The sequence below is a fragment of the Mesorhizobium sp. LSHC412B00 genome (assembly GCF_000503035.1).
Lineage (GTDB): Bacteria > Pseudomonadota > Alphaproteobacteria > Rhizobiales > Rhizobiaceae > Mesorhizobium.
In genome coordinates, this window is the sequence record NZ_AYWB01000011.1 from 1 (window position 1) to 56,504 (window position 56,504).

At 62.8% G+C, this 56,504-nt stretch carries 55 protein-coding genes and 2 pseudogenes (1 of these 57 running past the window's edge); 24 read left to right on the forward strand and 33 right to left on the reverse strand.

The window, feature by feature from the left end:
• Positions 1-577 (forward strand): hypothetical protein (locus tag X757_RS01000000165025; RefSeq protein ID WP_032903236.1); only part of this gene is annotated, 577 nt, incomplete at its 5' end.
• Positions 578-889: 312 nt separating this feature from the next.
• Here X757_RS01000000165025 and X757_RS145145 read toward each other — a convergent pair.
• The 4 genes from X757_RS145145 to X757_RS145130 are packed head-to-tail and all read right to left on the reverse strand — an operon-like array spanning position 890 to position 4,964.
• Positions 890-1,588: an ABC-type transport auxiliary lipoprotein family protein gene (locus tag X757_RS145145; RefSeq protein WP_023726891.1), complete on the reverse strand. Its 699-nt coding sequence runs from the start codon at positions 1,586-1,588 to the stop codon at positions 890-892.
• Positions 1,569-2,942 (reverse strand): MlaD family protein, encoded by a 1,374-nt coding sequence (locus X757_RS145140; RefSeq protein ID WP_023669035.1) that lies wholly within the window; start codon positions 2,940-2,942, stop codon positions 1,569-1,571. The genes X757_RS145145 and X757_RS145140 overlap by 20 nt, the downstream gene beginning before the upstream one ends.
• 14 nt (positions 2,943-2,956) lie before the next feature.
• On the reverse strand, positions 2,957-3,775 hold the full coding sequence (locus X757_RS145135) for an ABC transporter ATP-binding protein (RefSeq protein WP_023726892.1): 819 nt from the start codon (positions 3,773-3,775) through the stop codon (positions 2,957-2,959).
• A 1-nt stretch (position 3,776) separates the two neighbouring features.
• Positions 3,777-4,964, reverse strand: coding sequence for an ABC transporter permease (locus X757_RS145130; protein ID WP_023708615.1), 1,188 nt, complete (start codon positions 4,962-4,964; stop codon positions 3,777-3,779).
• 77 nt (positions 4,965-5,041) lie between these two features.
• Between X757_RS145130 and dgcA the strand changes: the two genes are divergently transcribed.
• Entirely contained in the window at positions 5,042-6,025 is a 984-nt protein-coding gene (gene dgcA, locus X757_RS145125; protein ID WP_023726893.1) for an N-acetyl-D-Glu racemase DgcA, read from the forward strand.
• Here the strand turns inward: dgcA and X757_RS145120 are convergent.
• The gene (locus tag X757_RS145120) at positions 5,996-7,210 is read right to left on the reverse strand and encodes an MFS transporter (RefSeq protein ID WP_023726894.1); all 1,215 of its coding nucleotides are present in this window, start codon (positions 7,208-7,210) and stop codon (positions 5,996-5,998) included. The genes dgcA and X757_RS145120 overlap by 30 nt on opposite strands.
• Before the next feature lie 104 nt (positions 7,211-7,314).
• Complete coding sequence (locus tag X757_RS145115) at positions 7,315-8,130, reverse strand: UDP-2,3-diacylglucosamine diphosphatase (RefSeq protein ID WP_023669040.1); 816 nt, start codon at positions 8,128-8,130, stop codon at positions 7,315-7,317.
• Positions 8,131-8,250: 120 nt separating this feature from the next.
• Here X757_RS145115 and X757_RS0134405 point away from each other — a divergent pair, with 120 nt between their 5' ends.
• Positions 8,251-9,030: an SDR family oxidoreductase gene (locus tag X757_RS0134405; protein ID WP_031214781.1), complete on the forward strand. Its 780-nt coding sequence runs from the start codon at positions 8,251-8,253 to the stop codon at positions 9,028-9,030.
• A 159-nt stretch (positions 9,031-9,189) separates the two neighbouring features.
• Positions 9,190-11,514: an NADP-dependent malic enzyme gene (locus tag X757_RS145110; RefSeq protein WP_023726895.1), complete on the forward strand. Its 2,325-nt coding sequence runs from the start codon at positions 9,190-9,192 to the stop codon at positions 11,512-11,514.
• Between the two features lie 5 nt (positions 11,515-11,519).
• Here the strand turns inward: X757_RS145110 and X757_RS145105 are convergent, their stop codons facing one another.
• On the reverse strand, positions 11,520-12,140 hold the full coding sequence (locus X757_RS145105) for a DUF1287 domain-containing protein (protein WP_050593953.1): 621 nt from the start codon (positions 12,138-12,140) through the stop codon (positions 11,520-11,522).
• 204 nt (positions 12,141-12,344) lie between these two features.
• On the opposite strand from X757_RS145105, the gene X757_RS145100 reads away from it, so the two are divergent.
• Positions 12,345-13,541, forward strand: coding sequence for a DUF2865 domain-containing protein (locus tag X757_RS145100; protein ID WP_023726897.1), 1,197 nt, complete (start codon positions 12,345-12,347; stop codon positions 13,539-13,541).
• On the opposite strand, the gene gltX is transcribed toward X757_RS145100, so the two are convergent.
• Complete coding sequence (gene gltX / locus X757_RS145095) at positions 13,459-14,832, reverse strand: glutamate--tRNA ligase (protein ID WP_023726898.1); 1,374 nt, start codon at positions 14,830-14,832, stop codon at positions 13,459-13,461. The genes X757_RS145100 and gltX overlap by 83 nt on opposite strands.
• Before the next feature lie 732 nt (positions 14,833-15,564).
• On the opposite strand from gltX, the gene X757_RS145090 reads away from it, so the two are divergent.
• From X757_RS145090 to X757_RS145080, 4 genes are all read left to right on the forward strand, one after another.
• The gene (locus X757_RS145090) at positions 15,565-19,329 is read left to right on the forward strand and encodes a vitamin B12-dependent ribonucleotide reductase (RefSeq protein ID WP_023711452.1); all 3,765 of its coding nucleotides are present in this window, start codon (positions 15,565-15,567) and stop codon (positions 19,327-19,329) included.
• A gap of 283 nt (positions 19,330-19,612) precedes the next feature.
• On the forward strand, positions 19,613-19,777 hold the full coding sequence (locus X757_RS1000000168575) for a hypothetical protein (RefSeq protein ID WP_023711453.1): 165 nt from the start codon (positions 19,613-19,615) through the stop codon (positions 19,775-19,777).
• A 228-nt stretch (positions 19,778-20,005) separates the two neighbouring features.
• Positions 20,006-20,773: a HipA family kinase gene (locus X757_RS145085; RefSeq protein WP_023726899.1), complete on the forward strand. Its 768-nt coding sequence runs from the start codon at positions 20,006-20,008 to the stop codon at positions 20,771-20,773.
• Positions 20,718-21,590 (forward strand): DUF3037 domain-containing protein, encoded by an 873-nt coding sequence (locus X757_RS145080; protein ID WP_156933453.1) that lies wholly within the window; start codon positions 20,718-20,720, stop codon positions 21,588-21,590. The genes X757_RS145085 and X757_RS145080 overlap by 56 nt, the downstream gene beginning before the upstream one ends.
• Before the next feature lie 32 nt (positions 21,591-21,622).
• Here X757_RS145080 and X757_RS145075 read toward each other — a convergent pair whose 3' ends face one another.
• Genes X757_RS145075 through X757_RS145065 form a run of 3 tightly spaced genes read right to left on the reverse strand, consistent with a single transcriptional unit; the run spans position 21,623 to position 23,771 of the window.
• Positions 21,623-22,246 carry a hypothetical protein gene (locus tag X757_RS145075; protein ID WP_245275083.1) on the reverse strand — a complete coding sequence of 208 codons (624 nt, stop codon included), beginning with the start codon at positions 22,244-22,246 and terminating at the stop codon, positions 21,623-21,625.
• 4 nt (positions 22,247-22,250) lie between these two features.
• A complete protein-coding gene (locus X757_RS145070) occupies positions 22,251-22,787 on the reverse strand; it encodes a hypothetical protein (protein ID WP_245264039.1) in 537 nt (178 codons plus the stop codon).
• Positions 22,788-22,799: 12 nt separating this feature from the next.
• Entirely contained in the window at positions 22,800-23,771 is a 972-nt protein-coding gene (locus X757_RS145065; RefSeq protein ID WP_023726901.1) for a DUF3592 domain-containing protein, read from the reverse strand.
• Positions 23,772-23,934: 163 nt separating this feature from the next.
• On the opposite strand from X757_RS145065, the gene X757_RS145060 reads away from it, so the two are divergent.
• Entirely contained in the window at positions 23,935-24,876 is a 942-nt protein-coding gene (locus X757_RS145060) for a phosphoribosylaminoimidazolesuccinocarboxamide synthase (RefSeq protein WP_023726902.1), read from the forward strand.
• Here the strand turns inward: X757_RS145060 and X757_RS145055 are convergent.
• The 3 genes from X757_RS145055 to X757_RS1000000168580 are packed head-to-tail and all read right to left on the reverse strand — an operon-like array spanning position 24,867 to position 26,588.
• Positions 24,867-25,781 (reverse strand): DMT family transporter, encoded by a 915-nt coding sequence (locus X757_RS145055; protein WP_023726903.1) that lies wholly within the window; start codon positions 25,779-25,781, stop codon positions 24,867-24,869. The genes X757_RS145060 and X757_RS145055 overlap by 10 nt on opposite strands.
• Positions 25,778-26,386, reverse strand: a complete 609-nt coding sequence (locus X757_RS145050) for a class I SAM-dependent methyltransferase (protein ID WP_023726904.1) — start codon at positions 26,384-26,386, stop codon at positions 25,778-25,780. Before X757_RS145050 ends, X757_RS145055 begins: the two co-directional genes overlap by 4 nt.
• Before the next feature lie 28 nt (positions 26,387-26,414).
• Positions 26,415-26,588, reverse strand: coding sequence for a hypothetical protein (locus X757_RS1000000168580; RefSeq protein WP_023669054.1), 174 nt, complete (start codon positions 26,586-26,588; stop codon positions 26,415-26,417).
• Positions 26,589-26,692: 104 nt separating this feature from the next.
• Here X757_RS1000000168580 and X757_RS145045 point away from each other — a divergent pair, with 104 nt between their 5' ends.
• A complete protein-coding gene (locus X757_RS145045; protein ID WP_023726905.1) occupies positions 26,693-27,652 on the forward strand; it encodes a LysR family transcriptional regulator in 960 nt (319 codons plus the stop codon).
• Here X757_RS145045 and X757_RS145040 read toward each other — a convergent pair.
• The 6 genes from X757_RS145040 to X757_RS145015 form a co-directional block, all read right to left on the reverse strand.
• Positions 27,642-28,148 (reverse strand): DUF2314 domain-containing protein, encoded by a 507-nt coding sequence (locus X757_RS145040; protein WP_023726906.1) that lies wholly within the window; start codon positions 28,146-28,148, stop codon positions 27,642-27,644. The genes X757_RS145045 and X757_RS145040 overlap by 11 nt on opposite strands.
• A 152-nt stretch (positions 28,149-28,300) precedes the next feature.
• Positions 28,301-29,365, reverse strand: coding sequence for a GH25 family lysozyme (locus tag X757_RS145035; protein ID WP_023684920.1), 1,065 nt, complete (start codon positions 29,363-29,365; stop codon positions 28,301-28,303).
• A 156-nt stretch (positions 29,366-29,521) separates the two neighbouring features.
• Positions 29,522-29,713 (reverse strand): hypothetical protein, encoded by a 192-nt coding sequence (locus tag X757_RS145030; RefSeq protein ID WP_023669058.1) that lies wholly within the window; start codon positions 29,711-29,713, stop codon positions 29,522-29,524.
• 116 nt (positions 29,714-29,829) lie between these two features.
• Positions 29,830-30,228, reverse strand: a complete 399-nt coding sequence (locus X757_RS145025) for a GFA family protein (protein WP_023684918.1) — start codon at positions 30,226-30,228, stop codon at positions 29,830-29,832.
• Positions 30,229-30,415: 187 nt separating this feature from the next.
• Positions 30,416-31,372 (reverse strand): alpha/beta fold hydrolase, encoded by a 957-nt coding sequence (locus X757_RS145020; RefSeq protein WP_023690161.1) that lies wholly within the window; start codon positions 31,370-31,372, stop codon positions 30,416-30,418.
• A 117-nt stretch (positions 31,373-31,489) separates the two neighbouring features.
• Positions 31,490-31,738: a ParB N-terminal domain-containing protein gene (locus X757_RS145015; RefSeq protein ID WP_023694150.1), complete on the reverse strand. Its 249-nt coding sequence runs from the start codon at positions 31,736-31,738 to the stop codon at positions 31,490-31,492.
• A 169-nt stretch (positions 31,739-31,907) separates the two neighbouring features.
• On the opposite strand from X757_RS145015, the gene X757_RS145010 reads away from it, so the two are divergent.
• The 5 genes from X757_RS145010 to X757_RS144990 all read left to right on the forward strand — a co-directional run bounded on the left by X757_RS145010 (position 31,908) and on the right by X757_RS144990 (position 37,592).
• A complete protein-coding gene (locus X757_RS145010; RefSeq protein WP_023726907.1) occupies positions 31,908-33,539 on the forward strand; it encodes a N,N-dimethylformamidase beta subunit family domain-containing protein in 1,632 nt (543 codons plus the stop codon).
• A gap of 1 nt (position 33,540) precedes the next feature.
• Positions 33,541-34,914 carry an aspartate aminotransferase family protein gene (locus X757_RS145005; protein WP_023697593.1) on the forward strand — a complete coding sequence of 458 codons (1,374 nt, stop codon included), beginning with the start codon at positions 33,541-33,543 and terminating at the stop codon, positions 34,912-34,914.
• 10 nt (positions 34,915-34,924) lie between these two features.
• Entirely contained in the window at positions 34,925-35,854 is a 930-nt protein-coding gene (locus X757_RS145000; protein WP_023697592.1) for a 3-keto-5-aminohexanoate cleavage protein, read from the forward strand.
• 209 nt (positions 35,855-36,063) lie between these two features.
• The gene (locus X757_RS144995) at positions 36,064-36,567 is read left to right on the forward strand and encodes a GNAT family N-acetyltransferase (RefSeq protein ID WP_031251395.1); all 504 of its coding nucleotides are present in this window, start codon (positions 36,064-36,066) and stop codon (positions 36,565-36,567) included.
• On the forward strand, positions 36,564-37,592 hold the full coding sequence (locus tag X757_RS144990; protein WP_023726909.1) for a histone deacetylase family protein: 1,029 nt from the start codon (positions 36,564-36,566) through the stop codon (positions 37,590-37,592). Before X757_RS144995 ends, X757_RS144990 begins: the two co-directional genes overlap by 4 nt.
• A gap of 4 nt (positions 37,593-37,596) precedes the next feature.
• Here X757_RS144990 and X757_RS144985 read toward each other — a convergent pair whose 3' ends face one another.
• The 3 genes from X757_RS144985 to X757_RS144975 form a co-directional block, all read right to left on the reverse strand.
• A complete protein-coding gene (locus tag X757_RS144985) occupies positions 37,597-38,859 on the reverse strand; it encodes a cysteine desulfurase-like protein (RefSeq protein WP_023726910.1) in 1,263 nt (420 codons plus the stop codon).
• A gap of 52 nt (positions 38,860-38,911) precedes the next feature.
• Positions 38,912-39,979 carry an aldo/keto reductase gene (locus X757_RS144980; RefSeq protein WP_023726911.1) on the reverse strand — a complete coding sequence of 356 codons (1,068 nt, stop codon included), beginning with the start codon at positions 39,977-39,979 and terminating at the stop codon, positions 38,912-38,914.
• A gap of 118 nt (positions 39,980-40,097) precedes the next feature.
• Positions 40,098-40,640, reverse strand: coding sequence for a hypothetical protein (locus X757_RS144975; protein WP_245275084.1), 543 nt, complete (start codon positions 40,638-40,640; stop codon positions 40,098-40,100).
• Between the two features lie 330 nt (positions 40,641-40,970).
• Here X757_RS144975 and X757_RS1000000166800 point away from each other — a divergent pair, with 330 nt between their 5' ends.
• Positions 40,971-41,135: a hypothetical protein gene (locus tag X757_RS1000000166800; protein ID WP_023669070.1), complete on the forward strand. Its 165-nt coding sequence runs from the start codon at positions 40,971-40,973 to the stop codon at positions 41,133-41,135.
• Between the two features lie 75 nt (positions 41,136-41,210).
• Here the strand turns inward: X757_RS1000000166800 and X757_RS144970 are convergent, their stop codons facing one another.
• Positions 41,211-41,717: a DUF1993 family protein gene (locus tag X757_RS144970; RefSeq protein WP_023669071.1), complete on the reverse strand. Its 507-nt coding sequence runs from the start codon at positions 41,715-41,717 to the stop codon at positions 41,211-41,213.
• A 124-nt stretch (positions 41,718-41,841) separates the two neighbouring features.
• Between X757_RS144970 and X757_RS144965 the strand changes: the two genes are divergently transcribed.
• Positions 41,842-42,900: a DUF1176 domain-containing protein gene (locus tag X757_RS144965; protein WP_023726913.1), complete on the forward strand. Its 1,059-nt coding sequence runs from the start codon at positions 41,842-41,844 to the stop codon at positions 42,898-42,900.
• Between the two features lie 36 nt (positions 42,901-42,936).
• On the opposite strand, the gene X757_RS144960 is transcribed toward X757_RS144965, so the two are convergent.
• The 8 genes and pseudogenes from X757_RS144960 to X757_RS144930 all read right to left on the reverse strand — a co-directional run bounded on the left by X757_RS144960 (position 42,937) and on the right by X757_RS144930 (position 50,829).
• On the reverse strand, positions 42,937-44,142 hold the full coding sequence (locus X757_RS144960) for an epoxide hydrolase family protein (protein ID WP_245263863.1): 1,206 nt from the start codon (positions 44,140-44,142) through the stop codon (positions 42,937-42,939).
• Between the two features lie 76 nt (positions 44,143-44,218).
• Positions 44,219-45,136, reverse strand: a complete 918-nt coding sequence (locus X757_RS144955) for an alpha/beta hydrolase (protein ID WP_245275085.1) — start codon at positions 45,134-45,136, stop codon at positions 44,219-44,221.
• 185 nt (positions 45,137-45,321) lie between these two features.
• Positions 45,322-46,932 (reverse strand): NTP transferase domain-containing protein, encoded by a 1,611-nt coding sequence (locus X757_RS144950; protein ID WP_023726915.1) that lies wholly within the window; start codon positions 46,930-46,932, stop codon positions 45,322-45,324.
• Positions 46,929-47,633: an XdhC family protein gene (locus X757_RS144945; RefSeq protein ID WP_023669076.1), complete on the reverse strand. Its 705-nt coding sequence runs from the start codon at positions 47,631-47,633 to the stop codon at positions 46,929-46,931. The genes X757_RS144950 and X757_RS144945 overlap by 4 nt, the downstream gene beginning before the upstream one ends.
• A gap of 2 nt (positions 47,634-47,635) precedes the next feature.
• The gene (locus tag X757_RS144940; RefSeq protein ID WP_023690176.1) at positions 47,636-47,974 is read right to left on the reverse strand and encodes an XdhC family protein; all 339 of its coding nucleotides are present in this window, start codon (positions 47,972-47,974) and stop codon (positions 47,636-47,638) included.
• A gap of 57 nt (positions 47,975-48,031) precedes the next feature.
• Positions 48,032-49,371: pseudogene (locus X757_RS01000000165030) on the reverse strand (VWA domain-containing protein).
• 4 nt (positions 49,372-49,375) lie between these two features.
• Positions 49,376-50,305: a MoxR family ATPase gene (locus X757_RS144935; protein WP_023690178.1), complete on the reverse strand. Its 930-nt coding sequence runs from the start codon at positions 50,303-50,305 to the stop codon at positions 49,376-49,378.
• Complete coding sequence (locus X757_RS144930) at positions 50,302-50,829, reverse strand: flavin reductase (protein WP_023690179.1); 528 nt, start codon at positions 50,827-50,829, stop codon at positions 50,302-50,304. The genes X757_RS144935 and X757_RS144930 overlap by 4 nt, the downstream gene beginning before the upstream one ends.
• Positions 50,830-51,009: 180 nt before the next feature.
• Between X757_RS144930 and X757_RS144925 the strand changes: the two genes are divergently transcribed.
• On the forward strand, positions 51,010-52,080 hold the full coding sequence (locus tag X757_RS144925; RefSeq protein ID WP_023690180.1) for a branched-chain amino acid ABC transporter substrate-binding protein: 1,071 nt from the start codon (positions 51,010-51,012) through the stop codon (positions 52,078-52,080).
• On the forward strand, positions 52,080-53,099 hold the full coding sequence (locus X757_RS144920; protein WP_023726916.1) for a P1 family peptidase: 1,020 nt from the start codon (positions 52,080-52,082) through the stop codon (positions 53,097-53,099). Before X757_RS144925 ends, X757_RS144920 begins: the two co-directional genes overlap by 1 nt.
• A 7-nt stretch (positions 53,100-53,106) precedes the next feature.
• Here X757_RS144920 and X757_RS144915 read toward each other — a convergent pair whose 3' ends face one another.
• On the reverse strand, positions 53,107-53,361 hold the full coding sequence (locus X757_RS144915) for a DUF2171 domain-containing protein (protein WP_023711484.1): 255 nt from the start codon (positions 53,359-53,361) through the stop codon (positions 53,107-53,109).
• A gap of 137 nt (positions 53,362-53,498) precedes the next feature.
• Between X757_RS144915 and X757_RS01000000165035 the strand changes: the two are divergent.
• The 4 genes and pseudogenes from X757_RS01000000165035 to X757_RS144900 all read left to right on the forward strand — a co-directional run.
• Positions 53,499-54,226, forward strand: a pseudogene (locus X757_RS01000000165035) (DUF2259 domain-containing protein).
• 56 nt (positions 54,227-54,282) lie between these two features.
• Entirely contained in the window at positions 54,283-54,747 is a 465-nt protein-coding gene (locus tag X757_RS144910; protein WP_023726917.1) for a hypothetical protein, read from the forward strand.
• 59 nt (positions 54,748-54,806) lie between these two features.
• Positions 54,807-56,108, forward strand: a complete 1,302-nt coding sequence (purB, locus tag X757_RS144905; protein WP_023726918.1) for an adenylosuccinate lyase — start codon at positions 54,807-54,809, stop codon at positions 56,106-56,108.
• Between the two features lie 8 nt (positions 56,109-56,116).
• On the forward strand, positions 56,117-56,504 hold the 5' portion of the coding sequence (locus X757_RS144900; protein ID WP_023726919.1) for a metallophosphoesterase. It continues 341 nt past the right edge of the window; only the first 388 of its 729 coding nucleotides appear in the window; its start codon is at positions 56,117-56,119; its stop codon lies off the right edge, out of view.

The window sequence follows — 56,504 nt, forward strand, 5'->3', positions numbered from 1 at the left end:
GGCGCCACAGCCGGAGCGCCCTGCTCCGCAGGCGCCGCTGGGCGGCCTGCGCGGCACGCTCGATATCGAACGTCCTGCCGAAGCACCGCGCCAGCGCGACGCCAACGCCCGCACGCCGCAAGGCGGCTGGGTGCGCGATCTCCTGACCGGGGCATCGCGCGAGGAGGAAGTCGCCAGGCCGGCAGCGCCCGCGGAAGCACCGCGCGCAACTCCCGCCCAGCGCTCGCCGCTGCATGTCATGGAGTCGCTCAACTCGCTCTCGGTCGATATTGCCCGGGCGATCGACCACGACGCCTCGATCGAGCTGTGGAACCGCTACCGGCGCGGCGAGCGTGACGTGTTCACGCGCCGCCTCTACACGCTCAAGGGCCAGCAGACCTTTGACGAAATCCGCCGCAAATATCAGGCCGAGGCGGAGTTCCGCGCCGCCGTCGACCGCTACTGCGACGATTTCGAGAAGCTGCTCAAGGACGTCTCGCGCAACGACCGCGACAACATCATGGCGCAGACCTACCTGACGTCGGACACCGGCAAGGTCTACACCATGCTGGCCCATGCGAGCGGCCGTTTGCACTGATTGAGGCGACACCACAGACACAGAAAAGGCGGGAAGTTCCCGCCTTTTTCTTTGTGCAAAATCGTCGGTCTGCGCTGCCCCTCATCCGCCTGCCGGCACCTTCTCCCGTATAGCGACGGGGTGAAGGGAGATGGCATCAGCCTCGCCGCCCATACTGCGACGGTGACAATTGGCGAAATCATTGGCGATGGCGTTCTTTCTCACTATACGGGGAGAAATGCCCGGCAGCGCAATGAGGGGCAGCGCGAACCTGCGATATTTGGTCGAGTGCTGGTTTAACGCGACGAACGATCGTTCCAAGCCTCGACCGGCTCAGATCACCAAATCCGTCCAGCCCACAATACCCTTCGCCGCCTCGCCGAAGGCGCTGTCGAGCGCGTTGACATAGGCCGGATTGCCGCTGCCGGAGACGGGAGCGGATGCGGTAAAGCTTTTGGAGGCGCGCACCTCGCCGTTGCGGTCGTTCAGGATGCGTACGAAGAGATTGACCTCGGCATGCTCGCCGCCATTGACGCGGACTTCGAAGGAGCGGATCTCGACGATCACCTGGTAGTCGATCGCCAGCCCCTCGCCCGGCTTGCCGACGCCGGCAAAGCTGCCGGAGCGCTGGAAGGTTTCGGCGAGCCTCGCCTGCACGATCAGCGGCAGCCGGTCGGCCCATTGCGCGCCCTTGAGATACTGGATCGAGCGATCTGACGGCTTGATGACGATGTTCTGGCTGTCCAGCGCCTTGAGCGCGGAGGGCTGGGCGATCAGGATCTGGCGGCGGCTGTGGCCACGGGCGTCGATCGACGGGGCGGACAGCTCGAACGTATCGAGCGGCGCCGGCTTGCCTCCCAATGCCGCGCAACCAGCCAGCGTCAAGCCAAGCAAAACGACTGCCGATCTATACCCACCCAACCCGAACGTCACGCGTGATCCCCACTGTCCCCGGATCGTATGATGAATCCGCATCCGCGGTCCATGTAATTGCTGCGGGCGGGCACGGAAGTCAACGCCGTGCCCTGCCATCGAACTGCCGGACCTCGCCGTCGCCGCCCGACAGGATGCGCTGCGGGTTGCGGCTGAGATCGGTCACCGCCTCTTCGATGCGGCTGATCGAACGCCGGCTGTCCTGGACCAGCGCCTCGACATTCGACAGGCCCTGGCCCGAGAAGCGCGCAATATTGTCGGTGATCGTGCCAAGCCGGGCGTTCAGCGTGTCGGCGACCTGCTTGAACGACTTCAGCGTGTCCCTGGCATCGGCCATGACGCCGTCGGCCTGGCCCGAACCGAGCAGCGTATCGACCCTTTTCAGGATGCCGTCGACGCGCACCGAGGCATCGTTGAGGCGCGACGCAAGCTGTTTGGCGTCCTTGATCGTCTCGTCGATGTCGTCGGCCCGGTCGGCGAACTTGTCGGTCACCTTGGCGATGTCGGCGGCGGCCTTGTTGGCGTTTTCGCTGGCCTTCTGAATGTTGGCGAGCGCCACGCGCACTTGTGCCGGATCGATGCCGTCGAGCACATTATCGACCTTTGCCAGCGTGCCTTGCGTGCGCTTGGCGAAATCGTTGACCGAGCCGACCGCGGTATCGACGTTCTTGATCACGCCATCGAGCTGTCCGCTGGTCTCCTTCAGATTGGCCGTGACGGCGTCCACATTGGCGACGATGCTCTTGATCTTGTCCTTGTCGACGGCATTGAGCAGGCCTTCGGCAGCCTTCAGTGTGCCGTCGAGCTTGCCGGAAACACCCTTCAACTCGTCCGACAGCGCGCTGACGGCGGTCAGGAACTTGTCGATGCCGTCGGCATTCCTGGCCAGCGCATCGGAAAATGTCTGGGCGTTCTTGACGGTCTGGGTCAGCGGCCCGCGCACATCCCTGGTGAAACCTTCGAGTTCGGAAAGCACCTTGTCGGCACGGGTGAAGATATTCTGCGCCGTCTGCAGCAGGTTGGTGACCGCCGATGGATTGGCGACGATCTCGGCGGTCCTGCCCTCCTTTGCCGCCTCTTCCAGCAGGTTCGGTTCCTTGGGATCGGCGCCCTTCAATTCGATGTTGACCTGGCCGGCAAGGCTGGCGATGCCGATATCGGCCTGCGTCGATTTGGTGAGCGGCGTTGTCTGGTCGATCTCGGTCGTAGCAATGGCGGCATTGGGGTCATTGCGGTCGAAATAGACGCGCTTGACCACCCCGACCTTGACGCCGTTGAACAGCACCAGACTGCCGGGGCCGAGGCCGGAGGCCGAACCCTGAATGCGCACGCGCAGCTCCGCCGTCTCGCCGCGATCACCGATCTGGGCGGTCCAATAGACGAACCCGAACGCCGCCAGGATTGCAGCCAGGGTGAAAATGCCGACAATTACGTAGTTGGCTCTGGTTTCCATTGCCCCACTTATGTCTATGCGCGCGCGGCAAGATCAAGTTGCCGAGCGCGTTTTCCGCGGAAATAGGATTTGACCCACGGTTCTTCGCTTTTCAGCATGTCGTCGATCGTGCCTTCGACCAGGATTTTCTTGTTGCCGAGCACCGCCACGCGGTCGCAAGCGGTAAACAGCGTGTCGAGATCGTGCGTCACCATATAGACCGTCAGATCCATCGTATCGCGCAGCTTGACCACCAGTTCGTCGAATTCGGACGCGCTGATCGGGTCGAGGCCGGAAGTCGGCTCGTCGAGGAAGACGATGTCGGGGTCGAGCGCCAGCGCCCGCGCCAGGGCGGCGCGCTTGATCATGCCGCCCGAAAGCTCCGAGGGAAATTTTTGCGCGGCGTCCGGCGGCAGGCCGACCAGTTCGATCTTGAGCAAGGCCAGCTCGTCCATCAGCTTCTTCGGCAGATCGAGATATTCGCGCATCGGCACCTGCACGTTTTCCTGGACGGTCAACGCCGAAAACAGGGCGCCGTGCTGGAAAAGCACGCCAAGCCGCATATCGATGCGCAACCGTTCGATGTCGCTGGCCTTTTCGAGGTCGAGGCCAAACAGCTTGATCGTGCCGGACTGCTTGTGCAGCAGGCCGAGAATCGTGCGCAGCAGCACCGATTTGCCGGCGCCCGAGGCGCCGACGAAACCGAGGATTTCGCCGCGCTTGATGTCGAGCGCCAGTTTGTCGAGGATCAGCTTGTCGTCCAGGGAAACGGTGATATCGCGCACCGACAGCACGATATCGTCTTCTTCCATTCCCTGCACAGCCTTGGTCGCCTTTGAGTTTCTGCGCATCATGTCAGAACTCGATCGACGCGTAGAAGATGGCGAAAAGGCCATCGAGGATGATGACGACGAAGATCGACTTCACCACCGAGGCGGTGACGTGCAGCCCCAGCGATTCGGCGCTGCCGCCGACCTTCATGCCTTCTACGGAAGCAATGGTGCCGATGATCATGGCCATGAACGGCGCCTTGATCAGCCCGGCGAAGATGGTGCTGATATCGATTGCCCCGCGCAGCCGGTCGATGAAGGCCGTCGGCGCAATACCGGAATAAAGCCAGGCGGCGAGGATGCCGCCGCCAAGGGCGGCAAAATTGGCGACGATGGTGAGACAGGGCAGCGCGATCACCAGCGCCACCAGGCGCGGAAACACCAGCACGCCGATCGGGTTGAGGCCGATGACCTTCAGCGCATCGACCTCCTCGCGCATCTTCATCGAGCCTATCTCGGCGGTGATGGCGCTGCCGGAACGGCCGGCGATCATGATGGCGGTCATCAGCACGCCGAGCTCGCGCAGGATCAGCACGCCGACCAGATCGACAACGAAAATGTTGGCGCCGAAATAGTTGAGCTGGTAGGCGCCCTGCTGGGCGACGATGGCGCCGACGATCGCCGACATCAGCACCACCACGGGGATGGCGCCGACCCCCATGCGATCGATCTGGTTGAAGATCGCCGCAGGGTTGATGGCATGGCCGCGCCCGAGCTTCATCTGGGCGCCGCCGATGGTGGCGCCAAGGATGTTCATCGAGGCGAGGAAATCGTCGCGCATCTCATAGATGCGGCGGCCGACCGCCTCCAGCCCGCGGAGGATGATGTTGGGGCGCCGGACGCCGCGCGATTCGGGCTCGCGCCGGACAGCTTCGCCAACGGCGCCGAGCAGGATCGAGGCGACATCGCTTTGCCCCTGCATCTTGATCTCGACACCCTTCTTTTCGAAGACACTGACCAGGCGATCGATCAGCCAGGCGCCGGCGGTGTCCATCTTCTCGATGTGGGAAAGATCCAAAGCGAGCGTCTGGAAGCCTTTGCGCTGCTCGATCTTGCGCATCTCGGCGTCGATCAGCGCCACTGTCGTCGTCGTCCAGATGCCGGAGAAAGCGCAGCCGAGGACGCCGCCCTCCTCGCCGACCGCAACGCGGGGCTGGTGGTCGGCCTCCTTGGCGGCGTTGCCGCTTGCGTCGCGTTTGCCGATGGTCAACATGGCGTCCTGTTTAGCCTGACGGGTCGTACCTGTCGATTTGCCGACGACGCGTTGTCGCATAGCCGGAGCAGAAAATTATGGCGCGTGTCATTTCGGTTGAGGCCGAGCGTTTTCCCATTGCCGGCACCTTCACCATCTCGCGCGGGTCGAAGACCGAAGCCAAAGTCATTAGCTGCACGATCAGTGATGGGGACAATCGCGGATGGGGCGAATGCGTCCCCTACAAGCGCTATGGCGAGACCATGGAGGGGGTGCGCGACGCCATCGAGGCCATGCGCCGGCAGATAGAAGGCGGCATCAGCCACAAGGACCTGCTCGATGCGATGCCGGCGGGTGCTGCCCGCAACGCCATCGATTGCGCCTTGTGGGACCTGGAGGCGAAGATCAGCGGCGTTGCGGTCGCGGACGCCATCCACGCTGTGCCCTTGTCGGCGCTGGAGACGGCCTACACGCTGTCGCTAGGCGAGCCGGAGGCAATGGCGGCGCAAGCCCGCGCCAATGCCGGGCGGCCGCTGCTCAAGGTCAAGATCGGCGGCGACAACGACATGGCCCGCATCCGCGCCGTGACCGAAGCGGCGCCCGACAGCCGCATCATCCTCGACGCCAATGAAGGCTGGACCGATGCCAACATCATCGAGAATCTCGCTTTCGCCGCCGAACATGGCATAGCCCTGATCGAACAGCCGCTTCCCGCCGGCCATGATGCCATCCTGCGCCACATCGCGCATCCGGTGCCGATCTGCGCAGACGAAAGCGTCCACGAGGCGAAGGACCTCGAAGCGCTTGTCGGCCTCTATGACGCCGTCAACATCAAGCTCGACAAATCCGGCGGCCTGACCGCCGCCCTTACCCTTCGCAACCGCGCCCGGGAGCTGGGATTCGGCGTGATGGTCGGCTGCATGGTTGGCACGTCGCTGGCGATGGCGCCGGCAGTGCTTTTGGCGCAAGGCGCCGACTTCGTCGACCTCGACGGTCCGCTGCTGCTTGCCCGCGACCGCCAGCCCGGCCTCGTGTACCAGGGGTCGCTGGTGTCACCGCCTGACAGGATGCTGTGGGGCTGAACGCGCGGCGAGCCCGATCAGCGCCAGGCCGACGATGGCGATCGGGATCATCGCCAGGAAGCCGTCGACGCCGTAGCGCTCATAAAGCGGGCCGGACGCCAGCGTCACCGCCGCCATGAAGAAGCCGTTGAAGAAATAAGCAATGCCTTGCGCGGCACCAGTGCGCTCTTCCGAAACCGTTTCGCCGATCATCTTCTGCAGGCCGATCAACACCATCGCCACCGACACCGAATGCAGGGTCTGGACGCCGAAGAAACCGGCAACGCCAAGCCCGAGTGGCCAGATCAACGGAAAGGCGATCCAGCGCACGATGGAGCCGACGCCGGCGATCAGCATCACCTTGACGACTGAGACGGAGGCAAAAATACGGTTGAAAAACACGAACATGCAGACCTCGGCCACCACGCCCCAGGCCCACAGCAGGCCAACGACGGAATCGCTGATGCCGACCGATTTCCAGTAGATTGAGACAAAGCCGTAGAGGAAGGCATGGCTGGCGGTGATGATGCCGACGCCGAGGGTGAAATACAGGAAATACGGATTGAGAAGGCTCGGCGCCTGATGCTGGATGTCGGCGGCCGAAAGCGGCGAAGCCCGGCGCGGGCGGCCAAGCCGCGGCGCCAGCAATCCGGCGACGAGCGCGGCAGACAATGCCGCAAAGATGATTACCGGCACGGCCTGCGGGCTCGTCCAGGCCAGGATAAAGCCGCCTGCGACGTTGGCGCAGAGATAGGAGATCGAGCCCCATTTGCGCATCGCGGTGTAGTTCGAGCCGAAGCGGCGCACGCCCGACAGCGCGAGCGAATCGGCGATCGGCGAATGCGGCGTCCACACCACCGTCAGCGCCAGCGATACGGCAAGCACCGCCGCATAGGTGGGAGTGAGGAAATAGCCGGCGGAAAGCACCATCGTCGCGGCCACCAGCGCAATATAGACATCGGCCCTGTCCTTCGCCCGGTCCGCCAGCGCGGTCAGCAGCGGCGTCGTCACCACGCGCAGGAACATCGGCGCCGCCAGGATGATGGCGATCTGCTCGGCGTGGAAACCCTGGGCATGCAGCCACAGCGGGAAATAAGGCACATGCGTTCCCAGCGACACGAATAATGTCGCGAAGATCAGACTCATGCGCAGTTCGAAATGGCGCGGCTTGACGAGTTGTTCGGGCGAGAGCGGCGGCAGCGACATGAATCGATCCAATTACGCTGCACAAAGGGCTGCAACGCAGATCGATCCCTTAACATGCGCGAAAGCGGTCCGAAACTGCCTGGGCCAGTCGATTAACAGGAGGGTTATGCCGCTTCGACGACCCTGTCTTCGATCAGCAAGGGGATGAGCGGCTCGTCCGGTGCTTCGGGCAGCACCAGCGCCCAGTGGATGATCTCCATCTTGCCGTCGAAATGTTCGACCACCGCCGTGCAGCTCTCCACCCAGTCGCCAGTGTTGATGTACTGCACATCCTCATAAGTCTCGATCGCGGCGTGATGGATGTGGCCGCAGATGACGCCGTCGACATGCGAGCGGCGGGCCTCCTCGGTCAGCACCGTCTGGAACGAGCCGATGAAGTTCACCGCCTTCTTGACCTTGACCTTGGCCCAGGACGAGAACGACCAGTAGGGAAGGCCGAGCATATGGCGGAGCCTCGTCACCACGCGGTTGACCACCATCGCGGCGTCATAGGCGTAGTCGCCGAGGTAGGCCAGCCAGCGTGCATTGTGGACGACGGTATCGAACTGGTCGCCGTGGATGACCAGCAGGCGCCTGCCATCGGCGGTTTCGTGGATGGCGCGGTCGGCAACGACGATGCCGCCGAAATGCACGCCTTGGAACTGGCGCGCGAATTCGTCGTGATTACCGGCGATATAGGTGATCGAGGTGCCCTTGCGCGCCTTGCGCAGCAGTTTCTGGACGACGTCATTGTGGCTCTGCGGCCAATGCCAGCTGCGCCGCAGCCGCCAGCCGTCGACGATGTCACCGACGAGATAGATGATATGGGCGTCGTGATACCGCAGGAAATCGATCAGGAACTCGGCCTTGGCCGCCTTCGATCCGAGATGCAGGTCGGATATGAACATGCTGCGGAAAGTGCGGGTTTCTGTACCGGACATCAGATCGTCACCGTTGCTTTCGCGCAGGCTATGCCCCGATTCATGCAACAACCGTATGACGGTTGCGATTGGGCCAGCCAAAGGGCTAGCGTGCCGCGCCATTCACAGGAGAAAATCGTCATGGATCTGGGCATCAAGGGCAAGAAGGCCATCGTCTGCGCATCGAGCAAAGGGCTGGGCCGCGGCTGCGCCATGGCGCTGGCCGAGGCCGGCTGCGATCTCGTCGTCAACGGCCGCAATGCCGAGCTGCTGGCAAAAACCGCAGCCGAACTGCGCGAACGCTACGGCGTGAAGGTGACCGAGATCGTCGGCGACGTCTCGAAACCCGACGTGCAGCACGCGCTCCTTGCCGCCTGCCCCGACCCGGATATCCTGGTCAACAACAATGGCGGCCCGCCCTTGCGCGATTTCCGCGAGCTCGACCGCGCAAAGATTCTCGAAGGCGTGACGCAGAACATGGTGACGCCGATCGAACTGGTGCAGGCCGTGATCGACGGCATGGCCAAGCGCGGCTTCGGCCGCATCGTCAACATCACCTCGCTGTCGGTCTACGTCCCGATCCCCGGCCTCGATCTGTCGTCCGGCGCGCGCGCCGGGCTGACTTCGTTCCTGGCCGGCGTGGCGCGCACGGTGGTCGACCGCAACGTCACCATCAACAGCCTGCTGCCGGGCAAGCTCGACACCGACCGGCTGCGCGGCCCGCATGAGGCCGGCACGATGGAAGACCCGGCAGCGGCCGCAGCGCGCAAGACCCGCATCAGCGCCGACGTTCCGGCCAAGCGGCTCGGCACGCCGGAAGAGTTCGGCCAGATCTGCGCCTTTCTGTGCTCGGTCCATGCCGGCTATCTCACCGGTCAGAACATCCCGGTCGATGGCGGCCTCTATGTCAGCGCGTTCTAAAGGGCTCAGTGCATCCTCAGCAGGATTTCCGCGCAACCGATTGAAATAATTCGGTCTTTTCGGCCCCGGTTGTTTTAGCCGCCCTTGCGTCATTTGGCGTCGCGAAAAACCATTTTTGCGTGCTAAAAGGCTGCAAAGCAGGTTTGAGGGAGCGGCCGCATGGAAGGCGAGAACAAGAAAACGGCACGTTCGGACCTCGACGAAGCCGCCCTCTACTTCCATAAGCATCCAAGGCCGGGAAAGCTTGAGATTCAGGCAACCAAGCCGCTCGGCAACCAGCGCGATCTGGCGCTGGCCTATTCGCCGGGTGTTGCCGCGCCCTGTCTTGAAATCCGCGACAATCCGGCGACCGCCGCCGACTATACGGCGCGCGCCAATCTGGTCGGCGTCGTCTCCAATGGCTCGGCCGTTCTCGGCCTCGGCAATATCGGCCCGCTCGCCTCCAAGCCGGTGATGGAAGGCAAGGCGGTGCTGTTCAAGAAATTCGCCGGCATCGACGTCTTCGACATCGAGATCGACGCGCCGGGCATAGAGCGCATGGTCGAGACGATCTCGGCGCTGGAACCGACATTCGGTGGCATCAATCTCGAGGACATCAAGGCGCCCGAATGCTTCGAGGTGGAGGCGCAGTTGAAGGCCCGCATGAGCATTCCCGTCTTCCATGACGACCAGCATGGCACCGCCATCATCGTCGCCGCCGCGGTGCTCAACGGGCTGGAATTCGCCGGCAAGGCCATTTCCGACATCAAGATCGTCACCTCAGGCGCCGGTGCGGCAGCGCTCGCCTGCCTCAACCTGTTGGTCTCGCTTGGCGCCAAGGTAGAGAACATCTGGGTCACCGACCGCTTCGGCGTCGCCTACAAGGGCCGCACCGACGAGATGGACCGCTGGAAAGACCCGTATGTGAAGGATACCGAGGCGCGCACGCTGGCCGATGTGATCCCGGGCGCCGACGTCTTCCTCGGCCTATCGGCCGCCGGCGTGCTGAAGCCGGAACTGTTGCGGCATATGGCGCCGAAGCCGCTGATCCTGGCGCTGGCCAACCCCAATCCGGAGATCATGCCGGAGGCGGCGCGGGCGGCGCGGCCGGACGCCATGATCTGCACCGGGCGTTCCGATTTTCCCAATCAGGTCAATAACGTACTGTGTTTTCCTTACATCTTCCGCGGTGCGCTGGACTGCGGCGCCAGCGCCATTAACGAGGAGATGAAGATGGCGGCGGTCAGGGCGATCGCCGCCCTTGCCCGCGAAGAGCCTTCGGATGTCGCCGCGCGCGCCTATTCCGGCGAGACGCCGATCTTCGGGCCCGATTTCCTGATCCCCTCGCCCTTCGATCCGCGCCTCATCCTGCGCATCGCGCCGGCGGTGGCGAAGGCTGCCTGCGACACCGGCGTCGCGACCCGGCCGATCACCGACTTCGCCGCCTATATCGACCAGCTCAACCGCTTCGTCTTCCGCTCCGGCCTAGTGATGAAGCCGGTGTTTTCCTCGGCCAAGGCGTCGACCGCCAAGCGCGTCATCTATGCCGACGGCGAGGACGAGCGCGTGCTGCGCGCAGCCCAGGTGGTGCTGGAGGAAGGCATTGCCGAGCCGATCCTGATCGGCCGCCCGCATGTCATCGAGGTCAGGCTGAAGCGCTACGGCCTGCGTATCAAGCCGGGCGTCGATTTCGGCCTGATCAACCCGGAAGACGATCCGCGCTACCGCCATTATGTCGACCTGTTGATCGAGCTTGCCGGCCGGCGCGGCGTGACGACGGAGGCCGCGCGCACCATGGTGCGCACCGACAATACGGTGATTGCGGCACTGGCGCTGAAGCGCGGCGATGCCGACGCCATGATCTGCGGCCTCGAGGGCCGTTTCGAGCGGCATCTGCGCAATGTGACGCTGGTCATCGGACCACGCGCGGGCGTCAAGGACCGCGACCTGTCGACGCTGTCGATGCTGATCTCGCAGCGCGGCATCATCTTCCTCACCGACACCCATGTCTCGGTCGACCCGACGGCCGAGGAAATCGCCGAAATGACCATATTGGCGGCGGAGGAAATCCAGCGCTTCGGCATCGAGCCGAAGGCAGCGCTGCTGTCGCATTCGGATTTCGGCTCGCGTGATTCTCCCAGCGCGCTGAAGATGCGGCAGGCAGCGGCGATCCTGGCGCGCGTTGCGCCCGACCTGCAATGCGACGGCGAGATGCATGCCGATTCAGCCCTGTCGGAGCATCTGCGCCAGCGCGTCTATCCGCATTCGCGGCTGAAGGGCGAAGCCAATCTCCTGGTGTTCCCCAACCTCGACTCCGCCAACATCACGCTGACCGCGCTGCGCACGATGATGGATGCGCTGCATGTCGGTCCGATCCTGCTTGGCACCGACAAGCCGGCGCATATTTTGACGCCGTCGGTGACGTCGCGCGGCGTCGTCAACATGACGGCGCTTGCGGTGGTCGAGGCGGCGCACAAGGCACAGGCGGTGGTTCATTTCAACTGACGCCGTCAGGCAGGCACGAAACGGTAATGCCCGGTCTGCGTGAAGGCAAACAGCGTGTCCTCCTCGCGGGCGCCCGCCCCGATATTGTGGATGACCAGCGCTCGTTCCGGCACGTCCGCCGAGCGTTCGGATGAGACGATGACGATGTGCGGCAGGTTGCCGGGCAGCATCTGGGTGACGATATCGCCCGGCTGAAAGTCGGGAGGATACTCGCTGGCGGGCAAGGAAACTCCGTTGCGTCCGAAAAAAGCGGCAAGATTGCCGACCCGTCGGTGGTCGATGTTGCGGTCGGTCGCTTTCAGGCCCCAGGTCTTGGGATAGGCGGCGAAATTGGCGGCCATATCCTCATGCACCAGTTTCTGCAGGTCGAGATTGAAGGCGCGGCGATAGGCGCGCACGATCACATCCGTGCACACGCCCCTATCCGGCGCGACATCGCCGCCGGGATAGTCGAGGCGGACATAGGTCGGGTCGTAGAAGGTGGTGAGGCCAATCTGCTCACGCGCGGCTTCGACCAATTTGCTGCGCCAGTCCGGAGCGGCTGGATTTTCCTGCGCCCGGGCGGCGGGCACCGCCAGGCACAACAGACCGAACTGCAGCGCGGTTCGACGGGTAATCGCGATCATGCCAGCTCCCCGGGGCATTGCTGGATCGTGGGATAATTCCGGGGCGATTGCGCCTTTTTCATGCAGCGGTGAGATCGCACAGTTGCCGCCCTATCCAAACGCCTCCTGCAACGCCTCTATGGGCTAAGACCATCTTTGGTTGTAGATTGAGGGAACGGTTAACCGCGAATCCGGTAGACAGGCAGGCAAGCGGGGTTTCGGCCAATGACAGGCGGACGATGGAGGCTGAAGCATCTGGCTGCGCTGCTCGGCGCGCTTGTGCTTTCGGCCGTCGCCACCACTGAACCGCAGGCCGCCTCCCGCGTTTGCCGTCAACTGGAAGCCGAGCTTGCTTCTTCATCGAATGGCGGCGGCAATTCCAGCATGGCGCGGAAGTATGACAAGGCCATCTCCCGCCAGTTCGAACAGCTATCAAAGGTGCGCGGTCGTGCGAGCGATGCGAATTGCGGGTTTTCGCTGTTTTCGCGCAATGTCAGCCAATGTGCTGCGCTGAACAGCAGCATCGATCGCATGAACGCCAATCTCGATGCGTTGCAAGCCAAGCGCGCGCAGCTTGCCGGCGGCGGCTCGCGGCGCGACCGCGGCCGCATCCTGGCCGCGCTCGACGCCAATGGCTGCCGTGACGAGCCCGCGCCGCGCCGGGAGCCGCTGCAGGAAGCCAGCCGCGAACCCGACGACGGCAATCTGTTCGACCAGCTTTTCGGCGGCAACCGGCAGATCGACACGCTCGATCAGCCCGATGATCCCGGCGAGGAGCGCAATGTGCGCAGGGTGCTCAATCAGCCCGGCGTGCCGGATTTCCCGACGGTCGGCGGCGAGTTCCATACGAGCTGCGTGCGCACCTGCGACGGCTATTTCTTCCCGATGTCGAACTCGGCTTCGCTCGGCGATTTCGAGCGCGACCAGAAGAATTGCGAATCGAGCTGCCCCGGCACCGAAATGCAGGTGTTCTATTCGCGCGGCATGGAAGACGATTCGGCCAACATGACGTCGTCGGTGACCGGCAGGCCCTACAGCGAGTTGCCGACCGCCTATCTCTACAAACAGCCCAACATGTCGCGGCCGCTGGCTTGTGGCTGCAATGCGCAGGCCGGAAATTTCGAGATCATCGGCGGCAACCCGCCACCGCCCGAGCAATCGCAGCCTGATACCGAGACAACGCCATTCATTCCGGTGCCGGCGGCCAAACCCGATCCGGGCGCGGATCCGGAGACGCTGGCGAACGTACAAGGCGGGCTCGACCGCGCCGCCATCAAGCGCCTTGCCGTCAAGCCGGTGGTGTCGCCGGTGTCGCTGATCCCGCCGGACCAGCGCAAGGTCAGGGTCGTCGGGCCAGCGTTCCTTCCCGACCCAGCAGCGGCAATAGATCTGCAAGCTCCGGCCCGGAAGCAAGTCCGGTAAGGGCCAACCTGAGCGGCATGAACAGCGCCTTGCCCTTGCGGCCGCTGGCTTCCCTGATCCTGGCCGTCCAGTCTTTCCAGACCGTGCCGGTCCACGGCTCTTCCGGCAGCAGGTCGAAGGCCTGCTGCAGGAAGTCGCGATCCTCGTCGGAAAATTCCGGCGCCGGCTGCGGGCCGTCGGCAAAGATACGCCACCAGCCGACCGCGTCGCTCAGCCGGTCGAGATTGCCGCGCACCGCCAGCCAGAACGGCTCGGCCTTGTCGCCGGAGATGCCGAGCACGATCAGCCGATCCCGCGCCTCGGAAAAAGGCATGTGGTGCATGAGCGCACGATTGAGCACGAACAGCTCGTCCGGGTCGAATTTGGCCGCCGATTTCGACGTGGCGGCGGGATCGAAGCGCGCGGCCAGTGTCGGCATGTCATGCACCGCCGCGACATTTTCCGAGGTGCCGACAAGGACGGCCAGCGAGGCAACCGCCATCGGCTCGATGCCCTCCTCGCGCAAGCTCTCGATCGACAGCGCACCGCTGCGCTTCGACAGACCCTCGCCCGAGGCCGTAGTCAAGAGATTGTGGTGGCCGAAGACAGGCGGCTCGGCGCCTAGCGCCTTGAACAACGCGATCTGCACGCCGGTGTTGGTGACGTGGTCGTCGCCGCGGATGACATGACTGACCTCCATCTCGATGTCGTCGACGACCGAAGGCAGCGTGTAGAGATAAGTGCCGTCCTCGCGCCGCAGCACCGGATCGGACAGTGAGGCCAGATCGACGGTTTCCTCGCCGCGCACCAGATCGTTCCAGTGCACTTCGGTGCGTTCGGGCTGCAGCGGATCGCTGGTGAAATTCGGCAGCAGAAAGCGCCAGTGCGGCCGGCGGCCATCGGAGCGGTATTCGGCGATCTGCTGCTGCGAAAGCGCCAGCGCCTCGCGGCCATAGACCGGCGGCAGGCCGCGCGTGCGGCGCACCTTGCGGCGCAGGTCGAGTTCTTCGGGGGTCTCGTAGCAGGGATAGACAACGCCGGCTCTCTGCAGCCGCTCCACCGCCGCGTCGTAAGTTTCGAAGCGCCGCGACTGGTATTCGGTGGCGTCGGGAAAAATCCCCAGCCAGTGCAGGTCGTAGAGGATGGCGTCGGAAAATTCCTGCCTCGAGCGGGCAATGTCTGTGTCGTCGAAGCGCTGAATGAAACGGCCCTTGTTGTTCATGGCAAACAGCCAGTTGAACAAGGCGGTGCGGGCATTGCCGATATGAATGCGGCCGGTTGGTGAGGGGGCAAAACGGACGGTAACTGTCATGGGCGGGGCGTAACGGATGCTCTTGGAATTGACAAGACGCGCCCCCGCGCGACGCCAAAGACATAATGCACGCCAGCTAAAATGAAAAGGCTGTGAGCCAGAATCCGGCCGGGCCTGTCTCGGGTGAACCGCTCACCAGCGGTCCACGCCGGCAGAATCGGGCTTTCCTCAGCCGCTTTTTGTCCCCGTTATCCACATATGTGACACACAAGATGTTGGGGTCACAAAAGCTACGCAAACGAATCCTTGACGACGCAAACCGAGTCGCCTTTTATGTGCCATGTGCTCTTGTTGAGGGCGCGACCGGAGAGTTTCGAGCCCGGTCATTTTTCCCGGATTTTGTGCGTTTTGGCCATGATTTCCGCCTGTTTACGAGGCTGGCGGAAGCGTTGGATCGTGGGGGCTTCGGGAGCGAAAAGGGAGATTTGTCGGACTGGAATAAATTGTCTGTTAACACTATATTTAGTGTTTGCAGGCAGGTTCGACGCTAGATAATGTGAATTTCCCTCGGTCGAGGGAATCGAGGAAAAATTCAGTTTTGAGGGACCCGCAGGGTTCGGCGCAGAGTTGGAACAGCGGCTTCGTAAGAAGCTCGACCGGCAAGGCGACGAAGAGTGCCACAAGGAGAGCCGGTGTTTTCGAACGCCGGCAGACGGCGGACATGCGCGTTTCGCATTGGGGGCAGAAATCCCCGGGGAAAAGCGCTATATATAGACAAAAGGGACCGGACCAATGCGCATCGAGCGTCGTTTCACCAAGCCAGGCCAATCAGCTTACGCGGAGATCGAATTCCGCAAGGCGCTTTCGGAGATCAAGAATCCGGACGGCTCGGTGGTGTTCCGCTTGGACAATATCGATGTGCCGGCGCAGTTCTCGCAGGTTGCCGCCGACATCCTGGCGCAGAAGTATTTCCGCAAGGCCGGCGTGCCCGCGCGCCTGAAGAAGGTCGAGGAGAACGACGTCCCCTCCTTCCTGTGGCGCTCCGTCGCCGACGAGGCCGAGCTTGCCAAGCTGCCGGAAGCCGAGCGCTACGGTTCCGAAATCGACGCCCGCCAGGTCTTCGACCGGCTGGCCGGCACCTGGACCTATTGGGGCTACAAGGGCGGCTACTTCAAGTCGGAAGAAGACGCGAGCGCCTTCCGCGACGAACTCGCCTATATGCTCGCCACCCAGCGCGTTGCGCCGAACTCGCCGCAATGGTTCAATACCGGCCTGCACTGGGCCTACGGCATCGATGGTCCGAGCCAGGGCCACTATTATGTCGACCCGTTTACCGGCAAGCTGACCAAGTCGAAGTCCTCCTACGAGCATCCGCAGCCGCATGCCTGCTTCATCCAGGGCGTGCAGGACGATCTCGTCAACGAAGGCGGCATCATGGACCTGTGGGTGCGTGAAGCGCGTCTGTTCAAATATGGCTCGGGCACCGGCTCCAATTTCTCGATGCTGCGCGGCGAAGGCGAAAAGCTGTCGGGCGGCGGCCGTTCGTCCGGCCTGATGAGCTTCCTCAAGATCGGCGACCGCGCGGCGGGCGCCATCAAGTCGGGCGGCACCACGCGTCGTGCGGCCAAGATGGTCATTGTCGACGCCGACCATCCCGATATCGAGGAATTCATCGACTGGAAGGTCAATGAAGAGCAGAAGGTGGCGTCGCTGGTCACCGGCTCCAAGATCGTGAAAAAACATCTCGAAGCGATCATGAAGGCCTGCATCAATTGCGAAGGCCATGATGACGATTGCTTCGACCCGTCGATCAACACCGCGCTGAAGCGCGAGATCAAGGCGGCCAAGAAGTCGGCCGTGCCGGAGAACTACATCTACCGCGTCATCCAGTTCGCCAAGCAGGGCTACACCGCGATGTCGTTCAAGACCTACGACACCGACTGGGATTCCGACGCCTACCTCACCGTTTCCGGCCAGAACTCCAACAATTCGGTGTCGCTGAAGGACAACTTCCTGCGCGCCGTCGAGGACGACGCCGACTGGCATCTGACCGCCCGCAAGGACGGCAAGGTGCTGAAGACGCTGAAGGCACGCGACCTCTGGGAAAAGATCGGCTACGCCGCCTGGGCTTCGGCCGATCCGGGCCTGCATTTCAACACGACGATGAACGACTGGCACACCTGCGCTTCGGCCGGTGCGATCCGGGCCTCCAATCCGTGCTCGGAATACATGTTCCTCGACGACACGGCCTGCAACCTGGCCTCGATCAACCTGCTCCCCTACCGCAACGCCGACGGCACGATCGACATCGCCGCCTACGAGCACACGGTGCGGCTGTGGACCGTCGTCCTCGAAATCTCGGTGATGATGGCGCAGTTCCCGTCGAAGGAGATCGCCAAGCAGTCCTACGAATACCGCACGCTCGGCCTCGGCTATGCCAACATTGGCGGCCTGCTGATGACGTCCGGCATCCCCTATGACTCCGACGAGGGCCGCGCCATCTGCGCAGCGCTCACCGCCATCATGACCGGCACTGCCTATGCCACCTCGGCCGAGATGGCCGGCGAGCTCGGCGCCTTCGCCGATTACGACCGCAATGCGCAGAACATGCTGCGCGTCATGCGCAACCATCGCCGTGCCGCCTATGGCGAAAAGCAGGGCTACGAGAAGCTCGCCGTCAATCCGGTGCCGCTGGTCGCGTCCGACCTGAAGCAGCAGGAACTGGCCGCGCACGCCAAGGCTGCCTGGGACCGCGCCATCGAACTCGGCGAGGAGCATGGCTACCGCAACGCGCAGGCGACCGTGATTGCGCCGACCGGCACGATCGGCCTGGTCATGGATTGCGATACCACCGGCATCGAGCCCGACTTCGCGCTGGTGAAGTTCAAGAAGCTTGCCGGCGGCGGCTATTTCAAGATCATCAATCGCGCCGTGCCGGAAGCGCTGCGCACGCTGGGTTACTCAGAAAGCCAGATCGCCGAGATCGAGGCCTATGCGGTCGGTCACGGCAACATGAACCAGGCGCCGGCGGTCAACCCCGGCTCGCTCAAGGCGAAGGGCTTTACCGATGACAAGATCGCGGCGCTTAACGCAGCACTGAAGTCGGCCTTCGACATCAAGTTCGTCTTTAACCAGTGGACGCTCGGCGCCGACTGGGTGAAGGAGACGTTCGGCTTCACCGATGAGCAGCTCAACGACTTCTCGTTCGAGATGCTGCCGGCGCTCGGCTTCTCCAGGAAGGACATCGAAGCCGCCAACATCCATGTCTGCGGTGCGATGACGCTGGAAGGCGCGCCCTTCCTCAAGGCCGAGCATCTGGCGGTGTTCGACTGCGCCAGCCCGTGCGGCAAGATCGGCAAGCGCTCGCTGTCGATCAACAGCCACATCCAGATGATGGCGGCGGCACAGCCCTTCATCTCCGGCGCCATCTCCAAGACCATCAACATGCCCAACGATGCGACGGTGGAAGACGCCAAGGGCGCCTACATGCTGTCGTGGAAGCTGGCGCTGAAGGCCAACGCGCTCTATCGCGACGGCTCAAAGCTGTCGCAGCCGCTCAATTCGTCGCTGCTCGCCGACAGCGAGGATGACGAGGACGACGCGGTCGAGCAGCTGATCGCTGCGCCCGCTTCACAGCGCGCAGTGCAAGTGACCGAGAAGATCGTCGAGCGCGTCATCGAACGCCTCTACCGCGACCGCGAAAAGTTGCCGAACCGCCGCAAGGGCTACACCCAGAAGGCAGTCGTCGGCGGCCACAAGGTCTACCTGCGCACGGGCGAATTCGATGACGGCCGCATCGGCGAGATCTTCATCGACATGCACAAGGAAGGCGCCGCTTTCCGGGCGATGATGAACAACTTCGCCATCGCCATCTCGCTTGGCCTGCAATATGGCGTGCCGCTCGAGGAATTTGTCGAGGCCTTCACCTTCACCAAATTCGAGCCGGCCGGCATGGTGCAGGGCAATGACGCCATCAAGAATGCGACGTCGATCCTCGACTATGTGTTCCGCGAGCTCGCCGTGTCCTATCTCGGCCGCCACGACCTCGCCCATGTCGACCAGTCGGATTTCGACAAGACGGCGCTCGGACGCGGCATCAACGAAGGCAAGGCGACGCCGTTCTCGAAGGGCCTTACCCGCGGCGCCTCGCCGGTCAAGTTGGTGTCTGGCTTAGGTGGCGAACCCAAGGGTTTTGCCGGATCGCCTGCCGCGGCCCCTGCCCGGGTCACTCCAACTGCGTTCTCAGGCTCCAACGTGTTGGCGCTTAAACCAGCAAGCGACGAAGCCATCGCCTACAAGCGCGACTATGAGGAGCGAGCCAAGGAATTGGTCGAAGATATTGTTTCCGAGGAGGCTGCCGACCCCACCGGGTTGTTCACCGACGAAGCAGCGAAAGAAGCGGCCGAGGCAAAGGCGCTTGCCTCCACGCGCCGTCAGCAATCTTTGATGCAAGGCTACACCGGCAACGAATGCTCGGAATGCCACAACTTCACCATGGTGCGGAATGGCACCTGCGAGAAGTGCGATACTTGTGGATCGACGAGCGGGTGCAGCTGAGGAAACTGAGCGCAAAAGCGTAACATCACCGGCCCGGTCGTAAGATCGGGCCGAAAATGGCAACCGGAACAAAAGAAGAAAACGATTTAAAAATTTAGACTGCATGCTCACGCCAGAAACACCAAAGCCGACCCAAATTGGGTCGGCTTTGATACCGCGAATAAGCCGGAGCCCACGCGGGGCGACGAGATCGAAATCCCATCTCCTCTAGCAAGGTGATCATATGGGGAGTCGGTTCTCGGAGTCGAGGTAGCTCAGGCAGTTCGAGAAGAAAGATATCCAAATGACCACCAACGAGCGTAAGACTTTCGACATTGGACGAAGCTCAAAGAGCGGCCAATTCATTCCTGTGAAGGAAGCAGAGCGCCGGCCGAACACAACCACGGTCGAGCGTGTGCCCAAGCCCGGCTTCGGCGACACAAAGAACGAGCCGCCGCGCAAAAAGTAGCGCCCAAGGTTGGGTTTGCCGGTCGCCCAGTTGCGGCCGGCAACAACCTTGCCCAAGCAAGCCAGCACTATATGTGGTTCTCTTTTATTAACCGACACCACTATGTTGATTTTTGTGGACTTTTTTCCCTGACGCCCTTAAAATTTGAGTGACTTGAAGTGGCCTCGGGATTCAACGAGCAGGGGCGGAATACGACAGGGGGATTTTTGGGACGCTGGATGTCAACCTATGACGCAATTGGAATTTATTCCTCTCAGAATAACTGAGTACAAGCCAAATCCCCGTCAGACTACGCAGCACCAAACTGGTGTGGCGCTCTGTGACGATGGGTTGAGGTATTTCGTTAAAGGGATGGGTGGTGAGGTCGACGTTTGCGCCACCGAGTGGATATGTACGTCGTTCGCAAGGTCTTTGAACCTGCCGGTTCCTCCTATGAAGGTGCTTCAGACTCCTGGTGGAGCACTTGTGTTCGGCTCACAGGCGATCACGCATTGCATGAGCGACTTGGAAGCCAGCATGCTGCTTCTTGATGGTCCCGGCAATCTCAACGTGCCAGGCATCCGCAATTTGCTTTCAGCCACCTATGCTTTTGATCAGTTGATCTACAACCCTGATCGGCACGATCATAATTTTCTGTTCCAGCGGGCGGGCTTGATTGACGGTCAAGAGATCGCCAATCTGCACATAATTGACTTCGGCAGCTCAACAATCTTGAATGACAATTCCATCGTTGGGCTTGCTCAAGGCATGCCCACGGTGCAGGTCGGTAAAAAGATACGGAAAGTACACGGCTTCTCTGTGGAATTTGCCAGATCGTTCCTGGACCGGTTTCATAAAGGTCGTGCGCTTATCTGCGACAATGCAATGATAGGGCTACCAACGGAATGGTTGTCAAAAAATGCACGAACTTCGCTGATAACTAGAATCTTGAGTCCGGAATTTGGACGCCAAATCGACGAAGTGGGCGAAGGAATCCGCAGTGGTGCATATCTTTAACTACGCTCTAATTCGCTTGGTGCCATTCGCGCACCGGGGCGACGTTTTGAACGTAGGCCTAGTCGTGTTCAAGTCGGATCGCCTTGACGTGAGATTGAACGCTTCTCCCCAGTTGTTGAACTATTTCAATGTCAGCTCGCGGGCGGTTGAGTGGATTGCGACGCACCTCAGGGAGTCCGACGATTCATCAATCGAACTGGACGCACGAGTTGCTCGGCTCTCGAAGGCTACGGGCTACACCCTTTCAGAGATTGGGTGGTTTACGATCGATTCAGATAGTCAATACGAACAAAGGATATCGGACATAATCTCCGAATACGTTGAGAAGCCAAAAGGGCAATCGATCAAGAAGAAGCCCGGCAGTAAACTATCTAAAGATCTTCGCAAGATATTCAAGGAATACGATCTCTTTAGCGGAGATATTCAAGATATTGATAGGCATCGCGTTGTGGCCAACCTGCCGGTTGGCCCATCTGGAAAGCTTCATATCGACTTTATGCTGAAGAACTCTAGATATCATGCGACCGAGACCATAGATTTCACCAACTCTGATCACGCAGGATCCGCTGAAATTAAGAATGCCGCCTTAGCTAGCGTAACTTTTCAACATGCAAAAGACACGCTTTCCAACGTAGGGATTAATTGTTACTTGGTTTTTTCTGCCACCGCCTTGGTAGAAAGAGCAGTCGGCCCTGCGCTCAAAATAGCCCAAAGGGAAGCAATCGAATCTTTCAATATGGAAAGTCGCGAGGATAAGGCCCGGTATCTCGATATAATTTTGAACGCCGCAGGTCATAAATCACTTTGGCAGAGTTAGTTAGTCGGATGGCGATCGGCCATCTGCTCAATCTATTTTGGCTCTTGGCTAGCCGGCAACACCCGCAACGTCTGCTCATCAAACAGCGGCTCGTCCTGCCCCGCCCGAACGAACAGCACCCTCCGCCCCTCACCCGCCGGCGCCTCGAAATACTGAATACCATCCGGCATTTCGCCCCAGTCGCCGCAGGGCGGTTCGGGGACCTCATCATTGGCGAGCGCTTTCAGTTCTTTTGCATAGTCGGCATCGGGGCTGAATGTGTAGCGTTTGACGCCGGTGGGCACGGTGCCCTCGGTGTAGGGCGTCAGCACGCAGCGGGCGCTGACTGATTTGTCGGTCTTTTCCAGCAACAGTCGCAGCACTGCGGCCTCTGCGGTTTCGCCGGATTGAATGTCGAACACCTCGACCAGCGGATCGGGCGTGCCGCCATCGCTGTATTTGATGGCGAGCGCATTGCCGGCGAACTCGAAATGGATCTGGCGGAAGCCGAAATCGCAGCGCTGCGCCCAAGCGGCCAGCCCAACCGTCTTGTCGGCCAGTTTTTCCCAGACGCATTTGTCGATCGGCGGGCGCGACGGCGACGGCTCGTCCGCATATGCAGCGGCTGATATCGCCGCGGCGGCAAACAGCACGCAAATCCAGACAATCGGTCTCATGGCGCTATTCATCGCTGCATCCTGTCAATGTGAAGGCGTCCCACGCCGAGCCGTCCGGATTGGCATTGGCGAAATCGGCAAATTCGGTGAAGCCCGCGCCGAAATCGGGCAGCAACAGCCCTTTCGGCGCCGGTGTCGCTTCGCGCGAATTCAGCTGCTCGGCGCCGCCTCCGGTCAAGGCATAGACCTGGCTCATCCATATCCGGCACATCCCGCTGCCGTCCTCCAGCCCCGCTTCGCGGTCGTCGTCGGTGCAGGCATGGCGGATGGTGCCGAGCGGAAACGAATTTTTGCCATTGGTCCAGGCGATGTCGGCCGGCAAGCGCGTGTCGGTGTTGGGCACGGTCACCGAAAACGCTTCGGCCGTCAGTGCCGCCGGTTCATTGTCGAGCGGCCGGAATTGCATCACCGCGCCCGAACGCGGCTCGCGGTAGGTGGCATGGCTGAGCAGACATTCCTTTGCGCTCGCTGCCTGCACGGCGTCGAGCAGAGCCAGGCAAACGACGGCCAGCCTGCGGACGATCATTGGATGTCTCGTCATGAAAGTGGCGCCTCAGATAAAACCGACCAGCCACGCCGCGCCGCCCAGAAACGCGGCCGAACAGACCCACAGCAGCCAGAGCCCACGCACCCGGCATTCCAGCACTGCCGAGGCCGGGTTGGCCGGGTCATAATGCACGTCGACCTTGCTGCCCTCCGCATAGCTGCGCCCTTGGCCGCTGACGAGGCCGGGCATTGAAGCGGTGACCGTGGCGCCGAAGGTTACGCGATCGGAGGTGTAGCGCTGGCCGGCGACGCCGTAGCTGTAAACGATGCGGGATTTGAAGACGGTGCTCCAGCGTCGATGGCCGCTGTAGTTTCGTAGCGCCTGCAGACCGGAGGAATCGATGCGGCCGGGCGCGACCCGCCATTTTGCCGCCTGCTCGGCAAGCGACTTCTGGACGAAGGCCATGCGCAGGATCATCAGGCCCATGAACAGCAGCAGCGCTCCGGCGCCGAGGTTCTGCGGCTTGGGCAGGTGCGGCCGGATCGCCTCCAGCACGCCACCGAGCGAAAACACCAGCACCACCGTGCCGATCACCAGCCCGGCCGAGAGCTTGACCATGAACTTGAAGGCGCCGTCCGGCAGGGTGCGTTCGATCACGGCCTTGCCCGGATCGGCCGGATTGTAGAAGACGGTCACTTCAGCGCCGGTGGGAAACTGCGCCAAGGTTTCGGTGACTTCGAAATTCCCCAGATTCTCCTTCACGCTGTAGCGCGAGCTTTGAAATTTCTTTTTACCGACCTTGTATTCGAAGGTGACCGCCGGAAAATTGCGCATCTCGGTGGTGTCGCTGCTGTCCGAGCCGACGCCCGACCTTCTGACTTCACGCGCCTCGACGCGCGACGAGATGATCTTGCCCGGCGCCGGCAGCCAGTGGCTCATCGCCTGCACCTCGCGCCATTTGACGAAGGTGATGAACGACAGACCGCCCGCGATCGCGCAGGCAAATCCGACAATCAGAAATTTGAGCTCTACGTCCACCGCGTCCCCCAGGAGTGCCGGAAGCTGCAAATAGATAGCACGGCGAAGGCAATGTCTTGATTATTCGCAAAGGACGAACCGCCCTTCCTCGGGTATCGAAGCCCCGCCAACTTTGTTAAGAGTCGCCCAAACTGTTAGGAGCCATGAGACCAGGATGACAGCACTGCGCGTTCTCTCGGATGCCTTCATTCCGGAACTCCCGAACCACTACAAAGGCAAGGTCCGCGAGAATTACGATCTGCCGGATGGCCGCCGCATCATCATCGCCACCGACCGGCTGAGCGCCTTCGATGTGATCCTGACCGCTGTCCCGCTCAAGGGCGAACTGCTGACCCAGACGGCGCGCTACTGGTTCGAGGAAACGGCGGACATCTGCCAAAACCATGTGCTCGATTATCCCGACCCCAATGTCGTCGTCGGCACCAGGCTCGACATTCTGCCGGTGGAAATCGTCGTTCGCGACTATCTCGCCGGCACCACCAGCACTTCGGTGCTGACGAAATACAAGAACGGCGAACGCGATATGTACGGCATCCGCCTGCCGGACGGATTGCGCGACAATGAGAAGCTGCCGCAGGCCATCATCACGCCGACCAGCAAGGCGCTCGATGGCGGTCACGACGAGCCATTGACGCGCGATGAGATCCTGACGCGCGGCCTGTTATCGGAAGAGCAATGGGACACCGTCTCGCGCTATGCGCTGGCGCTGTTTGCGCGCGGCAAGGCGCTGGCCGCCAAACGCGGCCTGATCCTGGTCGACACCAAATATGAGTTCGGCACGGACAAGGATGGCGCCATCATCCTTGCCGATGAAATCCATACGCCCGACTCAAGCCGCTACTGGCTTGCGGCAAGCTATGAAGAGCGTTTCAAGGCAGGCGAGCGGCCGCAAAGCTTCGACAAGGACTTTATTCGCGCCTGGGTGACCGCGCGCTGCGATCCCTACAAGGACCGTATTCCGAAAATCCCCGCCGAACTCATCGAGCAGACGTCGCGTGTCTATACGCAGGCCTTTGAGACCATCACCGGCAAGACCTTCACCGCCGATATCTCGGGAAAGACGGTGCTGGACCGCATTCGCGAGAACCTGCGCCCTTATTTCTGACGGCGGCTGGCGGCCGCGGGCCAACTTGCCGAGGTCGCGGACACGGACGGTTCTGGCGGAGCGCGCCACGTGCCGAGATATGATCCGCACAGGATGAGCGCGAAGGCCGCGACAATGCCGATATCGAGCGGCTCTGAAAGGACGAGCACGCCGGCTGCCACGGAGACGGCGGGCGCCACATAGGTTATGACGACCGCCCGTTCGGGGCCGATCTCCCGCACCAGCAAGAAGTAGGTGGCGAAGGCAATCGCCGTGCAAAACACGCCAAGACCGAGGATTGCGCCAACCACCGTTGTCGACGGCACGGCCGCCGGCCAGGCCAACGCCGCCGGCACGGCGTAGATCAGCGCGGCCCCTGCCAGACAGACTGCCGTCAGCGAGGTAGCCGGCACATCGTTCAGCCAGCGCGACGCGATGATCGAACCCGAGGCATAGCAGGCCGCGGCCATGAGAATCTCGACGACCGCGAGAAATCCGCCACCCAAGGTCGGCAGCGCCAGCACGAAGACACCGGCAAAACCGAGGAAAAGGCCAGTCCAGCGGCGTATCCCCAGCCGCTCATCCGAGCCCATCAGCTTTGAGAGCGCGACGGTTACGGCCGGCGTCATGGCAATCAGCAGTCCGGCGGTGGAACTGTCGATGCTGACTTCGCCATGGGTGATCAGCCCCCATGGCAGGATCATCTCGACCAGACAGAATGCGGCGACCGCCCGCCAATGTGTCTTCAGCCATCCGAAACTGCGCTGGACAAGGACGAAGGGCAGCAGCGCCAGGGCGCCGACGGCTGTTCGGGCAAAGACCAGGAAGGGCACCGACACCTCGGCAACCGCCAGCTTGATCAACAAATAGGGAATGCCCCACAGGAGGCTGAGCAGCACGAACAAAAACAGTCCGCGGCGCGTCATGACGGCCTCACAGCCAGAAAGGTGGTCCACTCTTCGCGATCGCGGCCGACGTTGAATTCGTCTCCGACAAGGACCAGCCCGGCGTTTTCGAGGCGGGCCGCGAAGTCGTCCCTGCGCCAGTAGACCGTATGATATTCGCCGCTCTTCTCGCCATCGCCAATGCGCATCGAGACGAGGAAGGCGCCGCCCGGCCGCAGCGCCCCGGCTATCTTGGCAAGCACCTGGTCGGTCTGATCGCGCGGCACGTGGATCAGGACGCACAAGGCCAGCACCGCGTCGTAGGGGCCGCCGAGATCGTCGGTGATGAGATCGAGAAACTCACCATGCTTGCCGCGTGCGGCCTGCAACTCGAGAAACCGCTTCGTTGCGTCTGTGCGCCGAACCTGGACACCGAGCCCTTCGACGAAGTCCGCATCGTATCCGGGTCCCGAACCGACTTCCAGTATGCGGCCACCTTTGCCGGCGATCTTCACCAGGCGCTTCAGCCATTTCTGTTCTCTTTGGTTCGGAACGTGCCGCACCAGAGCGTCGTAGCGTTCGGCATAGTCCTCATAGGCGTCGATCGTTTGGCGGCTCTTCGCCAGATCCTCGGACGGCACAGTCATCTTTCCCTCCCCTGGTCAAAGAGCTTGCTTAGCCAATGGTGCCGGGAGGCACGCGTCCGTCAAGCATACCGATATCCCTGAGGAAATGATCCGACAGCGAGCGGCGGTCGAGCAGGCCGCGCTTGCGAGGCCTGAACGGCGCGGTGAAGAGGTCGAGCACCGGGCGGCGAAGCGTGTTGTACAGAGCGATGGTGGTGGTCATTGCCGTATCCTCCAGGGTTTGATCCGATGAATGCAGCATGCCGTTTTCCGGGCTTGGTTTCCAATCGAACGTCGCGTAGTATGCATCAGCGGGATTGATGCGTCATGAGCTGGGAACTACCACCATTAGGAGCCATCAGGGTCTTTGAAGCCGCAGCCCGGCTGGGCAGTTTCACCAAGGCAGCCGAAGAACTCGGCATGACACAATCAGCTGCCAGCTATCAGATAAAGGTGCTGGAAGAACGTGCCGGAACGCCGCTTTTCATAAGAAAAACAAGGCAGATCGCGCTGACCGAGGCCGGACAGCAGCTGGCGCCGCACGCAACAGGCGCGTTCTCGACCCTGGCCGACGCATGGGTCGCCACCAAGGGTGGAGCGACCGGCGTGCTGTCGGTGACGACCATGGAAACCTTCGCATCGAACTGGCTGGCCGTATGGCTTGGAACATTCCAGCTGATGCATCCCGATCTTGCCGTGAAGGTGAATACATCGCACGGGCTGGTCGATTTCACGCGCGGCGACATGGATGTCGGCATTCGCACCGGCAGTGGAAAATGGCCGGGCCTGACGGCTCACTATCTGTTCAAGGCGGACTATACGCCGATGCTCAGCCCGAGACTCGCCGAAAGCGTCGGCGGCATCCACCGCCCCGAGGATCTCTACCAACTGCCGCTATGCTGTGCCGACGATCCCTGGTGGGAAATCTGGTTCAAGGCTGCCGGCGTGCCGTTCGAGCCCGATCGCGTCATCGCTGGCCCGAAACTGGGTACGCAGGCCTATGATGCGATGGCGGCGCTGACCGACAAGGGCGCCGCGATCCTGACCAAAAACCTTTACAGCGCCCTGTTGGAAAAGGGCCAGTTGATACAGCCATTCGACGTGCTTGGATCGGACGGCGACGGCTATTGGCTGGTGCATCTGGAGAGCCGCCGCAACGCGCCCAAAATCAAGGTGTTTCGCGACTGGGTGCTGGCGCAGACGGCAGAGATACGCGAACGCGAAAAGCGCGACAGCCCTCTAGGCACCGCGATAAAACTCGCCCCCGCCTCAACCCTCAGTCCTTGAAGGTCAACCCGTACTTTGCAACCTGCTCCTTCGGCATATCCGCAAGCGCCTGGCGCGTGGTGTAGCCGCCGTAGATCACCTTGCCGTTCTTGATCATCCAGTCCTCGACATCGGCCTCAGTCACCGTCATCCTGTCGCCCATCTTGTACTTGTTGCCATTGACCGGCACGTCGGCGAGCAGGCCAATATAAGAGCCTTCGCTGTAGCCGACCAGCTGCAGCCAGATATGCTCGGTGGCGCCGTTCTGGGTCAGCGGGAATTTTACCGTGTAGGTGCCGGGCGTGCCGGCGTCCATCAGTTCGTGGAAGCGCTTGAGGGTCGAGCGGCCGCTGTCCTTGGCGGCCTGCATCGCCTTGTCCTCGGTCGAATAGGACACGACGTTCTGCTTCGACTCAGCCAGCGAAGTGGCACTTCCGCCCGGCATATGGCCGAGCGAACTGAAAAACCCGTAGCCGACAGCGGCGGCAAGAGCGACAGCCACAACTGGATTGCGCATGGACCCCTCCGAAACCCGATCACGGGCACGTTACCGGAAGGCTGTTGCGATACCGCTAAAGGACAGAGTGAGCGGATCGTTAGCGAGACGCTGAAAATTCAACCCAAGGCGCATCGGCAGGCAGCGCAGGCGCACCGGCACCTGCCTGACGTTCAGTCGGCGTCGGCGACGGTCGTCTGCCCGCCTGCCCATGCCCGCCAGGCGCGCTCGTCGCCATGGAAGACGTTGAGGTCGATGCGGCCGGTCACGCCGTGCGACAGGCCGGAGCCGGAATACTGCCAGAACAGCCATTTGCGGCCGGGATAGACTTTTGAGGGATGCCGCGCCACGGCGCGCAGCCAGAACGGATAGTCGAGAAACGCACCCTTGAGATTGTCGCGATAGAAATCCGGCGCGGTGTAGATAATGGGCCGCTGGCCGTAATGGCGCTCCAGCTTGTCCATGAACACCTTCATCTTTTCCAGCACGGTGGCCCGCGACGGCCGCCGCTTGCAGGAAGATTCGCCGTTCCACTCGACATCGATTACCGGTGGCAGCGCGCCTTCGACCCTCGGCACATTGCGGATGAACCAGTCGGCCTGCTCGCCCGCAGTGCGGCACCAGTAGAAGAAATGATAGGCGCCGCGCTTCAGCCCGGCGGCGTCGGCATTGCGCCAGTTCTTCATGAACATCGGGTCGAGATGGTCGCCGCCATCGGTCGCCTTGATATAGGCGAAGTTGGCGCCCTGGGCACGCAGCTTGCCCCAGTTGACATTGCCCTGCCAGCGCGAGACGTCGACGCCGTGGACGGCAAGGTAGCGTGGCGAAGCCTTGCCGAAATTGATCGGCTTGGCGTCGCGGAAACCGTAGCGGGTGACCGGCGAGGCCAGCATGGCCGGCGCCGCGCGCGTCAACCGCTTCGGCGCAGACATCAGAGCGGCGGGCTCGAGCTGTGGTCTGGTGCTCCCCTGCGGCGTGCCCGCGACGATGGCCTCTTCTTCCTCGACCATGGAAAAGGGCGGCGCATTGTCGGCCACAGCGTTGTCGGCCACCATGTCGGACCGCATCGGCGCGAGGTCGGCGGTCTCCGCCGGAGCCGCTGTGACCGGCGCGCTCGGACGCACGACCGAACTGGTCGTCTCGTTCGACGGCTGCAAGCCATCGACGCCCGCTGTGGACGAACAGCCGGCAAGCCACAGCGATGCCAACATGAAACTGACGACGCCTGAAATCCGCATCTGGACCTGTACGCAAAACACAACAGACCGAAGGCAAACAGACGCCGCCGGACAAACCGGCCTCGATTACTAACGAGAAATTACCAACAAAGTTTGAATCAAGTTGTTAGGAATTGGCCCTCTTGTCTTCTCCCACAAGGGGAGAAGGGGAAGCCCTTACCTTCCCAGCCATTGCTGCATGCAGCTTTTCGCCACCACATGCGCCGGTGGCACGGCGTCGGCGGCCGGGCGGCGGGCACGTTCGAGCAGCAGGCGAACCTGTTCGGGGCGCACGCGGTCACGCTCCATCACGAGGAGGACCATCGGATCGCTCAAAAGCTCGTCCAGGGTGCTGATTCTGTCGCTCATCTGTCGTCTCCTCGATACCGGCCCGCAGACGACAGATAGGCAGGCAATCATGGCCCGCCAATGACGCTTTGCCGGCTATGTCGTGGTTTCGGGATTAATTTCCGGTCAGGCCGGCGTCAGTTCGGAGGCGGCGCGCCTTCATGGTGCGGCAGGCCGTCATCTAGCTGCAGCCAGGGCTGCTTCGAGGCGGTCCACATATGCATTTCCGGCTTGAACAGCGAGGGATCGTCGAGCGAGCCGGTGGTGATGCCGACGATGCCGGCGGAGTCGCGTCGGGAAAACAGCGTGGTGCCGCAAGCGGCGCAAAAGCCGCGCTTGAGGTCCGGAGAGGTGTTGACCGTCGCCACCTCTCCCTCGACGGTGACATCGTCGATGCGAAACAAAAGGCGGGCATTGAAAGCCGCGCCGATCACCTTCTGGCAGCGCCGGCAATGGCAGACGCGCTGGTTGAGCGGCGCCGCCTCGGTGCCGTAGCGCACTGCCCCGCAATGGCATCCGCCCTGGTATTTCGTCATCATTCGAACCCATCGCACTGAAGGTCTCTTGATGATATCGACAGGTACCTTCCGGTCAATTGAAAAGCCCTGATGGCGCCATCGATTGCGCCGATAGGACCAATGGCTGCGCCAAGGCTCCGTAGCTTCGCAGGCACAAAAAAGCCGACCGCCTCTTCGAGACGGCCGGCATGTATTTTCAGGCAAGCTATTTCGTTTCGCTGAGGACTTCGTCCCAGGTCTTCACCTTGGTTTCGCCATTGAGGAAGGGCAGTGCCGCGGCCGTCAGCTCCGGTGCGAAGAAGACGTCGTAGTGGGTGCGATTGGGAATGATGGCCAGCCGGTTCTGCGACAGGTTCTCACGCATCCAGCCGGCATCCTTCAGCCCGCCGCCGAGCATCTGGTAGAACTTGATCTCGTGCTCGGGCTTGTACATGTCGCTGTCGCCATAGGCCAGCATGACTGGCATCTTCAGCTTCGCCACATCGGCGGAATAGTCGTAATCCTTGCGCATGAAATTGCCCAGCGCATCGAGCAGTTTAGGGAAATCGTCGGGACGTGGGGCGACGGCGACGTAGGATTTGTACATCGGCGTGTCCTTCATGAAATCGGCGGCGGCCGCGCTCACCTGCGCCTGCTGGCCGCGCATCTCGTCATAGAAGCCATTGGCGGCGAAGCCGGTCGAGACCAGGACCAGACGTCTCACCGTCTCGGGATGCTGGACGGCCATACGGAAGGCGACGCCGCCGCCCAGCGAATAGCCAAGCACGTCGACCTTGTCATAGCCGAGCGCCTTGACGATACCAGCCATGTCGTCGCCCATCCCCTCCAGGCTGAAGGGTCGCTCGCCGAGCGCGGTGCGGCCATGGCCCTGCAGGTCGACGGCAATGATGGTGCGGTTTTCCGCCAGCTTCGGCAGCAGCGGCGCGAACATGTCCGACGTGCCAAGGCCGCCATGCAGCAGAAGCAGCGGTTCGCCCTTGCCGTAGACGGCATAGTAGTAATTCAGGCCGTCGATCGGCAGCAGGCCGGACTTTTCCGGCTTCGGCATGGCTGTTGCTTCGGTGGTCATGGCGGGCTTGGTCTCCACTGCATTGGCTGGGCCGGGCGCTGCAAACAAGGCAGCGACCGAGGCAAGAATGGCGAAATAGATTGGTCTGGACATGTCGGTCTCCTCGGGTTCCGCCCCAAGGACGAGCGAGCACGCCGCATGCCGACATGCCCTGCGAAAAAATCCGCGGAAGAATGACCGGTTTGGCTGTTTTCGATCGGGTCGCGCGCCTCAGTGGCGCTTGGCCTGCACCAGATAGGCGTCGATCTCGGTCTCGCCGAGCCATTTGGCGGCTTCCAGCCGGTGCAGGCCCTCGACCAGGATGTGGCGCTTGCCGTCATTGCGAACCTGGATCGGCGTCTTCATGCCGTTTTCCAGTATGTCTTCGGCCAGGTGCCGGACCGTTTCGGGATGCAGCGTCTTCTTGCGCGCCGTCGGCACGTAGATGTCGTCGACCTTGACCTTCTGCACTCTCAGCATGCCGGCTCCCGAGGCGGAACATACCGCCTCGCCTGAGATAGTCGGTTTGCCGGGTGCGGCCAAGAGCGGCCAAGCAATTGTGTCGTATGCAATTGCTGGCCCGATCGTTTCCATTTGACGCTTGGCCGGCAGATGGCCGAAATGGCGGCCTGTCACTTTTCCGGTGTTCATGACCCATCTGCCAACCGAATTTCCCGATTTCGGACTGACGCCCGAGCAGCGCCGCGAGGCAGTGCGCGGCCATTACTATGAATGGCCGGGAATGGACGGCGAGCGGGGCGAGATCTGGTGCTATTCTGATCGATTTTCCTACCGCGCCGGCGAGACCGTGACGCTGCATGTCAGCTCGACGGCGCCGCGCTTCAGCATTGTCATTGTCCGCGACGGCGGCAGCGAGACAAAGGTCTTCGAGCAAACGGGGCTTTCGGCGCGCTGGCAGGATACGCCCGACCAGTGCTCGGTCGAAGGCTGCGGCTGGGAGGCGTCTTTCGAATTTCGCATCGGCGACGATTGGCCATCCGGCGCCTATCGGCTGACGCTGACGGCGGACGGGCGCGAGCCCATCCATTGCCATCACCTCATCATCGTCGCGCCCCTGCCCGGCAGAAAACCCGGTCGCGTGCTGCAGGTGGCGGCGACCGGCACCTGGCTGTCCTACAACACATGGGGCGGCTCCAACGCCTATCAGGGCATCACCGGCCCGGGCCGCGACCAGTATGCGCGCATGGTGTCGACGCAGCGGCCTTGGTGCCGTGGCTTCGTGGTGTTGCCCAAGGACGCGCCGCGCGTGCCGCTGGAGGTTGCCGTGCCGCCGAAAACAGTGCCGCGCTATCCGCACATGGAATGGGCGTACGCCACGGGACATTCGAAGAAATACACCTCCTCCGGCTGGGCGAGCTATGACAGCCACTTCTTCCGCTTTGCCGAGCGCGCCGGCTATGGCGTCGATCTCGCCAGCCAGCACGATTTGCACTTCTCGCCCGAAATCCTCGATGGTTATGACTGTGTGGTCTTCGTCGGCCATGACGAGTACTGGACCTGGGAGATGCGGGACGCCGTCGACAGCTACGTCGAGCGCGGCGGTCATGCGGCTCGCTTTGCCGGCAATTTCATGTGGCAGACAAGGCTCGAGGACGAAGGCCGCCGGCAGGTCTGCTACAAATACCGGGCGCGCGCCGAAGACCCGGCCTATGGCGGCGACGTCACCCGCGCCACCAATTCCTGGGAAGCGCCGGAGATCGGCCGTCCCGGCGCAATGACCTTCGGCCTCAACGCAACGCGCGGCGTCTATGCCGGCTGGGGCGGATGCGCACCGCGCGGCGTGCGCGGCTTTCCGGTCTATCGGCCCGAGCACTGGGCCTTTGCCGGCACCGGCATGTACTATGGCGACCTGCTCGGCGCCGACAGCCATGTCTATGGCTATGAGGTCGACGGGCTCGATTTCGAGATCCGCGGCGGCCTGCCCTATCCGACACCGGACAGCGGTGCGCCTGACGGGCTGCAGGTGCTGGCCGTCGGCGTGGCGAGCCAGGTCGAGGAAAGCGCCGACATCCCGATCGAGGACCAGTTTCTCACCGACGAGGATGGCCGCTTTACGGCCGAAACGCTGTTTGGCGAGGCGACCGACGCCAATCTGGAAAAGGTCAAACGCGGCAACGGCATGATCGTCAATTTCCCGCGCGGCAAGGGCGAGGTTTTCCACGCCGGAAGCTGCGAATGGGTGGCCGGCCTGCTCAGGCAGGATCCGATGGTCGAGCGCGTGACCAGGAATGTAATCGATCGCTACCTCGGAAAGACCTGACATGCAGAAGCCCTCCTCCGCCGGTTCAGAAGTGCGCGCGCCATCGCACCTGTTCTACCTCTCCAGCCTGCGGCGGCCGCTGATCGACCGCGCCGAAGGCATTTATATGTGGACGCAGGACGGCCGCCGCTTCATCGACGGATCGAGCGGGCCGATGGTCGCCAATATCGGCCATTCCAACCGCAACGTGCTCGACGCCATGAAGCGGCAGATGGACCGCGCCACCTTCGCCTACCGGCTGCATTTCGAGAACGAACCGGCGGAAGAACTGGCGCGGGAACTCGCCGGCAAACTGCCGGAGGGCATGGACCGAATCTTCTTCGTCTCCGGCGGTTCGGAGGCGACGGAATCCTGCATCAAGCTGGCGCGGCAATGGGCGGTCGCGACCGGCCAGCCGAAGCGCTGGAAGGTTATCACGCGTTTTCCCTCCTATCATGGCGGCACGCTGGGTTCGCTTTCGATAACCGGCGACGATGCGCTGGCCGAAACGTTCACACCGATGATGCGGGTGATGCCGACCGTGCCGGCGCCGACGGCATGGCGCGACCGCGACAATCTTTCGATGGAGCAGCGCGGCGTCCGCTATGCCGACATGCTGGAGGAGAAGATCCAGGCCGAGGGCCCGGACAGCGTGCTCGCCTTCATCATGGAGCCGATCGGCGGTGCGGCGACTTCGGCCCTCGTCGCACCGGACAGCTATTATCCGCGTATACGCGAGATCTGCGACCGCTACGGCATCTTGCTCATCCATGATGAAGTGATGAGCGGCGCCGGCCGCACCGGAAAATTCCTTGGCGGCGACCATTGGAACTGCAAGCCCGACATCGTCGCGCTGTCGAAGGGGCTTGGCTCCGGCTATGCGCCGCTCGGCGCGCTGGCCGCCCCGATGCGGCTGGTCGAGCCGCTGCTGGCGTCGGGCGGCTTCCAGCATGGCCACACCTATGCCGGCAATCCGCTCGCCTGCGCGGCCGGGCTCGCCGTGCTCGGCGAGATGGACCGCCTCGACCTGATCGCCAACGCCGCCGCGATGGGCGACGTGCTGATGGACGGGCTGAAAGGGCTGGCGAAGCGTTTTCCGTTCATCGCCGATGTCCGAGGCAAAGGCCTGCTCACCGGCGCCGAGATGGTTGCCGATCCCGAAACTCTACGGCCGATCGAACAGGGCAAGAAAGCCACGCAGCGCCTGCTCGACCTCGCCTACGAGCGCGGGCTGATCATCTACGGCCGCAGGGTCAAGGGCGGTGTCGACGGCGACAATTTCATGGTGGCGCCGCCGATGATCGTCACGGCTGAAGAGGTCGGCGAGATCATTTCCATCATCGGCGATTCGCTGGAAGTTCTGGCCGCCGAACTCGACCTGCCGGTCGAAGGCTGAGGGCTAAAGAATGGCGCCGAGGAAAGTCATCATCACCTGCGCGGTCACTGGCTCGGTGCACACCCCGTCCATGTCGCCCTATCTGCCGGTGACGCCGGACCAGATCGCGACCGACGCCATCGCGGCGGCCGAGGCTGGCGCCTCAATCCTGCATCTCCACGCCCGCGATCCCAAAGACGGCCGGCCGACCGCCGATCCTGAGGTGTTCATGCAGTTCCTGCCGCGCATCAAGCAAGCGACCGATGCGGTGATCAACATCACCACCGGCGGTTCGTCGCTGATGACGCTCGACCAGCGGCTGGCGGCACCACTGCGGGCCGAGCCGGAAATGTGCTCGCTCAACATGGGCTCGATGAATTTCGCGCTGTTCCCGATGCTCGACAAGCCAAGGGAGTGGCAGCACGAGTGGGAACCAAAGCTGCTCGAAGCCACGCGCGACACCATCTTCAAGAACACCTTTGCCGATATGGAAGGCGTGCTCGAAAGGCTCGGCAAGGGCTGCGGCACGCGCTTTGAGTTCGAATGCTACGATGTCGGCCATCTCTATTCGCTGGCGCATTTTCGCGACCGCGGGCTGGTGTCGGGGCCGCTGTTCATCCAGTTCGTGCTCGGCATTCTCGGCGGCATCGGCGCCGATCCCGACAATCTCATCCATATGAAGCGCATCGCCGACAAGCTGTTCGGCGACAGCTACCAGTTCTCGGTGCTCGCCGCCGGCCGCCATCAGATGCCCCTGATCTCGATCGCGGCGGCGATGGGCGGCAATGTCCGCGTCGGGCTGGAGGACAGTCTCTACGATGGACGGCAATTGGCGAAATCCAATGCCGATCAGGTGCGCAGGATACGCGCCATTCTCGACGGGTTGTCGCTGGAAGTCGCAACGCCGACCGAGGCGCGCGAGATGCTGGCGCTGAAGGGTGGCGATAGGGTGGCGTTTTGAGATGATTGATCTGCGATGATGGCGTTCTGGCACACCCCCCTCTGGCCTGCCGGCCATCTCCCCCTCAAGGGGGGAGATCGGATGTCACTGCGGCCTTCGCCAATCTCAATCGTTGCAAAATGGATGGCAGCGCCAAAGCTGCCAATCTCCCCCCTTGAGGGTGAGATGTCCGGCAGGACAGCGGGGGGTGCCTGGGCGCCTTGCCTATCGTGAGTACAGTCACCCTCCGCCCCGGCACCATCGACGACGTCGACACCATCCATGCCGCGCTGCTCAAGCTCGGCACCCATATCGGCGCGCATCAGGAGATCACGTCCACTGCCGACGATCTCCGCCGCTACGGCTTTGGCGACAAACCCGCCTTCTCCACCCTGATCGCCGAGATCGGCGGCGATTTTGCGGGGCTCTGCCTGCATTTCCCGATCTTCTCGACATGGATGGGGCGGCCCGGCGTCTATATCCAGGACCTCTATGTCGAGGACCGGTTTCGCGGCCGCAAGATCGGCGAAAGACTGCTGCGCCGGGTCGCGCGCGACTGCCGCCGGGATGGCGGCGCCTATCTCAGGCTGTCCGTCGACACCGGCAATGACGGCGCCAAGGCTTTTTATGAGAGACTGGGCATCGCCTGGTCGAGCTACGAGCAGACGCAGAAGATTGTTGGCGATGCCTTTTTCGCCTTTGCCGATGCAGCGCAGGATGGGGACGCGGAATGAAAGCCTTCTTTGCCGAGGAGCAGAAACGCCACGACCCGAAGGCCTTTCTGTCCAGCGGTGCGCCGCAGCCCAATCCCGAACAGCCGGAGCGGGTAGAGCGATTGTTAGCCGGCGCAAAATCCGCCGGATTGATGATCGAGCGGCCCAGGGAACATGGCCTAGGCCCGGTGGCGGCCGTGCATACGCCGGAGTATCTCGCCTTCCTCGAACACATTTTTGCGCGCTGGCAGCGCATCGAGAGCGCATCCGCGGAAGTCATCCCCAACATCCATCCACTGGCCCGCACAGGGTCCTATCCGGCCTCGGCGGTCGGCCAGGCCGGCTACCACATGGCCGACACCGCTTGCCCGATTTCGGCCGAGACCTGGCAGAGCGCGCTGTGGAGCGCCTGGAGCGCGGTCGAGGCGGCTGAAACCGTCATGGCTGGCGCGCCCGCCGCCTATGCGCTCTGCCGGCCACCCGGGCACCATGCCTTTGCCGATGTCGCCGGCGGCTTCTGCTTCATCAACAATTCAGCGGTCGCGGCCCAGGTGTTGCGCAAGCAGGCAGCGCGGGTGGCGATCCTCGATGTCGACCTGCATCACGGCAATGGCACGCAAGGCATCTTTTATACGCGTTCCGACGTCCTGACGGTGTCGCTGCACGCCGATCCGGTGCGCTTCTATCCGTTCTTCTGGGGCCATGCCGATGAGCGCGGCGAAGGTCCGGGCCTCGGCTATAATTTCAACCTGCCATTGCCGCGCAAATCAGCCGACGCGGCGTTTCTGGAGGCCCTCGAAGTGGCGTTCCAGCGTATCCGCGCCTTTTCGCCGGACGCGCTGGTCGTGGCGCTCGGTCTCGATGCGTTCGAGGGCGATCCGTTCGGCGGGCTTTCGGTGACCACGCCCGGTTTCTCGCGGATCGGCGAGGCAATTGCCAAGCTCGGCCTGCCGACGGTTATCGTCCAGGAAGGCGGCTATCTTTGCGACGCGCTCGGCGACAATCTCACGGCGTTCCTCACCGGTTTCGGCGGCAAACAGCGATAGCTGACTAGCGCTGCTGCCTCAGCATGGCGATCACCCGGTGCACGCTTTCCAACGTCTCGTCGATCTCTGCCGCCGTGTTGTAGTGCGCAATACCGATGCGCACGACGCCCTGCTCGGCCGGAATGCCGAGATGGTGGACGATCTCCCAGGCGTAGTTGTGACCCGACCATAGAAAAATGTTCTCGGCATTCATCTGCCGCACGATCGTCTCTGGCACGATGCCGTCGACGGTGAAGGACACGGTCGGCACGCGCTCAATGACACGCTTCTGATCGGTGATGCCGCGGATGGTCAGGCCCTCAATGGCGGACAGCCCATCGATCAGCCTCAGCGCCAGCGGGTTTTCGTAGGCGATCGACACTTCGTATGCCTTTGCGATCTTTTGCCTGCGCGAACCGCCCTCGCCGGCCGCAGCACCGAGTTCGGCGAAGTAATCGACCGCTGCGGTAAGCCCGGCCATCAGTTCGATCTGCGGCGTGCCGAGTTCGAAGCGCTCCGGCAGGCCATTGGAAGAGCAACGGCATTTGTAGGGTTGCAGCGCATCGATGATGTCGCGGCGTCCCCACAATATGCCCATATGCGGGCCGAAGAATTTGTAGGCCGAGCAGATCAGGAAGTCGCAGCCGAGATCCTGCACGTCGACCAGCCCATGCGGCGCGAACTGCACGGCGTCGACATAGACCACCGCGCCGGCCTGTTTGGCGATGGCCGTCAGCGCTTTCACCCGATTGATCGAGCCGGTGAGGTTCGAGGCATAGTTCAGCGCAACGAGTTTTGTCCTGTCGGTAAGCAGAGCGCTGAGCGCCGCCTCCTCGACCTGCCAGCTGTTCTCGTCGAAAGGCAGGAAGCGCACCAAGAGGCCAAGATCTTCGGCCAGTTGCAGCCAGGGCGAGACATTGCCCTCATGATCCATGCGGGTGACGATGATCTCGTCGCCCGGCTTGAAGCCGCGGCCGAGCGTGCGCGACATGTGATAGGTCAGCGTCGTCATGTTGGCGCCGATGATTATTTCCTCCGCGCTCGCTGCACCCAGGAAATCGGCCATCGCCTCATGGGCGTCGTCGAACACCTTTTGCGCGGCAAGCGTGGTTTCGAAATAGCCGCCGAGATTGGCGTTGGTGGTGAGGAGGCAGCGCGCCACCGCGTCGGCAACCGCTTGCGGCACCTGCGTGCCGGCCGGATTGTCGAGATAGATGCGCCGGCGGCCCTTGTCGGTCAGGTCCAGCGCCGGAAATTTTCCCCTGACGGCCTCGATCGGAAAATCCATGGCTGTCCCCTTCCCCTTGTCTTTGCTCGGCAATTCCGGCCAAACGGTCTGCTTATGGGCACGGATTGCCGACGCGCTGGTGGATCGCATCCACGCCCTTCTGCATCTCGTCGGTCCAGGTCACATCGGCTGACGACAGCGCCATCTCAAGCTGGGCAATGGTCGTCGCGCCGATGATGCTGGACGTGACGAAAGGCCGGCTGGCGACATAGGCGTTGGCAAACAGCGCCGGCTCGAGGCCGAAGGAGCGCGCCAGCTCATTGTATTCGAGCTGTGCCTCCGCCGCATTCGGCGTCTCGTAGCGCTGGCCGCGGTTGAAGAGCTGCGAGCGCGAACCCTGCGGCCGTGCGCCATGGTCGTATTTGCCGGTGAGATAGCCCTGCGCCAGCGGCGAATAGGCGAGAAAGCCGACATCCTCGCGTTCGCAGGCCTCGGCGAGGTTCGCCTCGAACGTGCGGTTGACCAGATTGTAGGCGTTCTGCAGCGAAACGACGCGCGGGCCGACGCCCTTGTCGGCCTCGGCAATGAAGCGCATGACGCCCCAGGAGCTTTCGTTCGACAGGCCGAGATGGCGGATCTTTCCTGCCTTCACCAGTTCATCGAAGACAGCCAGCGTCTCGGCGATCGGCGTCTCGCCGGGCGGCGCGCCAACGGCATCGGCACGGCGCGGCACAGCACCCACGCGGGTCGGGTTGGCGCCCCAGGGGATGTCGCGCTCCGGCCAATGGATCTGATAGAGATCGAGATAGTCGGTGCCGAGCTTGGCCAGCGATTTGTCGATGGCGTCAAAGATGTCGGCGCGCACCAGCTTCGACGGGCGGCCGCCACGAAACCAGCTGTTGGCGGTGCGGCCGACCACTTTCGAGGCCAGGATGACCTTGTCGCGGTTGCCCTTGGCCTTCATCCAGCTGCCGATGAACTTCTCCGTCCGCCCCTGCGTTTCCTCTTTGGGCGGGATCGGGTAGAGCTCGGCGGTGTCGATGAAATTCACGCCGCGCTCAAAAGCCAGATCCATCTGCGCGTGGCCATCGGCTTCGGTGTTCTGCTCGCCCCAGGTCATCGACCCCAGGCAGATCTGGGTAACAAGAAGATCGGTCCGACCGAGACGGCGTTTGTGCATGGAATTTCTCCGGCGGGAATGCTGGGCGCGACAGCGCGGGAAGGAAGTCGCATCTATAGGGAAAGCGGCGCCGCTCTCCAACCCTCAGCGGACCGACTTTTGCGTGAAGGAGGAAAAGTTAGCGCCTTGCGCCGGCCAGCGCGCGCCGCTTGGCCTCATCGATCAGCATATTGGCCACCTGCATGCGGATCATGGCGCGCTGGCGCAGATGCGGCGCGACGCGGTCGGGGTGGTTGGCGAAGGCGAAGCTGCGGCGCATGCGGCCGAGATCGGCGTTCTTGACGGGATGATCGAGGCCGAGCTCGACGGCGATCGCGTCAGGGTCGATCGGCGGCAGCTTTTCCTCGGGCTTTGCCTCCTCGCCGGCCAGCGCCAGCTTGGCATGATCGAGAAGGGCCGCGAATTCTGCGGCCAGATCGGCTCCCGCCTCGCGGTATTCGGCGGCGAATGTTTCGCCCGAGACCTTGATGCGGCCGGAATGAAGCTCGTCGGCCACGGAGAGATAGTCGAACGGGATCGACGGCCGGGCGCTCGTCTCTTCCGCCGCCTCATCCTTGTCGGAGGCAACGAACAGATCGTCGAGCAAGGAAGCGAAATCCCGCTTGGCGCCGATGTCAGCCTCCCCCTCGTTTAAGCGTGCGAACAGAGCCGGTCGCAGCATAGAACCGGCTCGTTAAAAATGAATGCCGCTGATCTTAACCAGTTTAGGCGTTTGCGAGGTTTGGGCGGGCCCGGTTGGCGATGCGCAAGACCCAACAAAAAGCCGGACTGCATTTGCATGCAGTCCGGAAATTCGCCAGGAGTGGCGAGGAAAAGCCGGCCATGTGCCAGCGTCTATGCATACGGTGGGGATGCGCCACAAGTTTCAGCGCACGCGGCAATTGTGCCGAAAAAAATTCGCTTGGCATGGCTGCCATGCAAATGCTGCACTGCACAATCTTCACAATTTTCCTATATTCGGCGCCGTGGAGGATCAACAAGGGGCCGAATCATGGGGTTCTTCACTGAAATGTTTGCCCGTCCGCGTCCGCAGGAGCATCAGCGTTATCGTTCCGCCCTGGCACTGCTGCACGCGATGAGCAATGCCGACCGCGCCGACATCGGCGTCAAGCCGGCCGATTTCCCACGCATCGCGCGCGAAATGTCACTGCGTTGAGTAAGCCTTGGCGCTGAACCAGCGTCATACGAAGTTTCCCGGCAGCGGCCGGGAAACCTCGCAACGCGCAATTCGTCAACGATTACCGAGATAGGCGCCCTTGGTCAGCGGCACGCCATTGTGGCGCAGGATGTCGTAGGCGGTGGTCACGTGGAAATAGAAGTTGGGCATGGCGACATGCAGCAGATACTGCATGCCGGGCATCGAGGCTTCGCGCTGGCCAAACTTCAGTTCGACCACCCTTTCATCCGAACCATCGAATTCGGCGGCCGAGAATGACGCCAGCAGATCGAGCGTCTTGGTCAGGCGCGCCTGAAGCTCGGCGAAGGTCGCTTCATTGTCTTCGTATTTCGGCACCTCGCGACGGGCCAGCCGTGATGGCGCGCCCTTGGCGTGGTCGGTGGCGACCTGCACCTGCCTGACCAGCGCGTACATGTCGGGCGCCAACCTCGCGGTCAAAAACACCTGCGGGTCGATCTTGCGCTCGGTTGCATTCTGTTCGGCCGCCGACAGCACGCCGGACAGCGCCTTCAGCCTGGCCGAAAACACCGGCACCGAGGCTTCATACATCGATAGTGTCACGTTCAAATCTCCATTGCGGCTGAAGCGCCGACGGCGGGACGTAGCGCCTTCCCGGAGGATTTTTCAAGCGTCACCACGTCGCCGCAATCGATGTGATAGAATCCTGTCGTGGTGGAGATCCCCGATGAGACTTGTCTTTCTGGCAGCGACCGCTTTTTTCTCCCTTGCTGTATCCAGCCAAGCTTTGTTGGCCGATGATGACCCGGCGACCGATGACCAGGCACCTTATGTCGACGACAGGTCGGATGCCGCAGCGGTGGTCCGTTCGCTCTACAGTGCCATCAACCGGCACGAATTCGCCCGCGCCTGGGCTTACTACGGCGATACCAAGCCGGCAAAGGATTTCGACACTTTCGTCAAGGGCTATGACGGCACCGACAAGGTCGACGTTGAAACCGGCGCCATTTCCGATGAAGGTGCCGCCGGCAGCATCTATTACAGCGTCCCGGTGGCCATCCGCGCCACCGACAAGGACGGCAAGGAAGCAGTCTTCGCCGGCTGCTACACGCTGCGCCAGGTCAGCGCTCAGATCCAGGCCCCGCCGTTCCGACCGATCTTTATCGACAAGGGCGCGCTGAAGCCATCCAAGGCCGATTTCGAGGGGGCGCTGCCGCCAAGCTGTGGTGACGGGCCGCCGCCGCCGAAGAAGGACACCGCACTCGAGCACGTGAAGAAACTGTTCGCCGCTGATTATGGCGATCAGTGTGACAAGCAATTTCTCGGCGAGGAGCCGAACATCTTTTCGATCAAATACAAGGCAAAGGACGCGGCTGCCAGCGATCCCGACAAGGAAACGCGGCTTTTCGAGTTCTACTGCCAAGCGGCAGCCTATAACGCAAGTTCGGTCTACTACATGACCGACGAAGTATCGGGCGTGCGGCAGTTGCAGTTCACCGAGCCCGAAATGGATATCCGTTACGAGAACAATGACAGCGACGGCAAACTGCTGGGCATGGATATCATCGGCTTCCGCACATCCGGCTGGGCGGCCAATTCCGAATATGACGAAGACGCCAAGACGCTGACCACGTTCAACAAATGGCGCGGCATCGGCGACGCCTCGGACAAGGGGATATACCTGTTCCGTAACGGCGATTTTTCCCTCGTCCAATATGATGTGGACGCGTCTTACGATGGCGAGGAGAACCCGCAGACGGTGGTCGACTACAACACCGCGCCGTAGGGATCTTATCAGGAACCGCCGCGCTCAAGCAGTCCTTCACATTCGCCTTCTCGTTTCAGGCCGGGAACGCATCGGCCGGAAGAAGGCGCGAATGTCCTCGACCAGAAGACTCGGTTCCTCCAGCGCAGCGAAATGGCCCCCTCGCGGCATCGATGTCCATCGCTGAACGTCAAAGACCCGCGCCACCCAGGATCGAGGCGGCATCGGCAACTCGCGAGGGAAAAGCGCTACCCCAAATGGCGGCGAAACGCGTTCCAGCGTCTCGAACGCAAGAGGGAACAGTCGATTCTCCTTGTAGAGCCGCAAGGACGAGGTGAGCGCGTTGCTGAACCAATAGAGAGAAACATCCGTAAGGAGCGTGTCCATGCCGAAGGTGCGCTCCACGTCACCGTCGCAATCGCTCCAGCTACGGAACTTCTCGATCATCCAGGCTGCGAGACCGATCGGCGAGTCTGTCAGAGCATAAGCAAGCGTCTGAGGCTTCGTGCCCTGCAGATGGGCATAGGCGCCCTCCGTTGCCGTCCAGGCCGCGGCCTTTTCCAGAAAGGCCTGCTCCTCAACGGTGACAGGTGGCAGACCTGCACCCAAGGGTGGCCGATAGCTCCCGGGAATGTAATTGACGTGGACGCCAAGCACGCTTTCGGAATGGAGCCGTGCCATCCAGGCGGAAACGCCCGCGCCGATGTCGCCTCCTTGGGAAGCGAAGCGGTCGTAGCCGAGCCCGCGCATCAACTGTACCCATAACTCCGCGATGCGGCCGGAATGGAAGCCTGGTTCCGTCGGCGCCTGGGAAAAGCCGTATCCGGGCAAGGAGGGAACTACCACGTGGAAAGCGTCGGCCGGGTCACCACCATGGGCAGCTGGGTCTGCCAGCAATGGAATGACGTGTTCCATTTCGATGAACGAGCCGGGCCAGCCATGCGTTATGATCAGCGGCAGCGGCGCCGGTCCGTTGCCTGGCTGGTGGACAAAGTGGACATCTAGGTTGTTCAGCCTCGTCAGATATTGCGGCAGCCGGTTCAGCCGCTCCTCTTGCACTCTCCAGTCGAAGCGGTCTCGCCAGTAATCCGCAAGGCGTTTGATGAACGGCAGCTCGGCCCCATCGCTCCAGCCCGCTTCGCTTAGCGGAATTGGCCATCGTGTTGCGCTAAGCCGGCGCTGGAGATCTTCAAGTTGTTCGTTCGGAATTTGGATCTTGAAGGGGTGAGCGTCCATCGCTGTGCTTCCGATCTGTTGGATCATATCAGCCTACACCAGTAAGAGGATATCGGCCGAACCACGATCACCAAAACCAACGGGCACCTCTGGGCGATATGCCTCAAGGCGCCTTCGACAGCATCCAGTTCAGCGTTTGGCGCCAGTCCACCATGCGGATCGGCGTGCCGTGGGTGCCGGTCTCGAACCGGACGAACCGGGTCGGATAGGGATAGGCTTTGGAACTCGCAATGATGGAACGGAAGAAGGCTTCCTGCTTCTCCACGGGAAAGACCGGGTCCTTGCTGCCCTGGCCGAAGAACACCGGCACGTGACGCCTGTAAGCCGGGCTCGACAGGAAACTGTCATCCCATAGCGAGCCGAGCAGCAGCAGCCCGTTGATGCGCCGTCCCGTATCGTTGCGGCCGGCCAGCTTCCAGCACAGCGCGCCGCCCATCGAGCCACAGGCGACGAAGATTTTCGCGTCCGGCGAGGCCTCGGCATAATGGCCGATCAGCGCCGCGACCTGGGCCGCGCCCTTGTCGCCGAAATCGGTGAAATCGGGTGAGAGATAGAGGCCGCCATTGCCGGCCATCAGGTTCTTGATTCGGTTGAAGTTGCCGCCGAAGGTGAAGTCGTCGACGCCCTGCTTGCGGCTGCCGCCCTGCCCGTGCAGGTAAAGCACGATGATGCCGGCGCCCTCGGTCTTGCCGACAGCGACATGCCTGACATCGCCGGCATCGGTTTTCAGCAGCAGGTCCTGCTGCACCTTGCGCACGCCGACATCGACATACTTAGCCTGCACCCGGCGCTCCGGCACCTGGTCGCGGGCGTTGATGTCGCGCAGCTCCTGGTAGTCGATGATCGTGTAGGCGCCTTTGTCCGTGGACGAGAGCGTCGCCGGATAGGCGAAGAGATCGTCCTTGTAGGGTTTTAGCTCGAGCGCGTCGGCGTGGGCGGCAGAGAACAGGAAAAAGAGCGAAATCAGAAGGCTATGGAGCGCGGCCGCCCCCCTCTGGCCTGCCGGCCATCTCCCCCTCAAGGGGGGAGATTGGATATCACGCCGCCTTCCGCCAATCTTCAAAGCTGCAGGATAGACGCCGCCATCGAGGCTGCTGATCTCCCCCCTTGAGGGAGAGATGGCCGGCAGGCCAGAGGGGGGTAGAAGCGCTGAGGCAAGTAAAGAGAGAGCCATGTTAAAGGCATGCGTTTTTCGGCTTCGCTTTGTCAATCCTGCAGCACGCCGCCGGCGTCTTCCAGCGCCTCGCGGGTGTCGACATCGATCGACGCGCCGTCGCCGATCTCGACGTCGATGACATCCAGTCCCTCGGCCTCGACCAGATGGCGGGCGCCGGTGTCGCCCTCGAGGTGAGCGATGCCTCCAAACAGCGCGCGTGGCAGCAGCACCGGATTGCCGCGGCGGCCGTCATGGGCGGCACGCACCACTGAGCGGCCGCCGTCCCTACGGAAGGCCTCGATCAACCGGTCGAGATCGGCCGATGAGATACCCGGCATGTCGCCGAGTACGATCATGGCGCCGGCCGCCTCGGCTCCAACGCGGGCAATGCCGGCTTTTAGAGACGAGGACAGGCCGTCGGCAAAATCCGGATTGTCGGCGAAGATCACGTCGAGGCCGGTCAAGGCTTGGTGCACCCGCTCACGCTGGTGGCCGGTGACGACAACGGTGCTGGTTGCCTTCGAGGCCAGTGCGCGCTCGACTGTCCGGCGCACCAGCGGTTTGCCGTCGAACAGCGCCAGAAGCTTGTTCGGCCCGCCCATGCGGCTGGAGCGACCGGCGGCCAGAAGCACGATCTCGACCTTCAGCCCGGCTCTCGCCGGCAGCGGCTCGCGCGGCTGCGGCCGGGTCGGGATTTCCATCAAGAGGCCGCCAACGCCCATGCCGGCGATGTCCTTGGCGGTGACGTCGAGGCCGGCGATCAGCCTGTCGAGCACCCAATCGAAACCGTTCTCCTTGGGGCTGCGGGCGCAACCGGGCGCGCCGATGACGCGCTTGCCGTCGAGCGTGCCCAGCACCAGCAGATTGCCGGGATCGACGGGCATGCCCGCGCGGATCACCGTGCCACCTGCTGCCTCGATCGCCGCCGGAACGACATCGTTGAAATCGCTCATCGCCGAGGCGCCGAAGATCACCACCATGTCGTTGTCGCGCGCCAGCGCGGCCGCTGCCTCGGCTACAGGCGCGATCTCGTGCGGCGTGCGGCGCTCCGTCGTCAGCCGGCCGCCGGAGCGTGCCAGCCGGGCCTCGGTGACGCGCAGCGTCTTGTCGAGCACGCTGGCCTTAATGCCGGGCAGCATCGTCTGAATGACGCCGATGCGCACCGGATGGTAGGCGTTGACGGCGAAGATCTCGCCGCCGGCGCAGATCTTCGTCACCTTGTCGACCAGAGCCGTGGCAACAGCGAACGGGATGATCTTGACCGTCGCCACCATTTGCCCCGTCTCGACAGGTGCGTGCTGCGCCAGCGTGGCGATGGTGATGGTCGGGTCGACCGCATTGATGGCGTCGATCATGGCGGCATCGACGGTGAAGAGACCGGCGGCCTTGGCATGGAGGTTGACGCGGCCGGTCGCGGCCGGTTTTGCCTCGATGTTGCGGTGGGCCATGCTGGCAGCAATCTTTTCGGCCGCCGCATCCTCGCTGAGGTCATCGGCGGCAAGCACCGCCACGACGATCTCGGTAATGCCGGCCGCCTTCAGCACCGCCACGTCCTGCGTGCTCAGCCTGTGCGCCTTGCGGAAACGCCGCTCGCCCGCCGTCGTGGCATGCGCCAGCACCGCGCCTTGCGCCTGATCGATCGGGATCGGCCCGAACTTCACGCCGCCGCGCCTTTGGCTTCGAGACCGCGCGAGCGAAAGGCGTGGATCGTCTGCGCCAGGATGGCGACGGCGATCTCGGCCGGGCTCGCCGCGCCAATGTCGATACCGATCGGTGCGTGGATGCGGGCGATCTGGTCGGCGCTGGCGCCGAGCGCCAGCAGGCGCTCGACGCGCCTGGCGTGTGTTTTGCGGCTGCCGAGTGCGCCGACATAGAAACAGTTGGCGTCGAGCGCGGCCTTCAGTGCGAAATCGTCGATCTTCGGATCATGGGTGACGGCGGCCAGCGCCGTATAGCTGTCGAGCGGCTGGCGTTTCAGCACATCCTCCGGCCATTCGGCATGGAGTGCTACATCGGGAAAACGGTCCGGGGTGGCGAAGGCGGTGCGCGGATCGACGATCTCCAGGGGATAGCCGGCGATCCTGGCCATCGGCGCCAGCGCCTGACTGATATGGACGGCGCCGACTACCACCAGGCGCGGCTGCGGCAAATGCGCGTTGAGGAAGAAGGTGCGCCCTTCAGCCTCGACCGAACCCGAATTGCCGGTGCGGAAAGCCTTGGCGATCGCTTGGCCGAGATCGCCGGCAACCTGGTCGCCTTCTCGCACGATGCGGTCGCGGCCGTCGCCGAGATCGGTCACCAGGATCGCCGCACGGCGGGCACGGCGTTCGGCATTGAGGGCTTTGAGAGCGTAGGGATCCATGCCTAACCGAGCCGCTCCACATAGACCTTGATGCGGCCGCCGCAGGATAGGCCGACCTGCCAGGCGGTTTCGTCGGCAACGCCGAATTCCAGCATCTTGGCTTTCCCCGAGTCGATGACGTCGATCGCCTCGCTCACCACCGCGCCCTCGACGCAACCGCCCGAGACCGAGCCGTGGAAATTGCCTTCGGCGTCGATGATCAGATGGCTACCGACCGGCCTCGGCGCCGAACCCCAGGTCTCGACCACAGTGGCGATGGCGACATCCTTGCCGTCCTTCATCCAGCCTTCCGCGATGATCAAGGGGTCGCGGGCCTCATCGAGATAGATGCTGTTGTCCATGATCGCTTGCCTCAAAGTCTGTTTTCTCTGGGAGCCTGTTTTCGGAATCCAATATGGCTATGCGGCGCGCCTGACACCAGCGTCCTGCCAGCGACGCGGATCGACCGAAGCGGCGGATTTCTTGTCCAGCGAGGCGCAGAGGTCGGCCAGCGCATCGAGATTGTGTACCGAGCGGAACTCGTCGACATGAGGCAGCATCGCCTTGACGCCGCGGGCGCGGGCCTCGAAACCGTCAAAGCGCAGCAACGGGTTGAGCCAGATCAGCCGCCGGCAGGATTTGTGCAGGCGATCCATCTCCTCCGACAGGCCGGAAACATCGTCGCGCTCCAAACCGTCGGTGATCAAAAGCACCACCGCGCCCTGCCCGAGCACGCGGCGTGACCAGTGCTTGTTGAACTCCGCCAGCGTATCGCCGATGCGGGTGCCGCCCGACCAGTCCTTCACCGCCGCCGAGCAGTCGGCAAGGGCGGCATCGGGGTCGCGATGGCGCATCTGCCGCGTGAGATTGGTCAGTCGCGTGCCGAAGACGAAGGTGTGCACGCGCCGCCGTTTTTCGGTCAGCGCATGCAGAAAGTGCAGGAAGATGCGCGTGTACTGGCTCATCGAACCGGAGATATCGGCGAGAACCACCAGCGGCGGATGCACTTCGCGGGCTGAGCGGAATTTCGGCAGGATCAGTTCGCCGCCGGTGCGCGCGGCCGAGCGCATCATGGCGCGTGGATCGATACGGCGGCCATGCAGGTCTGNATCAGTTCGCCGCCGGTGCGCGCGGCCGAGCGCATCATGGCGCGTGGATCGATACGGCGGCCATGCAGGTCTGCCTTGAAGCGTCGGGTACGGACCATGTCGAACGGCAGCCGCAGCCGGGCAATCGCCTTCTTGGCGTCTGCCATCTCGTCGGCATTCATCTGGGCAAAGTCCTTGCCGCGCAGCACTTCATTCCCGGAGAAGGTTAGCCGGGCGTCGACTTCGATCTCCGGGATTTCCCTGACCGGCCGATTCTTCTCGTGGCCTTCGAACATGGCCTGGCTGACGCGATTTTCTGCCGCGCGCGGCTTTTGCTTCTCCCTGGTGTCGGGCGCCACAGGCGAGAACATCGCCAGAAGTTTCTCGATCAGCTCGCGCGATTTCCAGAACAGCCGGAAGGCTTCGTCGAAAACAGGGTGATCCTCGTGCCGCGACACCAGCACGGCATGCAGCGTCCAGTAGAAATCGTCGCGCGAACCGATGCCGGCTGCCAGCACCGCCTCGATCCCATCCTTGACCGAAGCCGGCCCGACCCGCATGCCGGATTTGCGCAAGGTGCGGGCGAAATAGACGATGTTGTCGGCGATGCGCCCGTCTTCCGTCGCCTCTCTGGGGTCGGTCTCTTTGGGGTAAGCACCCGGCGCCTTCACTGCCCTACTCCGCAGCCGCCAGTTCGGCCTTGACCTCATCGAGGATGCGCCGGCCCTCGCCCGCGCCGATGCGGGCAATGTCGTCCTGGTATTTCAACAAAACGCCGATCGTGTCGGAGACGGTTTCGGGATCGAGCGCCACCTTGTCGAGTTCGGTCAGCGCGCCGGCCCAGTCGATGGTTTCGGCGACACCCGGCGCCTTGAACAGCTCGACCCGGCGCAGCTTCTGGATGAACGACACCACTTCCGCGGAAAGTCGGCTGTTGGCCTGCGGCACCTTGCGGCGCACGATCTCCAGCTCGCGCTCGGCATTGGGATAGTCGACCCAGTGATAGAGGCAGCGCCGCTTCAGCGCGTCGTGGATTTCGCGGGTGCGGTTGGTGGTGATGATGACGATCGGCGGCTCCTCCGCCTTGATGGTGCCGAGCTCAGGCACCGTCACCTGGAAGTCGGACAGGATTTCGAGCAGGAATGCTTCGAAAGCCTCGTCGGTGCGGTCGAGCTCATCGATCAGGAACACCGGGGCCGCACCCGCCATGCCGGTCAGCGCATCGAGCACCGGGCGGCGGATCAGGTATTTTTCGGAAAAGACATTGCGCTCCATGTCGGAGCGGTCGACCGAGCCTGCCGCCTCCTCCATGCGGATCTCTATCATCTGCGCGGCGTAATTCCACTCATAGACAGCGGACGAGACGTCGAGCCCTTCATAGCATTGCAGGCGGATCAGCCGGCGGCCGAGTGCCTGCGCCAGCACCTTGGCGATCTCGGTCTTGCCGACGCCGGCCTCCCCTTCAAGGAACAGCGGCCGCTGCATGCGCAGGGACAGGAACAGCACCGTTGCCAGCGAGCGGTCCGCGACGTAGTCCGCGCTGGTCAGGAGATCGAGCGTTTCGTCGATCGTCCGCGGCTCGGGGCGCGGTTTCAGCTCGGTCATTCTTTCTCCGTTGCCGCCTCTGCTCCGCTCTGCAGCACGTGGTAGTCGCGGGCGTGGTAGATCAGCGGCCGCAAATTATCGCCCATGCGCAGGCCTGTCACCTTGCCAAAAAGCACACGATGGGTGGCGAGATCCTTGGTGTCGATCAATTCGCAGTCGAAAACCGCAAGAGCGCCCTTCAGGGTAGGCGCGCCCGTCGATATGACATCCCACTCGCCAAGCGCGAAACGCTCATCGGCCGACAGCCCGGTCAGGCCTGAAAACGCCACCGATAGGGGCTGCTGGTGCGAAGCCAGCGTGTTCAGCGCAAACCGGCCGTTTTGCACGAACAGCTCGTTCTTGGCATTCTCGCGGTTGAGACAGACGAGAACCGTCGGCGGCGTGTCCGACACCGAACAGGCGGCAATCACCGTCGTGCCGCGTTTGCCGGCGGGCCCGTCGGTGGTAACCACATGGACGTGGCCGGCAAAATGCGCCATCGCGTCGCGATAGGCCTGAGGCCCTATGTCGTTCAACTTCAACACCGATGATTTTCCATAAGCGGGAATCCAAGCGTTATATATGGCGGCACACAATAGGCCACAAGCGAAGTGGTTGACGCCAATCCGCAAATTCCCGTGTTGCGCCTGGGGCGGGCAGCCTTTAGGTCTTGGCGGAAGAGACGCTGGAAGCATGCGACCGGCACGGAGGAATTCGTCGTCAGAATGCGACCCCCAACAGCTGTAATAGCGGCACTGCTCTGGCTGCTGCCGGCAAGCGCCGGCGCGCAGACTTTGCTTGTCGGCGTCGCCGCACCCCTGTCCGGTCCGTCGGCGATCCTGGGCAAGCAGATTGAGGCGGGTGCTGCCCTGGCAGCAGAAGCCAACGGCGCCGAGATCAGGACGGTCGACGATGCCTGCACAGCCGATGGCGGCGCCGCCGCCGCGAGGGAGTTCGCGGCGGCGAAGGTCAAGGTCGTCGTCGGCTTCCTCTGCACCGAGGCGATCCATGCGGCGCTGCCGATCCTCAAGGACGCTGACATACCGGTCATCACCGTTGGCGTGCGCACCGAAAGCCTGACCGATCGCCGCGCCAAAACCGGCTGGCCGGTCTATCGGCTGGGGCCGCGCGGCGATGACGAGCGCAATGCGGTGGCCGCCATCCTGACCCGGCTGTGGCAGAGCGAATTGTTCGCCATCGTCGATGACGGCACCATCTATGGCCGCGAAATCGCCGAGACGCTGCGCGCCGCAGCGGAGCAGGCAGCGCTGAAGCCGGTCTTCACAGACACGTTCCGGCCGCAGCTCGACAACCAGATCGGGCTGATCGGGCGGCTGAAGAAGGCGGGCGCCACGCATGTCTTTGCCGGTGGCGACGGCGACGACATCGCCATTATGGGCCGCGACGCCGGCCAGCTCGAGGCCGGCATTGTCTTTGCCGGCGGCGAGAATTTGCGCACGCCACCCGGCGATGTGCCTTACGCCGTCGGCACGCTGATGATCGCGCCGCCGGAATGGGCCGATGTCGCCGATCCCAAGGTGCTGGCGGCGTTTACGGCCAAAAACATCGCGCCGGATGGCTATGCCTTGCCGGCCTATGCGGCGGTGGAGATTGCCAAGGCGGCCTCGGCCGCGCCCGAGACCTCGGGCAAGGGGCTGGCCGACGCGCTAACCGGGAACGATTTCACCACCGCGATCGGCCCGCTGCGGTTCGACGACAAAGGCGATCTGAGCCAAAACCTCTATCGCGCCTTCCGCTTCGACGGGACGCGTTTCGTGCCGGCGGAGACGAACTGATGTTTCGCACCGGGCCGCGCAATCTGATCACCGATGTCGCCGGCCTGCGCGTCGGCAACGCGTCGGACGCCAGGCTGAAATCGGGCGTCACCACCGTATTGTGCGACGAACCGGCGGTCGGTGGCGTGCAGATCCTCGGCGGCGCGCCGGGCACGCGCGAGACCGACCTGCTCGAACCGCACAATTCCATCGAGGCGGTTCATGCCGTCGTGCTGTCGGGCGGCTCGGCCTTCGGCCTCGACGCCGCCTCCGGCGTTCAGGCAGCGCTGCGCGAAAAAGGCATTGGCGTCGATGTTGGCGGCTTTCGCGTGCCGATCGTGCCGGCGGCGATCCTGTTCGACCTGCGCAATGGCGGCGACAAGGATTGGGGCCGTTATCCTCCCTACCGCGACCTCGGCTACGAAGCCGCCCAGGCGGCAACAGTCGACTTTCCGCTCGGCACAATCGGCGCCGGCACCGGCGCGCTAAGCTCCGGGCTGAAGGGCGGCCTCGGCTCGGCCTCGACCGTGCTCGACAGCGGCGTCACCATCGGCGCACTGGCCGCCGCCAACCCGACCGGCTCGGTGACGATTGCGCGTACACGCTATTTCTGGGCGGCGCCATTCGAGATCGGCGATGAATTCGGAGGCCTCGGCTATCCCTCGCCGATGCCGGACGACGCCAGGCGGATCCTGTTGAAATACCGCAACAAGCGTGTCGGTGGACAAGCCGAGGCCGGAGGCAACACCACCATCGCCGTCATCGCCACCGACGCCGTGCTGACCAAGGCGGCAGCCAAGCGGCTGGCCATTTCAGCGCATGACGGCTTCGTGCGCGCCATCTGGCCCGTGCACACGCCGGCTGACGGCGATCTGGTGTTCGCGCTGGCGACGGGCAAGAGCGGCATAGAACTCAGCGCCGACGATGCCGTCGATTTCTTTGCCGCCGCCGGCGCCACCATGGCGCGCGCCATCAGCCGCGGCATCCATGCCGCGACGCCGGCCGAAGGCGATCTGTTTGCGGTGTGGTCGTCGCGCTGACTTTCAATCAGGTCGGGTCGGACTCTTCTTCCTCGAAGCTGACCGCGACATCCGAATTTGCCGACAGCCAGACTTTCTGGCCCTCGACCTCGGCAAGCAGGCTCAAGGGAATGTAGTGGTGATGCCCCTGATGGGCGCCCTCGCCGCTGTCGGCCTTGGTCAACTTGATCCGCTCGCCATCGACCCGGTCGACGGTGCCGATGTGAACGCCGTCGGCGCCGATCACTTCCATATGCTCGCGAATCTTGCTGGCCTCATTCATGGGGTGTTCTCCTTTTGAAAACGATCGACGATAACAAACAGAGGCGAAATTGGATGCATCGCCTTTTGAATAGCACGATGTTTTGACTGTCTCGTGATAGGGAACGATCGAACCAGGGCAGGCGGAGCGGAACCCCGATGCGAAATCTCGTCCTGATTGGCGTTTGCCTGCTGGTCCATCTGGCATCCGCCATGGCCGCCCGAGCGGGCGATGTCGCCGAGCTTGAAATCCTCGGCTTCAGCAAGGATGGCAGCGTCTTCGCCTTCGAGGAATATGGTGTGGCAGACGGTTCGGGCTTTCCCTATGCCAATCGCTACTACATCAACACCGCCGACGACACGTTCCTGAAGGGCACGCCAATCCGGGTCCGGCTGGAGGATGAGACCGCCTCGCTCGAGACGGCCCGTCAGCAAGCCAAGCAAAAAGGCGAAGCAATCATTGCCCAGGCCGAGCTTACCGCCAACCGCGGCATCACCGCCGGCTTCAACCCGGTGACCGAATTGTCGGCCGACCCGTTCCGCATGGTGGTGAACCCACGGCCGATCTTTTCGCCGGTCGACCCGCCGCTGGAATTCCGGCTGGACGAGATCGGCATGAATGACACCGAAAGCTGCCAGAGCCAGGGCGAGGTCAACGGTTTTCGCCTGCTGCGGATCGAGGCCAGGGATGGCGGCCGGACCCATCTGCTGCATGAGGATAAATCGATCCCGAAAAGCCGTGGCTGCCCGAACGGCTACAGGATCGGCGCGGTGCAGACGTTCTCGATGGACAGCATCAGCGCCTATGCGGTGCTGATCGCGGTGCGCCAATACGGCTTCGAAGGGCGCCGGATTTTCGCTGGATCGCCGTGACCGGACGCCTGTGACAGCGCTCGATCAATCCAGCTGGCGCAAGCGCGCCGGAAATCGCGTCAGCCGCGCCATACCATCGACGGGCGCGGCGCTTGTCGGCGCCTTGCTGTGGGCGATGGCCATGGGCGCCAGCGCGCTGACCGGTCTTTGGCTCGACAATTGGGAGACCCCGGAAAAGATCCGCTTCGTCGCCCTGCTGTTTGCGACCGGCGCGGCATTGGCCTTTCCCGTCGGGTTGTTCGCGGCGCGGCTGGTCTCGCTCGACCGGCACTGGGAAGTGGCGTTCGCCGCCGCCTTCGTCTGCCTGCTTGCCACGACGCTCGCCTTCACCGGCGGGTTGTTTGCGCTGCAATACCGCTCCTACTATGCCGAATGGCACGCGGAGGCCTTCACCGCCCGGTGGGCGTTCGAACTGGTCTTCACCTCGCTGACGGCGCTCTACCAATTCGTGGTGCTGGGTATCAGGCTCTATTTTCCGCTCGGATTCATCGCGCTTGCCGCCGCCAGCGTGTGGTTTGCGCGCCAGCAGCGTTGAGCATTCGGTCCGCCTCTGTTAGGACGCGCACTTAACCACGGACACATCAGGACTGACGGATGATCCCTCGCTATTCCCGGCCGGAAATGGTCGCCATCTGGTCGCCGGAAACCCGCTTCCGCATCTGGTTCGAAATCGAGGCCCATGCCTGTGATGCGCTGGCTGAGCTCGGCGTCATCCCCAGGGAAGCCGCCAAGACCATCTGGGAAAAGGGCAATGCGGCAAAATTCGACGTCGGCAAGATCGACGAGATCGAGGCCGTCACCAAGCACGACGTCATCGCCTTCCTCACCCATCTCGCCGAATTCGTCGGGCCGGATGCGCGTTTCATCCACCAGGGCATGACCTCGTCAGATGTACTCGACACCTGCCTTGCGGTGCAGCTCGGCCGCGCCAGCGATATCCTGCTGGCCGACCTCGACGGCCTGCTCGCCGCGCTGAAGCGCCGGGCCTTCGAGCACAAGGACACCGTCACCATCGGCCGCAGCCACGGCATCCACGCCGAGCCGACCACCTTCGGCGTCAAGCTGGCGCAGGCCTATGCCGAGTTCTCACGCTGCCGCGAGCGGCTGGTGCACGCGCGAGAGGATATTGCCACCTGCGCTATCTCGGGCGCGATCGGCACCTTCGCCAACATCGACCCTTATGTCGAAGAGCATGTGGCGAAAAAGCTTGGGCTGAAGCCGGAACCGGTGTCGACGCAGGTCATCCCGCGCGACCGCCACGCCATGTTCTTTGCCACGCTCGGGGTCATCGCCTCGTCGGTCGAGCGGCTGGCGACCGAGATCCGCCATCTGCAGCGCACTGAGGTGCTGGAAGCGGAAGAGTATTTTTCGCCGGGCCAGAAGGGCTCGTCGGCAATGCCGCACAAGCGCAACCCGGTGCTGACTGAAAACCTCACCGGCCTTGCCCGCATGGTGCGGTCCATGGCCTTGCCGGCAATGGAGAATGTGGCGCTCTGGCACGAGCGCGACATTTCGCATTCCTCGGTCGAGCGCATGATCGGCCCGGACGCCACGGTAACACTCGATTTCGCGCTGTCGCGGTTGACCGGCGTCATCGACAAATTGCTGGTCTATCCCGACAACATGCTGAAGAACATGAACAAGTTCCGTGGCCTTGTGCATTCGCAGCGCGTGCTTTTGGCGCTGACGCAAGCCGGCGTCAGCCGCGAGGACGCCTACCGCCTGGTGCAGCGCAACGCCATGAAGGTATGGGAACAAGGCGCTGATTTTCTTGAAGAATTGTTGGGTGACAAGGAAGTCACCGCAGCGCTGCCCGAAGCCGAGATCCGCGAGAAATTCGACCTGGGCTATCACACCAAGCATGTCGACACGATCTTCAAGCGGGTTTTCGGATAGGTTTTTCGATGCGGCTGGCCGTCCTTTCCGACATCCATGGGAATCTGCGCGCGCTTGAGGCGGTTCATGCGCAGATCAAAGACGCTTCTCCCGACATCATCGTCAATCTGGGCGATTGTCTTTCCGGGCCGCTATGGCCTGAAGAAACCGCGCAATATCTGATGGCGCAGAACTGGCCGACCGTGCGCGGCAATCACGACCGTGTGCTGATCGAGCCGCCTGCTTCCGGGTTGGAAGACGTCGATGCTTTCACCCACCAACGCCTCTCTGAGACATCCCTGACCTGGCTCTCGGCCTTGCCGGTCACCCTGTCGCCTGCCCCGGACATCCTGCTGTGCCATGGCAGCCCGAGTGACGACAACGTGTTCCTGCTTGAGGAAGACGGAGGCAGCCACT

What these genes read in the sequence shown, in the direction of transcription:
- X757_RS145145 (WP_023726891.1), bottom strand. Translation starts at nt 1,588, where the DNA reads ATGGCAGGGCACGGCGTTGACTTCCGTGCCCGCCCGCAGCAATTACAT.
- X757_RS145140 (WP_023669035.1), bottom strand. Translation starts at nt 2,942, where the DNA reads ATGGAAACCAGAGCCAACTACGTAATTGTCGGCATTTTCACCCTGGCT.
- X757_RS145135 (WP_023726892.1), bottom strand. Translation starts at nt 3,775, where the DNA reads ATGATGCGCAGAAACTCAAAGGCGACCAAGGCTGTGCAGGGAATGGAA.
- X757_RS145130 (WP_023708615.1), bottom strand. Translation starts at nt 4,964, where the DNA reads ATGTTGACCATCGGCAAACGCGACGCAAGCGGCAACGCCGCCAAGGAG.
- dgcA (WP_023726893.1), top strand. Translation starts at nt 5,042, where the DNA reads ATGGCGCGTGTCATTTCGGTTGAGGCCGAGCGTTTTCCCATTGCCGGC.
- X757_RS145120 (WP_023726894.1), bottom strand. Translation starts at nt 7,210, where the DNA reads ATGTCGCTGCCGCCGCTCTCGCCCGAACAACTCGTCAAGCCGCGCCAT.
- X757_RS145115 (WP_023669040.1), bottom strand. Translation starts at nt 8,130, where the DNA reads ATGTCCGGTACAGAAACCCGCACTTTCCGCAGCATGTTCATATCCGAC.
- X757_RS0134405 (WP_031214781.1), top strand. Translation starts at nt 8,251, where the DNA reads ATGGATCTGGGCATCAAGGGCAAGAAGGCCATCGTCTGCGCATCGAGC.
- X757_RS145110 (WP_023726895.1), top strand. Translation starts at nt 9,190, where the DNA reads ATGGAAGGCGAGAACAAGAAAACGGCACGTTCGGACCTCGACGAAGCC.
- X757_RS145105 (WP_050593953.1), bottom strand. Translation starts at nt 12,140, where the DNA reads ATGATCGCGATTACCCGTCGAACCGCGCTGCAGTTCGGTCTGTTGTGC.
- X757_RS145100 (WP_023726897.1), top strand. Translation starts at nt 12,345, where the DNA reads ATGACAGGCGGACGATGGAGGCTGAAGCATCTGGCTGCGCTGCTCGGC.
- gltX (WP_023726898.1), bottom strand. Translation starts at nt 14,832, where the DNA reads ATGACAGTTACCGTCCGTTTTGCCCCCTCACCAACCGGCCGCATTCAT.
- X757_RS145090 (WP_023711452.1), top strand. Translation starts at nt 15,565, where the DNA reads ATGCGCATCGAGCGTCGTTTCACCAAGCCAGGCCAATCAGCTTACGCG.
- X757_RS1000000168575 (WP_023711453.1), top strand. Translation starts at nt 19,613, where the DNA reads ATGACCACCAACGAGCGTAAGACTTTCGACATTGGACGAAGCTCAAAG.
- X757_RS145085 (WP_023726899.1), top strand. Translation starts at nt 20,006, where the DNA reads ATGACGCAATTGGAATTTATTCCTCTCAGAATAACTGAGTACAAGCCA.
- X757_RS145075 (WP_245275083.1), bottom strand. Translation starts at nt 22,246, where the DNA reads ATGAGACCGATTGTCTGGATTTGCGTGCTGTTTGCCGCCGCGGCGATA.
- X757_RS145070 (WP_245264039.1), bottom strand. Translation starts at nt 22,787, where the DNA reads ATGACGAGACATCCAATGATCGTCCGCAGGCTGGCCGTCGTTTGCCTG.
- X757_RS145055 (WP_023726903.1), bottom strand. Translation starts at nt 25,781, where the DNA reads ATGACGCGCCGCGGACTGTTTTTGTTCGTGCTGCTCAGCCTCCTGTGG.
- X757_RS145050 (WP_023726904.1), bottom strand. Translation starts at nt 26,386, where the DNA reads ATGACTGTGCCGTCCGAGGATCTGGCGAAGAGCCGCCAAACGATCGAC.
- X757_RS1000000168580 (WP_023669054.1), bottom strand. Translation starts at nt 26,588, where the DNA reads ATGACCACCACCATCGCTCTGTACAACACGCTTCGCCGCCCGGTGCTC.
- X757_RS145045 (WP_023726905.1), top strand. Translation starts at nt 26,693, where the DNA reads ATGAGCTGGGAACTACCACCATTAGGAGCCATCAGGGTCTTTGAAGCC.
- X757_RS145040 (WP_023726906.1), bottom strand. Translation starts at nt 28,148, where the DNA reads ATGCGCAATCCAGTTGTGGCTGTCGCTCTTGCCGCCGCTGTCGGCTAC.
- X757_RS145035 (WP_023684920.1), bottom strand. Translation starts at nt 29,365, where the DNA reads ATGCGGATTTCAGGCGTCGTCAGTTTCATGTTGGCATCGCTGTGGCTT.
- X757_RS145030 (WP_023669058.1), bottom strand. Translation starts at nt 29,713, where the DNA reads ATGAGCGACAGAATCAGCACCCTGGACGAGCTTTTGAGCGATCCGATG.
- X757_RS145025 (WP_023684918.1), bottom strand. Translation starts at nt 30,228, where the DNA reads ATGACGAAATACCAGGGCGGATGCCATTGCGGGGCAGTGCGCTACGGC.
- X757_RS145020 (WP_023690161.1), bottom strand. Translation starts at nt 31,372, where the DNA reads ATGTCCAGACCAATCTATTTCGCCATTCTTGCCTCGGTCGCTGCCTTG.
- X757_RS145015 (WP_023694150.1), bottom strand. Translation starts at nt 31,738, where the DNA reads ATGCTGAGAGTGCAGAAGGTCAAGGTCGACGACATCTACGTGCCGACG.
- X757_RS145010 (WP_023726907.1), top strand. Translation starts at nt 31,908, where the DNA reads ATGACCCATCTGCCAACCGAATTTCCCGATTTCGGACTGACGCCCGAG.
- X757_RS145005 (WP_023697593.1), top strand. Translation starts at nt 33,541, where the DNA reads ATGCAGAAGCCCTCCTCCGCCGGTTCAGAAGTGCGCGCGCCATCGCAC.
- X757_RS145000 (WP_023697592.1), top strand. Translation starts at nt 34,925, where the DNA reads ATGGCGCCGAGGAAAGTCATCATCACCTGCGCGGTCACTGGCTCGGTG.
- X757_RS144990 (WP_023726909.1), top strand. Translation starts at nt 36,564, where the DNA reads ATGAAAGCCTTCTTTGCCGAGGAGCAGAAACGCCACGACCCGAAGGCC.
- X757_RS144985 (WP_023726910.1), bottom strand. Translation starts at nt 38,859, where the DNA reads ATGGATTTTCCGATCGAGGCCGTCAGGGGAAAATTTCCGGCGCTGGAC.
- X757_RS144980 (WP_023726911.1), bottom strand. Translation starts at nt 39,979, where the DNA reads ATGCACAAACGCCGTCTCGGTCGGACCGATCTTCTTGTTACCCAGATC.
- X757_RS144975 (WP_245275084.1), bottom strand. Translation starts at nt 40,640, where the DNA reads ATGCTGCGACCGGCTCTGTTCGCACGCTTAAACGAGGGGGAGGCTGAC.
- X757_RS1000000166800 (WP_023669070.1), top strand. Translation starts at nt 40,971, where the DNA reads ATGGGGTTCTTCACTGAAATGTTTGCCCGTCCGCGTCCGCAGGAGCAT.
- X757_RS144965 (WP_023726913.1), top strand. Translation starts at nt 41,842, where the DNA reads ATGAGACTTGTCTTTCTGGCAGCGACCGCTTTTTTCTCCCTTGCTGTA.
- X757_RS144960 (WP_245263863.1), bottom strand. Translation starts at nt 44,142, where the DNA reads ATGATCCAACAGATCGGAAGCACAGCGATGGACGCTCACCCCTTCAAG.
- X757_RS144945 (WP_023669076.1), bottom strand. Translation starts at nt 47,633, where the DNA reads ATGGATCCCTACGCTCTCAAAGCCCTCAATGCCGAACGCCGTGCCCGC.
- X757_RS144940 (WP_023690176.1), bottom strand. Translation starts at nt 47,974, where the DNA reads ATGGACAACAGCATCTATCTCGATGAGGCCCGCGACCCCTTGATCATC.
- X757_RS144935 (WP_023690178.1), bottom strand. Translation starts at nt 50,305, where the DNA reads ATGACCGAGCTGAAACCGCGCCCCGAGCCGCGGACGATCGACGAAACG.
- X757_RS144925 (WP_023690180.1), top strand. Translation starts at nt 51,010, where the DNA reads ATGCGACCCCCAACAGCTGTAATAGCGGCACTGCTCTGGCTGCTGCCG.
- X757_RS144920 (WP_023726916.1), top strand. Translation starts at nt 52,080, where the DNA reads ATGTTTCGCACCGGGCCGCGCAATCTGATCACCGATGTCGCCGGCCTG.
- X757_RS144915 (WP_023711484.1), bottom strand. Translation starts at nt 53,361, where the DNA reads ATGAATGAGGCCAGCAAGATTCGCGAGCATATGGAAGTGATCGGCGCC.
- purB (WP_023726918.1), top strand. Translation starts at nt 54,807, where the DNA reads ATGATCCCTCGCTATTCCCGGCCGGAAATGGTCGCCATCTGGTCGCCG.